At 72.4% G+C, this 55,822-nt stretch carries 52 protein-coding genes (1 of these 52 cut by a window edge); 22 read left to right on the top strand and 30 right to left on the bottom strand.

The window, feature by feature from the left end:
- On the top strand, window positions 1–1,449 hold the 3' portion of the coding sequence (locus tag Aau02nite_RS38430) for a GAF domain-containing sensor histidine kinase (protein ID WP_246595764.1). Its footprint begins 273 nt before the window's first position; only the last 1,449 of its 1,722 coding nucleotides appear in the window; its start codon lies beyond the left edge, outside the window; its stop codon occupies window positions 1,447–1,449.
- 34 nt (window positions 1,450–1,483) lie between these two features.
- Here Aau02nite_RS38430 and Aau02nite_RS38425 read toward each other — a convergent pair whose 3' ends face one another.
- Together Aau02nite_RS38425 and adhE are read right to left on the bottom strand one after the other, a co-directional pair.
- Window positions 1,484–2,410, bottom strand: a complete 927-nt coding sequence (locus tag Aau02nite_RS38425) for a universal stress protein (RefSeq protein WP_212993569.1) — start codon at window positions 2,408–2,410, stop codon at window positions 1,484–1,486.
- Between the two features lie 73 nt (window positions 2,411–2,483).
- Window positions 2,484–5,123 carry a bifunctional acetaldehyde-CoA/alcohol dehydrogenase gene (gene adhE / locus Aau02nite_RS38420; protein WP_212993568.1) on the bottom strand — a complete coding sequence of 880 codons (2,640 nt, stop codon included), beginning with the start codon at window positions 5,121–5,123 and terminating at the stop codon, window positions 2,484–2,486.
- Window positions 5,124–5,407: 284 nt separating this feature from the next.
- On the opposite strand from adhE, the gene Aau02nite_RS38415 reads away from it, so the two are divergent.
- Entirely contained in the window at window positions 5,408–5,974 is a 567-nt protein-coding gene (locus Aau02nite_RS38415) for a DUF1349 domain-containing protein (protein ID WP_246595763.1), read from the top strand.
- A 215-nt stretch (window positions 5,975–6,189) separates the two neighbouring features.
- Here Aau02nite_RS38415 and Aau02nite_RS38410 read toward each other — a convergent pair whose 3' ends face one another.
- Both Aau02nite_RS38410 and Aau02nite_RS38405 read right to left on the bottom strand, forming a co-directional pair.
- The gene (locus Aau02nite_RS38410; protein WP_212993566.1) at window positions 6,190–7,227 is read right to left on the bottom strand and encodes a zinc-binding dehydrogenase; all 1,038 of its coding nucleotides are present in this window, start codon (window positions 7,225–7,227) and stop codon (window positions 6,190–6,192) included.
- A gap of 88 nt (window positions 7,228–7,315) precedes the next feature.
- A complete protein-coding gene (locus tag Aau02nite_RS38405; RefSeq protein ID WP_212993565.1) occupies window positions 7,316–7,639 on the bottom strand; it encodes an HPF/RaiA family ribosome-associated protein in 324 nt (107 codons plus the stop codon).
- Window positions 7,640–7,964: 325 nt separating this feature from the next.
- On the opposite strand from Aau02nite_RS38405, the gene Aau02nite_RS38400 reads away from it, so the two are divergent.
- Genes Aau02nite_RS38400 through Aau02nite_RS38390 form a run of 3 tightly spaced genes read left to right on the top strand, consistent with a single transcriptional unit; the run spans window position 7,965 to window position 10,751 of the window.
- Window positions 7,965–8,168 carry a hypothetical protein gene (locus tag Aau02nite_RS38400; protein WP_212993564.1) on the top strand — a complete coding sequence of 68 codons (204 nt, stop codon included), beginning with the start codon at window positions 7,965–7,967 and terminating at the stop codon, window positions 8,166–8,168.
- A complete protein-coding gene (locus Aau02nite_RS38395) occupies window positions 8,165–9,112 on the top strand; it encodes an ABC transporter ATP-binding protein (protein ID WP_212993563.1) in 948 nt (315 codons plus the stop codon). The genes Aau02nite_RS38400 and Aau02nite_RS38395 overlap by 4 nt, the downstream gene beginning before the upstream one ends.
- 58 nt (window positions 9,113–9,170) lie before the next feature.
- Window positions 9,171–10,751, top strand: a complete 1,581-nt coding sequence (locus tag Aau02nite_RS38390) for an ABC transporter permease (RefSeq protein WP_212993562.1) — start codon at window positions 9,171–9,173, stop codon at window positions 10,749–10,751.
- 12 nt (window positions 10,752–10,763) lie between these two features.
- On the opposite strand, the gene Aau02nite_RS38385 is transcribed toward Aau02nite_RS38390, so the two are convergent.
- The 3 genes from Aau02nite_RS38385 to Aau02nite_RS38375 all read right to left on the bottom strand — a co-directional run bounded on the left by Aau02nite_RS38385 (window position 10,764) and on the right by Aau02nite_RS38375 (window position 12,357).
- On the bottom strand, window positions 10,764–11,291 hold the full coding sequence (locus Aau02nite_RS38385; RefSeq protein ID WP_212993561.1) for a DUF2202 domain-containing protein: 528 nt from the start codon (window positions 11,289–11,291) through the stop codon (window positions 10,764–10,766).
- A 12-nt stretch (window positions 11,292–11,303) separates the two neighbouring features.
- Window positions 11,304–11,537 carry a dsRBD fold-containing protein gene (locus Aau02nite_RS38380; protein ID WP_212993560.1) on the bottom strand — a complete coding sequence of 78 codons (234 nt, stop codon included), beginning with the start codon at window positions 11,535–11,537 and terminating at the stop codon, window positions 11,304–11,306.
- A 358-nt stretch (window positions 11,538–11,895) separates the two neighbouring features.
- On the bottom strand, window positions 11,896–12,357 hold the full coding sequence (locus Aau02nite_RS38375) for a universal stress protein (RefSeq protein ID WP_212993559.1): 462 nt from the start codon (window positions 12,355–12,357) through the stop codon (window positions 11,896–11,898).
- 260 nt (window positions 12,358–12,617) lie between these two features.
- Here Aau02nite_RS38375 and Aau02nite_RS38370 point away from each other — a divergent pair, with 260 nt between their 5' ends.
- Window positions 12,618–14,126, top strand: coding sequence for a DUF4389 domain-containing protein (locus tag Aau02nite_RS38370; RefSeq protein WP_212993558.1), 1,509 nt, complete (start codon window positions 12,618–12,620; stop codon window positions 14,124–14,126).
- Between the two features lie 76 nt (window positions 14,127–14,202).
- Here Aau02nite_RS38370 and Aau02nite_RS38365 read toward each other — a convergent pair whose 3' ends face one another.
- The 5 genes from Aau02nite_RS38365 to Aau02nite_RS47585 all read right to left on the bottom strand — a co-directional run bounded on the left by Aau02nite_RS38365 (window position 14,203) and on the right by Aau02nite_RS47585 (window position 16,316).
- Complete coding sequence (locus Aau02nite_RS38365; RefSeq protein WP_212993557.1) at window positions 14,203–14,973, bottom strand: universal stress protein; 771 nt, start codon at window positions 14,971–14,973, stop codon at window positions 14,203–14,205.
- Between the two features lie 106 nt (window positions 14,974–15,079).
- Window positions 15,080–15,520 (bottom strand): cyclic nucleotide-binding domain-containing protein, encoded by a 441-nt coding sequence (locus Aau02nite_RS38360; RefSeq protein WP_212993556.1) that lies wholly within the window; start codon window positions 15,518–15,520, stop codon window positions 15,080–15,082.
- 41 nt (window positions 15,521–15,561) lie between these two features.
- A complete protein-coding gene (locus Aau02nite_RS46950) occupies window positions 15,562–15,720 on the bottom strand; it encodes a hypothetical protein (protein ID WP_246595769.1) in 159 nt (52 codons plus the stop codon).
- Window positions 15,721–15,960: 240 nt separating this feature from the next.
- A complete protein-coding gene (locus tag Aau02nite_RS46940) occupies window positions 15,961–16,173 on the bottom strand; it encodes a CBS domain-containing protein (protein ID WP_246595762.1) in 213 nt (70 codons plus the stop codon).
- An 8-nt stretch (window positions 16,174–16,181) separates the two neighbouring features.
- Window positions 16,182–16,316 (bottom strand): hypothetical protein, encoded by a 135-nt coding sequence (locus Aau02nite_RS47585; protein ID WP_281421147.1) that lies wholly within the window; start codon window positions 16,314–16,316, stop codon window positions 16,182–16,184.
- Window positions 16,317–16,654: 338 nt separating this feature from the next.
- On the opposite strand from Aau02nite_RS47585, the gene Aau02nite_RS38350 reads away from it, so the two are divergent.
- The 4 genes from Aau02nite_RS38350 (at window position 16,655) to Aau02nite_RS38335 (ending at window position 18,508) form a co-directional block, all read left to right on the top strand.
- Entirely contained in the window at window positions 16,655–16,876 is a 222-nt protein-coding gene (locus tag Aau02nite_RS38350; RefSeq protein WP_246595761.1) for a universal stress protein, read from the top strand.
- A gap of 47 nt (window positions 16,877–16,923) precedes the next feature.
- Window positions 16,924–17,223 carry a universal stress protein gene (locus tag Aau02nite_RS38345; protein ID WP_246595760.1) on the top strand — a complete coding sequence of 100 codons (300 nt, stop codon included), beginning with the start codon at window positions 16,924–16,926 and terminating at the stop codon, window positions 17,221–17,223.
- Between the two features lie 135 nt (window positions 17,224–17,358).
- On the top strand, window positions 17,359–17,958 hold the full coding sequence (locus tag Aau02nite_RS38340; protein WP_438841214.1) for a hypothetical protein: 600 nt from the start codon (window positions 17,359–17,361) through the stop codon (window positions 17,956–17,958).
- Window positions 17,959–18,034: 76 nt separating this feature from the next.
- Entirely contained in the window at window positions 18,035–18,508 is a 474-nt protein-coding gene (locus Aau02nite_RS38335) for a universal stress protein (RefSeq protein WP_212993554.1), read from the top strand.
- Between the two features lie 64 nt (window positions 18,509–18,572).
- Here the strand turns inward: Aau02nite_RS38335 and Aau02nite_RS38330 are convergent, their stop codons facing one another.
- Window positions 18,573–19,034, bottom strand: coding sequence for a peptidoglycan-binding domain-containing protein (locus tag Aau02nite_RS38330; protein ID WP_212993553.1), 462 nt, complete (start codon window positions 19,032–19,034; stop codon window positions 18,573–18,575).
- A gap of 199 nt (window positions 19,035–19,233) precedes the next feature.
- On the opposite strand from Aau02nite_RS38330, the gene Aau02nite_RS38325 reads away from it, so the two are divergent.
- The 4 genes from Aau02nite_RS38325 to Aau02nite_RS38310 are packed head-to-tail and all read left to right on the top strand — an operon-like array spanning window position 19,234 to window position 21,214.
- Window positions 19,234–19,533, top strand: a complete 300-nt coding sequence (locus Aau02nite_RS38325) for a beta/alpha barrel domain-containing protein (protein WP_246595759.1) — start codon at window positions 19,234–19,236, stop codon at window positions 19,531–19,533.
- A gap of 12 nt (window positions 19,534–19,545) precedes the next feature.
- Window positions 19,546–20,088 (top strand): hypothetical protein, encoded by a 543-nt coding sequence (locus Aau02nite_RS38320; RefSeq protein ID WP_212993552.1) that lies wholly within the window; start codon window positions 19,546–19,548, stop codon window positions 20,086–20,088.
- A 44-nt stretch (window positions 20,089–20,132) separates the two neighbouring features.
- Window positions 20,133–20,771, top strand: coding sequence for a hypothetical protein (locus Aau02nite_RS38315; protein WP_212993551.1), 639 nt, complete (start codon window positions 20,133–20,135; stop codon window positions 20,769–20,771).
- Window positions 20,768–21,214, top strand: a complete 447-nt coding sequence (locus Aau02nite_RS38310) for a hypothetical protein (protein WP_212993550.1) — start codon at window positions 20,768–20,770, stop codon at window positions 21,212–21,214. The genes Aau02nite_RS38315 and Aau02nite_RS38310 overlap by 4 nt, the downstream gene beginning before the upstream one ends.
- Here the strand turns inward: Aau02nite_RS38310 and cydC are convergent.
- From cydC to Aau02nite_RS38280, 6 genes are all read right to left on the bottom strand, one after another.
- The gene (cydC, locus tag Aau02nite_RS38305; protein ID WP_212993549.1) at window positions 21,200–22,882 is read right to left on the bottom strand and encodes a thiol reductant ABC exporter subunit CydC; all 1,683 of its coding nucleotides are present in this window, start codon (window positions 22,880–22,882) and stop codon (window positions 21,200–21,202) included. The two genes, Aau02nite_RS38310 and cydC, sit on opposite strands and share 15 nt — an antisense overlap.
- A complete protein-coding gene (gene cydD, locus Aau02nite_RS38300) occupies window positions 22,879–24,489 on the bottom strand; it encodes a thiol reductant ABC exporter subunit CydD (protein ID WP_212993548.1) in 1,611 nt (536 codons plus the stop codon). The genes cydC and cydD overlap by 4 nt, the downstream gene beginning before the upstream one ends.
- A complete protein-coding gene (cydB, locus tag Aau02nite_RS38295; protein WP_212993547.1) occupies window positions 24,486–25,511 on the bottom strand; it encodes a cytochrome d ubiquinol oxidase subunit II in 1,026 nt (341 codons plus the stop codon). Before cydB ends, cydD begins: the two co-directional genes overlap by 4 nt.
- A gap of 10 nt (window positions 25,512–25,521) precedes the next feature.
- Window positions 25,522–26,913, bottom strand: a complete 1,392-nt coding sequence (locus Aau02nite_RS38290; protein WP_212993546.1) for a cytochrome ubiquinol oxidase subunit I — start codon at window positions 26,911–26,913, stop codon at window positions 25,522–25,524.
- Between the two features lie 607 nt (window positions 26,914–27,520).
- On the bottom strand, window positions 27,521–28,312 hold the full coding sequence (locus Aau02nite_RS38285; RefSeq protein ID WP_212993545.1) for an aquaporin: 792 nt from the start codon (window positions 28,310–28,312) through the stop codon (window positions 27,521–27,523).
- 82 nt (window positions 28,313–28,394) lie between these two features.
- Entirely contained in the window at window positions 28,395–30,086 is a 1,692-nt protein-coding gene (locus Aau02nite_RS38280) for a heparinase II/III family protein (RefSeq protein WP_212993544.1), read from the bottom strand.
- 192 nt (window positions 30,087–30,278) lie between these two features.
- On the opposite strand from Aau02nite_RS38280, the gene Aau02nite_RS38275 reads away from it, so the two are divergent.
- Both Aau02nite_RS38275 and Aau02nite_RS38270 read left to right on the top strand, forming a co-directional pair.
- Window positions 30,279–32,375, top strand: a complete 2,097-nt coding sequence (locus tag Aau02nite_RS38275) for a glycoside hydrolase family 15 protein (RefSeq protein ID WP_212993543.1) — start codon at window positions 30,279–30,281, stop codon at window positions 32,373–32,375.
- A gap of 175 nt (window positions 32,376–32,550) precedes the next feature.
- Entirely contained in the window at window positions 32,551–34,062 is a 1,512-nt protein-coding gene (locus Aau02nite_RS38270) for an alpha/beta hydrolase family protein (protein WP_212993542.1), read from the top strand.
- A gap of 14 nt (window positions 34,063–34,076) precedes the next feature.
- Here Aau02nite_RS38270 and Aau02nite_RS38265 read toward each other — a convergent pair whose 3' ends face one another.
- Window positions 34,077–34,502, bottom strand: a complete 426-nt coding sequence (locus Aau02nite_RS38265; RefSeq protein WP_212993541.1) for a VOC family protein — start codon at window positions 34,500–34,502, stop codon at window positions 34,077–34,079.
- Window positions 34,503–34,606: 104 nt separating this feature from the next.
- Here Aau02nite_RS38265 and Aau02nite_RS38260 point away from each other — a divergent pair, with 104 nt between their 5' ends.
- From Aau02nite_RS38260 to Aau02nite_RS38240, 5 genes are read left to right on the top strand one after another with little or no spacing between them, the layout of a single operon-like run.
- On the top strand, window positions 34,607–35,584 hold the full coding sequence (locus tag Aau02nite_RS38260; protein WP_212993540.1) for a helix-turn-helix transcriptional regulator: 978 nt from the start codon (window positions 34,607–34,609) through the stop codon (window positions 35,582–35,584).
- Between the two features lie 41 nt (window positions 35,585–35,625).
- Window positions 35,626–36,456, top strand: a complete 831-nt coding sequence (locus Aau02nite_RS38255; protein WP_212993539.1) for an endonuclease/exonuclease/phosphatase family protein — start codon at window positions 35,626–35,628, stop codon at window positions 36,454–36,456.
- A 52-nt stretch (window positions 36,457–36,508) separates the two neighbouring features.
- Window positions 36,509–38,245, top strand: a complete 1,737-nt coding sequence (locus tag Aau02nite_RS38250) for a hypothetical protein (protein WP_212993538.1) — start codon at window positions 36,509–36,511, stop codon at window positions 38,243–38,245.
- Window positions 38,246–38,286: 41 nt separating this feature from the next.
- Window positions 38,287–38,949, top strand: a complete 663-nt coding sequence (locus Aau02nite_RS38245; RefSeq protein ID WP_212993537.1) for a response regulator transcription factor — start codon at window positions 38,287–38,289, stop codon at window positions 38,947–38,949.
- Window positions 38,949–39,998 (top strand): sensor histidine kinase, encoded by a 1,050-nt coding sequence (locus Aau02nite_RS38240; RefSeq protein ID WP_212993536.1) that lies wholly within the window; start codon window positions 38,949–38,951, stop codon window positions 39,996–39,998. Before Aau02nite_RS38245 ends, Aau02nite_RS38240 begins: the two co-directional genes overlap by 1 nt.
- Here the strand turns inward: Aau02nite_RS38240 and Aau02nite_RS38235 are convergent.
- The 10 genes from Aau02nite_RS38235 to Aau02nite_RS38190 form a co-directional block, all read right to left on the bottom strand.
- Window positions 39,973–41,580, bottom strand: a complete 1,608-nt coding sequence (locus tag Aau02nite_RS38235; RefSeq protein ID WP_246595758.1) for a helix-turn-helix domain-containing protein — start codon at window positions 41,578–41,580, stop codon at window positions 39,973–39,975. The two genes, Aau02nite_RS38240 and Aau02nite_RS38235, sit on opposite strands and share 26 nt — an antisense overlap.
- A 115-nt stretch (window positions 41,581–41,695) precedes the next feature.
- Window positions 41,696–42,802, bottom strand: coding sequence for an o-succinylbenzoate synthase (gene menC / locus Aau02nite_RS38230; protein WP_212993535.1), 1,107 nt, complete (start codon window positions 42,800–42,802; stop codon window positions 41,696–41,698).
- A complete protein-coding gene (locus Aau02nite_RS38225; RefSeq protein ID WP_212993534.1) occupies window positions 42,799–43,701 on the bottom strand; it encodes a GNAT family N-acetyltransferase in 903 nt (300 codons plus the stop codon). The genes menC and Aau02nite_RS38225 overlap by 4 nt, the downstream gene beginning before the upstream one ends.
- Window positions 43,702–43,709: 8 nt before the next feature.
- Window positions 43,710–44,831, bottom strand: coding sequence for a M20/M25/M40 family metallo-hydrolase (locus Aau02nite_RS38220; RefSeq protein WP_212993533.1), 1,122 nt, complete (start codon window positions 44,829–44,831; stop codon window positions 43,710–43,712).
- A 1-nt stretch (window position 44,832) separates the two neighbouring features.
- The gene (locus tag Aau02nite_RS38215) at window positions 44,833–48,132 is read right to left on the bottom strand and encodes a serine hydrolase (protein WP_212993532.1); all 3,300 of its coding nucleotides are present in this window, start codon (window positions 48,130–48,132) and stop codon (window positions 44,833–44,835) included.
- The gene (locus Aau02nite_RS38210) at window positions 48,129–48,878 is read right to left on the bottom strand and encodes an ABC transporter ATP-binding protein (protein WP_212993531.1); all 750 of its coding nucleotides are present in this window, start codon (window positions 48,876–48,878) and stop codon (window positions 48,129–48,131) included. Before Aau02nite_RS38210 ends, Aau02nite_RS38215 begins: the two co-directional genes overlap by 4 nt.
- Window positions 48,875–50,821: a dipeptide/oligopeptide/nickel ABC transporter permease/ATP-binding protein gene (locus Aau02nite_RS38205; protein ID WP_246595757.1), complete on the bottom strand. Its 1,947-nt coding sequence runs from the start codon at window positions 50,819–50,821 to the stop codon at window positions 48,875–48,877. Before Aau02nite_RS38205 ends, Aau02nite_RS38210 begins: the two co-directional genes overlap by 4 nt.
- Before the next feature lies 1 nt (window position 50,822).
- Window positions 50,823–51,860, bottom strand: coding sequence for an ABC transporter permease (locus tag Aau02nite_RS38200; protein WP_212993530.1), 1,038 nt, complete (start codon window positions 51,858–51,860; stop codon window positions 50,823–50,825).
- A complete protein-coding gene (locus tag Aau02nite_RS38195; protein ID WP_212993529.1) occupies window positions 51,857–53,419 on the bottom strand; it encodes an ABC transporter substrate-binding protein in 1,563 nt (520 codons plus the stop codon). Before Aau02nite_RS38195 ends, Aau02nite_RS38200 begins: the two co-directional genes overlap by 4 nt.
- Window positions 53,420–53,496: 77 nt before the next feature.
- Window positions 53,497–54,900: a serine hydrolase domain-containing protein gene (locus Aau02nite_RS38190; protein ID WP_212993528.1), complete on the bottom strand. Its 1,404-nt coding sequence runs from the start codon at window positions 54,898–54,900 to the stop codon at window positions 53,497–53,499.
- Window positions 54,901–55,037: 137 nt separating this feature from the next.
- Between Aau02nite_RS38190 and Aau02nite_RS38185 the strand changes: the two genes are divergently transcribed.
- The gene (locus Aau02nite_RS38185; protein ID WP_212993527.1) at window positions 55,038–55,796 is read left to right on the top strand and encodes a hypothetical protein; all 759 of its coding nucleotides are present in this window, start codon (window positions 55,038–55,040) and stop codon (window positions 55,794–55,796) included.
- Window positions 55,797–55,822: the final 26 nt, after the last annotated feature.

Genomic DNA, 55,822 nt, shown 5'->3' with positions numbered 1-55,822 from the left:
CAGCTGTTGTCCGACTTCATCACTCACGGCATCGACCCGGAGGCGCACGCCGAGATCGGTGACCTCCCCCGAGGCCGGGGTGTGCTCGGTCTGCTGATCACCGATCCGCAGCGGGTCCGGATGCCCGATATCACCCGGCACCAGCGTTCTTTCGGCTTCCCGCCGCACCACCCGCCCATGCACAGCTTCCTCGGCGTACCGGTGCGCACCCGCGACCAGATCTTCGGCAACCTGTATCTCGCCGAGAAACAGGGCGCCGACGAGTTCAGCGACGATGACGAGGAGATCGTCGGTGCGCTGGCCGCCGCGGCCGGGGTCGCCATCGACAACGCACGCCTGTTCGCCCTCGCCCGGCGCCGTGAGCGCTGGCTCGCCGCCGCTGCGGAGATCACGTCCGTGCTGCTCGGCACGGTACGACGCACCGAAGCCCTGCAACTGATCGCCCGCCGGGCGCGGGAGGTGTCCGAAGCCGACCTGGTGCTGGTGCTGCTGTACGACGAGGACGCCCACCGGTACACCATCGAGGTAGCCGACGGCAGCGACGCGGCCTCGGCGGAGCTGGTCGGGCGGACGCTGCCGGTGGACGACGAGACGGTGAAGGTCTTCGGACAGGAGACCCTCACTCTGGTCGAGGACCTACGGGCGGCTGCCGAGTGGCCCGGCGTCGTTCCGGACGGACCGGCCCTGGCGGCGCCGCTGACAGCCGTCGACACCCTGCACGGCGTCCTCATCGTCGCGCACCAGGCCGGACGGGCAGCACGCCCGGCCGATGACGCCACCATGCTGTCCAGCTTCGCCGGTCAGGCCGCTCTCGCACTGGAACGGGCCCGCGCCCAGGACGAGCGGGAACTGTTCGTCGTGCTCGAGGATCGCGAGCGCATCGCCCGCGACCTGCACGACGTCGTCATCCAGCGGCTGTTCGCCACCGGGATGCAGCTACAGGCCATCGCACCGCAAGCTGTCCGCCCCGACACCGTCAAGCGCATCAATGCCGCCGTCGACGACCTCGACGCCACGATCCGCGACATCCGCCGCTCGATCTTCGAACTACGCGCCCCGGTCGGCACCACCCTGCGCACAGAGTTGCGGGATGCCGTCGAGGCAGCCGCCGAGACGCTCGGCTTCCGCCCGGTGCTGGACGTTTCGGGGCCGGTCGACAGCGCCGTGCCCGACGACATAGCTCCGGAGATCCTGGCGGTGGTCCGAGAGGCGCTCTCCAACGTCGCGCGACACGCGGATGCGACGACGGCCCGGGTGTCGATATGCGCCGCCGACGGATCCGTCGTGGTCATCGTCGAGGACAACGGTGTCGGCATGGATCCCGGCCGCGCCCGGGGAGGGGTCGTCAACATGGGCGAACGGGCCCATGACCTCGGCGGGACCTTCGAAGCCGGGCCCGGCGACGCCGGCGGCACGACGGTGGTGTGGAAGGTCCCGATCACCGGCTGAGGGTGCGGGACCTCCGGCGCGGCAGAGCAGAGGCTTAGGCCACGTTCCCGCTCAGCATCGCCGCGGAACCGGCCGTTTCGTTCGTGGGCCGGACGCGCCAGCCGGGCGGGATCAGCAGCACCGGACAGACGGCACCGCGCATGGCCGCAATACCCAGTGATCCGTAGACGAGTTCGGCGAATCGGCCGGTGCGCCCCATCCCGGCAACCAGGAGACGGCTCCGCCGGGCGGCACGCTGCAGGGTGTAGCCGGCATCGATGTCCTGCACGACCAGACGCTCGACGACCACGTCCGGGCAGGTCCAGGCCCAGCCGGTCAGCGCCTCGGCCAATTGCCGGTCGGCCTGCGCGCGCCCGGCAGCGAGATCGCCGTCGGCGGTGGGCTCCGCACCGGATGACGAGGCCACCACGTGCAGCGCGACGAGGCGCGACCCGTACCGGTCCGCTTCCTCGTATGCGCACGCCACAGTCGACGTGGACCGTTGCTGACCCGACGCCGCCAGCACCACCGGCCCGCGCTGCGGGGCGGTTCCGCGGTGCACGAGCAGCGGGCAGACGCTCTGATGGGCGAGGTACGTCGCGGTCGACCCCCAGCTCGGCTGGGTCAGCGCTTCGTCACGATGGCCCACCACCAGCAGCCGCGCCGCGGCCGACCGCTCGGTCAGCACGGTGGAGGCCCTTCCGCTGAGCAGTTCGGTGCTGACGCGCAACCGGGGTGCCTGATGGCGAGCACGCCGCGCCGCGAGTTCGAGCAGATGCCGGCTGTCCGCCTCGGTGGGGATGGGGCTGCGGGTGCGCGTCGTCGCGCTGTAACGACTCGGCCAGACGTGCACGATGGCCAGGGACGCCTGGCGTCGCGTCGCCTCCTCGACCCCGAGATCGACGATGGCCAGGTGCTCCCGGGCCTGGTCGATAGCGACCACGACGGGAAGCTGCTGCGGGTCCGACACGTCGGTGTGCATACCTTGGACGGTAGGCCCGGCCCCGGCCCGGGAGAACGGCCGACGGACCGGGATGGCCGGGACTTTGGTCCGGTCACTTGCCGTAGTACGCGGCTCGCATGATCTCCTGCATGTCGTCGAGCATGGGCATCCGCGGGTTCGCCGGCGCGCACTGATCCTGGTAGGCGTTCAAGGACTGCTGCGGCATTGCGTCCAGGAAGGCCTGCTCGTCGACGCCGATCTGCTGGAACGACTCCTGGATCCCGACGTCGCGGCGCAGCTGCTCCACCGCCTGAGCGAACGACTCCACCCCCTCCTGGGGCGTGGCGGCTGGCAGGCCGAGCATCCGGGCGATGTCCTGGAAGCGTTCGGGGGCCCGGTAGCTCTCGTACTTGGGCCAGCCGGTGAGCTTGGCCGGCACCGAGCCGTTGTAACGGATGACATGCGGCAGCAGGACGGCGTTGGTGCGGCCGTGCGCGATGTGGAAGGTGGCGCCGAGGGTATGTGACATGGCGTGCACGATGCCGAGAAACGCGCTGCCGAACGCCATGCCGGCAATGGTGCCCGCGTTGTGCATCTTCTCGCGGGCTTCCGGATCTTTCGGGCCGTCGTCGACGGCCCGGCCGAGGTATCCGAAGATCATCTTGATCGCCTGCAGCGCGAGCCCGTCGGTGAAGTCGTTGGCGTAGACGGACACGTACGACTCGATCGCGTGGGTCAGCGCGTCGAATCCGCTGTCCGCGGTGATCGCCGGCGGCAGGTCGGCGGCCAGCACCGGGTCGACGATCGCGACGCTGGGCGTCAGTGCGTAGTCGGCCAGGGGGTACTTCTTGCCGGTCGTGCCGTCGGTGATGACGGCGAACGGGGTGACCTCCGCACCGGTGCCCGAGGTGGTGGGGATGCACACGAGCCGGGCCCGCTCGCCCAGGGTGGGGAAGGTGAAGGCACGCTTGCGCACGTCGAAGAACTTCTCCCGCATGTCGGAGAAGACCACCTCGGGGTGCTCGTAGCGCAGCCACATCACCTTCGCCGCGTCCATCGCCGATCCGCCGCCGAGCGCGATGATGGTGTCCGGCCGGAAGGAGCGCATCAGCTCCGCGCCGCGGTCCACGGTCGCGAGGCTCGGCTCGGGCTCGACGTCGTCGATGATCTGCAGGGCGACCCGCTCCGGCCGGCGCTGCAGCACGGTGATGATCCGGTCCACGTAGCCGAGCCGGGTCATGGTGTGGTCGGTCACGACGGTGACCCGCCGCACGTCGGGCATGTCGGCCAGGTACCGGATCGAGTTGGGCTCGAAGTAGATCTTCGGCGGCACCTTGAACCATTGCAGGTTGTTGCTGCGCCGGCCGATCCGTTTGATGTTTATCAGATCCACGGCCGTGACGTTGTGGGACACCGAGTTGCGCCCGTAGCTGCCGCAACCCAGGGTGAGGGAGGGCAGGAAGGCGTTGTACATGTCGCCGATGCCGCCCTGGGAGGCCGGTGCGTTCCAGATGATCCGGACCGCCTTGACCTGCCGGCCGTATGCCTCGGCGACGGCCTCGTCCTCGGTGTGGATCACGGCGCTGTGTCCCAGGCCGTGGAACTCCACCATCCGGGCGGCGTGGTCGAAGCCCTGCTGCGTCGACTCGGCCCGCAGCACGGCCAGGACCGGGCACAGCTTCTCCCGGGTCAGCGGCTCGGCCGGACCCACGCCGCTCACCTCCACCAGGATGATCGAGGTGTCGGGCGGCACGGTGAATCCGGCCCGCTCGGCGATCCAGTGGGCGCTGCGGCCGACGACCTCCGCGTTGAGCCGCCCCTCGGCGCAGTCGTCGCTGCCGGCCGGTGCGCCGAAGATGAACTGCTCGAGCTTGGCCTTGTCCTGCGCGGTCGCCCGGTAGGCGTGCAGCCTGGAGAACTCGGCCAGCGCGGCGGGATAGATCTCCGCGTCGATGATCGCCGCCTGTTCGGAGGCGCAGATCATGCCGTTGTCGAACGACTTGGACAGGACGACGTCGTGCACCGCGCGGGCGAGCTTCGCGTCGCGGTGCAGGTAGGCGGGCACGTTGCCGGCGCCGACACCCAGTGCGGGTTTCCCGGCCGAGTAGGCCGCCCGCACCATGGCATTGCCACCGGTGGCAAGGATGACCGACACGCCGGGATGGCGCATCAGGGCGCCGGTCGCCGCGACGGACGGGCTCGCGATCCACTGGACGCAGTGCTCCGGTGCGCCCGCCGCGATCGCCGCGTCGCGGACGATGCGCGCCGCTTCGGCGCTGCACCGCTGGGCGGCCGGGTGGAAGGCGAAGATGACCGGATTCCGCGTCTTGAGGGCGAGCAACGCCTTGAAGATCGTGGTGGAGGTCGGATTGGTCACGGGGGTGACCGCGCACACCACGCCGACCGGCTCGGCGATCTCGACGATGCCGTTGATCTCGTCCCGGGAGACGACCCCGACCGTCTTGAGCCCGGCCATGTGGTGCGGGACGTGCTCACAGGCGAAGATGTTCTTGACGGCCTTGTCCTCGAACACACCCCGGCCGGTCTCCTCGACGGCCAGCCGGGCCAGCTCGGTGTGCCGGCTCAGCGCGGCCACCGACGCCTTGGCGACGATGGTGTCGATCTGCTCCTGGGTGAACCCGTCGTAGGCGGCCAGCGCCGAGAGGCCGTGTTCGACCAGCGTGGTGATCATGCTGTCGATCTCGTCCGGTGCCTCGGCGGGCACTGTGGTGACGATGGCTGTGTCGGCCATGGCGGCATCCTTCTGGTCGGGAGCGGGCGCGTACCGCCCGCTCACCATCCACTGTTGTCATCCGAGCGCTCGACCGCCCGACCGCAAAGGCCCGAGCTGGCGGGCCTTTGGTCCCGTACCGGACACACAACTGGCGACCGGACGGGCTTTGCTGAGCCCTCCGGGACCGCGACGAGGCCCACGTCATCGCTAGGCTTCGAAGCCACCACGACAGGAGCAACTTCATGAACCAGGTACCGGATACATCCCCGCTCCCCTTCCCTGTGACCGCCTCACATCCGGGAGTGTGGCGGTATGACGACGCGGCAGGGGCGGTGATCGCCGCGGCCCCTGCCCGCACCGACCTCTACATCGATCCCGGTGGTGCGGACTCCGCGGACGCTGAGACGACGCTGAACGCCGCGACTCTGCTCGGGCTGCCACCCGGCGGCGACTTCCAGCTCAGTGCGCGGGTCAGCGTGGACTTCCGGGCCCAGTACGACGCCGGTGTCCTCCTGCTGTGGGCCGATGAGACGCACTGGGGGAAGTTCTGCTTCGAGTTCTCCCCGTCCTCGGCGCCCATGATCGTCTCCGTCGTCACCCGGGGCGTCTCCGACGACGCCAACGCCTTCACCGTCGAGGGCCATGTCGTATGGCTGCGCGTCTCACGTATCGACCGGGTCTACGCCTACCACGCCTCAGTCGACGGCACGACCTGGCAGCTGATACGCGTGTTCCACCTCGGAGACGACATGACCGGCCACCGGGTCGGCTTCGAAGCCCAGTCACCCACCGGCGACGGCTGCACCGTGGCTTTCGACCGGATCAGCTTCACCCCCCGGCGTCTTGCGGAGCTCCGCGACGGCTCATGACCGCGGACGCCCCCATGGTCCGATCACGTTCCGTGCTCACGGCGGAAGGCTCGTGCCGCGCGCCTCGAGAACGGGGGCAGGTCATCTCGGGCTGCTGTGGCGACGAGCCCTTCTACCTCGATCGTCCCCGCGGCACAACGGCGGGGACAGAGTCCTCCGGCCCGGCCCCCGGGCCGTACGGGCCGGGCCCGGCGTCCCGGGTCCGGCCCTCCGGTTCAGCGCGACAACACGACCTTCAGCGCGCCGCTCTGCGCCGGGCGGGAGAACGCGTCGTACGCCTGCATGATCTCGTCGAGTGCGAAGCGGTGCGTGACCATGTGCCCGGTGTCGAGCTGCCCGGCGACGAGCATGCCGAGCAGCTTCGGCGTCGAGTACGTGTCCACCAGGCCGGTCGTGATCGTGACGTTGCGGATCCACAGGTCTTCCAGGTGCAACGTGGCCGGCTTGCCGTGCACGCCGATGTTCGCGACGCGACCGCCCGGACGGACCAGGGTGGTGCACAGTTCGAAGGTCTCCGGTGTGCCCACCGCCTCCATGACCACGTCGGCGCCGAGCCCGCCGGTCAGCGAGCGGACGACGGCGAGCGGGTCGGCATCGGCCAGGACCGTGACGTCCGCGCCGAACACTTTCGCCGCCTGGAGCCGGCTCTCCGCCTTGTCCACCGCGATGACATGCGCCGGTGAGAAGAGCCGGGCACCGAGGATCGCGGCCAGGCCGATGGGTCCGGAACCGACCACCACCACGGTGTCGCCCGGGCTGACCCGGCCGTTGAGCACACCCACCTCGTACGAGGTCGGCAGGATGTCGGCCAGCAGCACGGCCGCCTCGTTCGTCACCGAGGACGGCAGTTTGTAGGTCGACAGGTCGGCGAACGGGATACGGGCGAACTCGGCCTGCACCCCGTCCACGGTGTGGCCGAGGATCCAGCCGCCTCCGCCGACGCACTGGCCGTAGCTGCCCTCCCGGCAGAACCGGCACACGCCACAGGCTGAGATGCAGGACGCCAGCACCCGATCGCCGACGGCGAGCGCGCTCACGCCGGCACCGGCCTCGACGACGGTGCCGACCGCCTCGTGCCCCAGGATCCGTCCCGTGGTCACCTCGGGTACGTCGCCGCCGAGGATGTGCAGATCCGTGCCGCAGACGGTGACCGTGTCGACGCGGATGACCACGTCCTTCGGGTCCTCGATGCGAGGATCGGGAACCTCGGTCCAGGATCGCTGTCCCGGCCCGCCGTAGACGAGTGCCTTCATGACGCCTCCTTCGAGCTTGCGTGCCTCCTTTCGACGGTGCCCCACCGGGCCTGGCCGGCGGCAGGGCCGTCCGGCCTGTCCCGGCTGGTCAGAACGAGACGGACATGCCGTGGGCGGGCCGGCGACGGATCCGACGCAACCGGGACCGCAGCCGCTCCTGCATGAGGTCCGCGGCCTCCTGCAGCGTCTCCCCGACCGCGTGCACGTGCACGTGAACGCCGCTGATGTCGACGTGGGCGTCGACCCGGTCGCCGGGTGCTGCCGCGTCCAGGGTGACCCACGAGTCGACCACGGGATCCGGTGCGTGTTGCAGAGCGGCCCCGAGTTTCGTCACCGCGTAGTCCGTGGCCTCCGGCGGGACAGCGCCGTGGGTACGGATGTGAACGGGAAGGGGGGAACCGATGTGCGTCATGGCGTGACCTCCGAGACGTCGTCCCGGCCCTCGCCACGAGGACCTGCCTCAACGATCACCATTGCGGGCCCGCGAAACCAGGGACCTTCGACCCGACTCGGTGGTGTGGGATCCGGTCGACCGATCCGCACGACTGTCAGACGTACGGCCGCTCGACGGGGTGCTCCTGCCGCTCCGGCACCACATCGCGCGGTCAGGACAGCTACCGCTTCCGGGACCATCAGCATCGGCGACGGGCCGGAAGGCCCTGTCGGCCCACGCCGGGCGGCGCTTCGCTGAAGACAGGACTGCCGGCGCAGTGCCGGCCGGCGAGTGGAGGCAAGCCATGTCGGTGGTACGGCTGGAACACTTGACGAAGGTCTTTCCCGGCGGCACGACGGCTGTCGAGGACCTCACCCTGACCGTCGCCGACGGGGAGTTCCTCGTGCTCCGCGCGGCGTACTTCTTCGATCCGCACACCGGCGAGGCGATCGCCGCCGGTGCCGCCGAGCCGGCGCCGGTCGCGGCGGGCGCGCCGGCGACGACATGAACGTCTCCGGAACCGGCGCACGTGGGGACGCGCCGGCGATCGTCGTCGACGGGCTCACCCGCCGGTACGGAAACCTGCTGGCGCTGGACCAGGTCAGCTTCACCGTCGAGGCGGGGCAGACGGTCGCGTTGCTCGGACCCAACGGAGCCGGCAAGACCACGGCGGTGGAGATCCTCGAGGGCTACCGGTCCCGAGACAGCGGATCCGTGTCCGTCCTCGGCTTCGACCCGGCATACGGCGGGCGCTCCTACCGGGAGCGGATCGGCATCGTCCTGCAGAGCGCCGGCTTCGAGGAGGAGTTCACGGTGGGCGAACTGCTGAGGCTGCAGGTGTCGCTGTATCCGCGCCGGTACGACCCGGACGAACTCGCCGAACTGGTCGGCCTCACCGACCGGCGCCGCACGCGGGTGAAGACGTTGTCCGGTGGGCAACGACGCCGGCTGGATCTCGCCCTGGGCCTGGCGGGTCGGCCCGACCTGCTTTTCCTCGACGAGCCCACCACGGGGTTCGACCCCGCGGCCCGCCACCATGCCTGGGATCTCATCGCCCGGCTCCGTGCTCTCGGCACGACGATCCTGCTGACCACGCACTACATCGAAGAAGCCGAACGGCTGGCCGACCGGGTGGCGGTGCTGCGGGCCGGGCGTCTGGTCGCCTGGGGGCGGCCGAGCGACCTGCAGGAGCGCTGCGGGTTGCCGAGCCGGTTGTCGTTCCGGCTGCCCACCGGTTTCACCCTGGAGCGGCTACCCCGGATGTCCGGCACCGTCAGCGTCAGGGACGCGCAAGTCGTCGTCCACACTTACCAGGCTCTCTCCGACACCCGCCTGCTGACGCACTGGGCGGCTGCCCACCACCTCGAGCTTCCGGCGCTGACCCTGACGCCACCCGTCCTCGAGGATGCCTACCTCAGCCTCACCGGGGAGCCGGCGGATGACGACCGATGAACGACTGACGAGACCTCCGGCGCGGACTGCGCCGTCGGTGCCGCATCCGTTGCGGACCATGACCGTTCACGCCTTGCGGGGATTCACGCGCTCGCCCATGTCGGCGTTCTTCACCCTCGTCTTTCCGCTGGCCTTCCTGAGCATCGTGTCCGCCGTCGTCGGGAACGAGACGACCGGTGCGGGAGTGCCGGTGGCCCAGTTCCTCGTGGCGCCCTTCGCCGTCTTCGGGGTCGCCGAAGCCACCTTCGTGATGCTGGCGACCGACACCGCCGGGCTGCGGGAACGCGGTGTCCTGATGCGGTTGCGCGGCACGCCGGTACCGGTGTGGACGGCGCTCGCCGCGCGGATGGCGGCCATGGCCTTGGTGTCCGTGGCCGCGACGGCGTTGCTGACCGGGGTCGGCGCCGGCTTCTACGGCGTGGACGTCGTCTGGCGGAAGATCCCCGCGCTGCTGCTGACGCTGGCGGTGGGTATCGCATGCTTCTCGGCTCTCGGCCTCGCCCTGGTCGCTGTCACCCGCACGGTGCTCGTCGTGCAGACGCTCACCCAGGGACTCCTCATCCCACTGGCGTTCATCTCCGATGTCTTCATCGTCGGCGCCGATCTCCCGGTGTGGCTGGACCGGATCGGATCGGCCCTGCCCCTGCGGCACTTCGCCCGCGCGATGGCGCAGACCTTCGACCCGACGGGCGGGGGGTACGGCTTCCGGCCCGGCGATCTGCTGGTGATGGTGGCGTGGGGGTTGCTGGGTGCGATCCTGGCTCTGTGGCGTTTCGGCTGGATGCCACGCGGGGCGAGGCCGGCTCACGCGACCACCACACCGGTGGAGGCCGGCCCGGCACCGGCCGTGCCCGGTCTGCGCACCATCGAGGCCGGCCGCCCGACCGCTACGGCGCTGCTCAGCGGGCAGGTCCGGTACGCCCTCACCAGTCAATGGCGCGACCCGCTCTCCGTCTTCTTCGCCGTGATCTTCCCGGTCCTGCTGCTCGGGTTGTTCCCGGTCGTGTTCGGTGCCGGCGAAGTGCACGGGCTGACCGCGGCGCAGTACCTGCTGCCGGGCATGACGGCGTATGCGATCGCGGTCGCCGGCTACGTGAACATGCCGGAGGACGTCGCCCAGGCCCGTGGCAGGGGTGTCCTCAAGCGGCTGCTAGGTGGCCCCCTCGCGTTGCGGTGGTACCTCGCCGGCCGGATCTGCACCGTACTGGTGGTGTCGGCGCTGTCCACGGTGCTGCTCTGCGCGGTAGCCGTGCTGTTCCTCGACGTCCGCATCGACGTGGCGCGGTTGCCGGCCCTGGCCGTCGTCCTGGTGCTGGGCGTTGCGTGCTTCGCCTCGATCGGCCTGGCCGCCGTCGCCGTGCTGCGCTCGGCCGCCTCGCTGGTCCCGGTGACTCTCGGCACCCTCCTGCCGCTGAGTTTCGTGTCCGACATCTTCATGGTCGGCGACGCGCCGATGCCCGGCTGGCTGGCCGCCGTCGGAAACCTGTTCCCGCTCAAGCACCTCTCGGCAGCGCTGCTGGCCGCCACTTCCCCGGCCGGCCCGGACCCGGGCTTCGCCGTGGGCCATCTCATGGTGGTCGCCGCGTGGACCGCCGTGGGCCTGCTGGTCGTTCGGCTCAGGGGTCTGTACCGCGGCTGAGCACGCCGGCCGCTACCGGGCGCTCCACGCCTGCACGATGCGGCACTGCCGCCGGGATGATACGAGGAGCTGGAGATACACGTTGCGCATGTCCGGGGCGGTCAGATCCGCCGGCAGCGGGTCCAGGAGGGCGACGGTCTCCCGCAGAGCCGTCGCGACCACGCGCAACGCGGCCGAACGCCCCGCCCTTCCGCGCGCCCGAAGTCGCTCGTAGTCGCGTTGAGCCGCGGCGTCGGAGAACACGCCGGGAGGCAGTTGCGCGCCCGGGTCGGCCACGGCATAGCGTGCGAGCAGCAGACCGACAGCGACCAGCTCACGGGTCTGCGCCGCGACGAGCTCGGTGGGGAACGGCGCGTACTCGTCGGCGAAGGCGGCGAACAGGTCGTGCACCATTTTGATCTGTTCCGCCACGGCACGCAGGTGCACGCGCTGAGCCGGACTGATCGATCCGGCCGGCTGGTCCAGAACATCGGCGCCACAGAACCCCGCTCGATCTCGCCAGGCGGGGTGGAACACGGTCGTGTTTCCCCGATCCGTCATGACGCCTCCTCTTCAGGACAGCAACCGCATGGGCCGGCGGGCCATCTGTCCGGTGTCGCCCGCGCCGGCGTCCAGCGCCTTGTACGCGAGAACGGCCAGCGCCCGGGCGGTGGCCGACTCGTCACCGACAACGGCACCTTCCTGCTCGGACGGCCGCCGGCGCACAACGGCACCGACGTGGGCACGGCGCTCGTCCTCGTGCTCGGTGATGGTGATCTCGACGGTCCAGGTACGCGCACGAGCCATGACGGCACCTCCTTCGGGCCACACGACGACCATGACGCCGGGCCCTCGGTGGGCCCGGCCGGACGCCTTCCTTGTCCCTATCCCAGCGTCAGGAACGCACCGTATGCAGTGCCATTGGTCCCGAGTCGCGGCGCTCGACGGCCCGTATGCCCGATCACCAACCGAGCCGGGTCGCTGACGACCGGTGATGCGGCACGACGCGTTCCACTCGCGGTGCCGTGTCGACGGTCAGGTTGGCGTCGATGAGTTCACCGGGCTCCGATTCCATGATCCCGCACCGGCACAGCGAGCGGTCGGGCCGTCGGACGTGCGGCGCTGGGACCAAAGTCAAGACCTGCGAGGTCCCGGCGCCGCCGGCTCAGCCCCTGCCCCGCACGACGACCACCGGGCAGTGCGCGTGCTGCGCGCAGTGCTGACTGACCGAACCCAGCAGCGTACCGGTGAAAGCACCGTGGCCGCGTGAGCCCACCACGAGCAGCGCCGCGTGCGCCGACATGTCGAGCAGCACCTGGGCCGGATGACCGGCCACCACGGTTTCCAGCACCGGGACGTCGAGCCCGCCGTCTTCCAGAGCCTGCTGGACCGCCTCGCTGAGGATCCTCCCGGCCGTGGCCGCGAAGTCCTCGTACGGGAACACCGCACTCATGCCGTAGTAGGCCGGGAACTCCCATGACGTCACCGCCTGAACCCGGGCGCCGGTGCGACGGGCCTGCATGAGCGCCCACCGCAGAGCCGCCTTCGACGACGGCGAGCCGTCCACGCCCACCACGATGTCGTTGTCCCGGACCTGGTCGGCCTTCTCTCCTTCTCGCCGCACCATGACGAGCCTCCCATCGCTCAGGGGAGTCACGGGCGCCCCGCCCGGCCCCCTCCTGGACCCTGGGTCGCCGGGGTCGCCCCCGACCAGAGGCGAAGTGCCCGGCTTCGGGGCGCGCTCGTCCGTCGCCTGAGCAGCGCGCCGAGCACCGGCCCGGGCGTGCCGGCCCGGGGCGGACCTTCGCCGCCGGCAGACGGGACATCGGACTCTGCCGGGGCGCGTACCCGGCGCGATCTGCTGAGGACGAACCTTCAGGAGGTGTCATGAACCGCTATCCGCTGCGGGTCGAGGCACGCCGCGACGAGTCCTTGAGCCGGTGGCTGTGGCTCGTCAAGTGGGCGTTGCTCATCCCGCACTACCTCGTCCTGGCCGTCCTCTGGGTGGGTTTCATCGTGCTCACCCTGTGCGCCTATCTGGCGGTCCTGTTCACCGGCAGGTATCCGTCGGCGATCCGCGCCTACAATCTCGCGGTGCTGCGCTGGACCTGGCGCGTCAACTACTACGGCTACCAGGCGCTCGGCACCGACCGGTATCCACCGTTCACCCTGGCCGACGTACCGGACTATCCGGCCCGGCTGCAGCTGACGGACACGCCCTCGCCGCCGCGCTGGCTGCCGCTGGTCGCGTGGCTCCTGGCCGTGCCGCACATCCTGCTGCTCGGTGCGCTCGGCGGCGCGGCGACCTGGACCATCGACAACGGCGACACCACGAACTCCGCGCCACTGGGCGTCGTGACCGTGGGCATCCTCATCGCCGGCCTGAGCCTGCTGCTCACCTCCCGCTATCCGCGCGGTCTCTACGACCTGCTGGTCGGCGTGGCCCGGTGGAACCTGCGGGTCGTCGCGTACCTGGCTCTGCTCACCCCCGCCTATCCGCCCTTCCGCCTGGATCAGGGTGACACGGAACCGGACGACGACCCGGACGGGCCGGCGCGGACCGGACTGCCGGCCGTCCGGGCCGAAGGGGCGCCCGGTCCACAACCGGCCCCTCCCGTATCCGGCTCGGTGGCCGGGGCGGTGACCGCCCTCGTCGCCGGCGCGGTGCTGCTGATCCCGGCGGCCGGACTCGGCGCTGCGGGCACCGCGCTGCTCGCCTTCGACGGGATGCGCGACAGCTCCGGATACGTCACCAGCCCGGTGGTGCGGGCGACCAGCTCCACCGCCGCCATCACCGCCGACGGCATCACGATCGAAGGCGGGGACTTCTGGGCCCGCAACCTCACCGACGTCGGTGGCGTCCGCATCACGGTGGCGAGCACGAACGGCAAGCCCGTGTTCGTCGGCATCGGCCGTCAGGCGCAAGTGGAGTCCTGGCTGTCCGGCACGGCGCGGGACAGTATCGTCAATGTTTCCGACGACCGAGCCAGCTACGACCGGACGGCCGGGGCTGTGAGGGCTGTTCCCGCGCCGCCCGAGCAGGACTTCTGGCTCGCATCCGGCACGGGCGCGCAGAACGCGACCCTGGAGTGGCAGGCTGCCGACGGCAACTACACGGTCGTGCTGGCCAACGCCGACGGTTCCGTGGACGTGGCGACCCGGGTCCGGGCGTCGGCGCAGATTCCCGACCTGTCCGCCCTCGGCGGCGGCGTGCTGGGTACCGGCATCGTCCTGGCCATCCTGGGCATCGGCCTGATCGTGCTGGGCGGTGTCACCCTGGGCCGCCGGCACAGCGGTCCCTCGTCGTCCGGCGAACCACCGGTGGAGCCTCCCCGTACGGGACCGCCACCCCCGCAGTACCTGCCGCCGCCTCCCGCGGTCGTCGCATCTGCGTAGCGACCGGGCCCGGTGACAACGGAGAGACCCTTGCGGGTCTCTCCGTTTCCGGCAGCCACAGCTGCCGGCACGTCGCTCAGCCGATGAGGAACACCGGGCACGCGGACGCACGGACCAGAACGCGGGCGGCACGGCCGATGAGCGTCGTGGTGACGTCGGCACCGTGCCGGTCGACCACCACGGCCGACGCCTGTTGTGACGCGCTCACCATCGCCTCGACCGGATCACCCGTGACGGCGCCGTGGCACAGCCGGGGTACGGAACCGTCACCCGATGTGTGCAGGACGATCAGCTCGCATCCGCGGAGCATCGCCTCGGTACGGGCGAAGTCGAGGACCGCCGTGGGACTCCTGTCGTCGTCGACGCCGACGATGACCGGCCGGTCGGCGAGTGCCGGGCCGAGAGGCCGGCCGGACTCGGGGACGACCAGCGCAGGACCCCGGTGAAGGGCGGCCACCCGCTCCTCGATACGAATCCCGAACGCGGCGAGCGCCGGACCGCTGTGATGCCCCACGACGACGATGTCGGTGTCGGAGACCTCCTCGAGCAGCACGGTGGCCGCCGCACCGACGGCGAGGTGACTGGAGACAGCGACGGCCGGTGCGCGTCCGTGCACCCGGCCGGCCATCCGTTCGAGCATTCGTGCCCCTCGGTCGCCCGGCGCATACCGGGTCGTCCCAGCGGGCTGGACGTGCAGCAGTTGCAGATCCCACCCGCGCAACTCCGCCTCCACCGCGGCGTACTCCGCCGCGACCCGGCTGGCCGCCGAGTCGTCCACGCCGACGACGACCGCGCCGTTCGCCGGCCGGTCGTCGCGCTGGATCCTGTGCCTCTCGAGCAACCTCATCGCATTCTCCCGACGCCTCTGAGTTCTCTTCCAGCACAGCGCGTCGGCCCGGCCTGCGAGCAGTGCCACAGGTCATGCGCGGCGGGGGCTCAGTCCCCCGTCCCGCTCAGCCAGGACCGGAAGCACCGGCGGGATGGTCCGGGTAGGCGTACAGCTCGGTCAGCCGGTGTCGCGCCGCCTGCAGCCGGCTGCCCATGACATTTAGGAAGCGTGCGGTGAGCTCCCGCCCGAGGGCGGGGTCCGCGCTGATGAGCAGGCGTACCGGGGCGGCGTCGACCTCGATCGCGTGGCAGTCCTCCGCCACAGCCGCACCGAGGGTCCAGCGATACGGCGGCGACAGCCAGGACCAGCCGACGAAGCTGCCGGCACCGATGCCGGAACGCAGCAGCCAGAAGTGCTCGGCCGGGCTTTCTTCTCTGAACAGCCGGTAGCCCGTGTGTCGCAGCACCGGGCGGCCGTGGGCCGCCGGGCGCCGCAGCCAGCCCGTCGGGAGATCACCGAGGAAGGGGTGCAGGACGAGCTGGTCGAAGACGGACAAGGGTGCCATGACGTTCCTCCTGACCGACAGTCCTGCGGTCGGTGCTGTGCTCAGGCGGCACCGAACGGTGTGCCGATCCTGGAACCGCTGATCAGGCTGTCGTCGACGTCGAACACGAGGCCGTCCGCCACGTCGACGACCCCCGGAACGTGCCGGATCACCTGGGCGATCAGTTCGGCGCTGGACCGGAACTGCACCCGCCCGGTCACAACCACCGTCGACGCATTCGATCCGCACGGTGGCGCCCTTCACCGCCATGACGTGCTGCAGCGCCTCGTCGACGACGTCACGGCGGATCTCGCCGTCTGTGCGCCGGTGCACCTCGAGCAGGTCGCTGCGGGTCACGATGCCGATGAGATGCCCGGAAGGGTCGACGACCGGAAGCCGCTTGACGTGCTCACGGTGCATGCGGCGGGCAGCAGCGGCCAGGGACAGCGACGGTTCGGCAGTCACGAGGGGCGGGGCGGCGCGCCGCCGGCCTCGACTTTGTGCAGGAGATCCGCCTCTGACACCAGGCCGGCCAGCTTGCCGGCCTCGTTGACGACCGGCAGCGCGCTCACCCGGCGACTGAGCACCAGATCGACGATGTCACGGTACGGGGTGCCCTCCCGCACCGTGACGACGTCCTTGGTCATGACGTCGTCCACATGCCACAGTTTCATGACGCGCCTCATCTCCGGTGGGCGTGGCGTGCTGCCGGATCGGTGTGCGGCGGCCAGATCCGGTCGATCAGGTCCTCGAGCACGGGCCCGGCCACGATCAACAGCGCCAGCACCGCGAGGATCACGAGGATGAACCACGACATGACGGCACCTCCCATCCTTTCGTGCCTGAGCTGATCGTCGCTGTGCCGGCCGCGCAGCGGCAGAGTCTGCAGCACCTCCTTCGCGGGCCCTTCGACCCGGCGGGGCGGATCACCCGATGGCGCGATAGGTCACGTGCCGTGCGGCCCTCGCACGCGGGACCTGATGCACTTCCGGCGGGACGGGACCGGGTCCGACCATCGGGGAAACTGCCGAAAGGGGACCCGGTCATCGGAACCAAGGAGATCCTGGTGGGCACCGACGGCACAGCGGAGCTGACACTCTGATCGGCAATCCGGCGCCTCGGCTGCTGGCCGCGGCCGACGACACCGATCTGGTCGTGCTGGGCAGCCGTGGCCGTGGTGGATTCGGCGGCCTGCTGCTCGGATCGGTGAGCCGGCGGGTGGCCACCCACGCGCCCTGTCCGGTGGTCGTCGTCCGCGGTCGCGGCAATGTCGTCGACGGACCCGTCGCGGTCGGTGTGGACGACTCGCCGGCGGCCGACACCGTTCTGGCCACGGCGTTCGAGGCCGCCGCCGGGCGGAACGCCCACTCACCGTGATCCGTACCTACCTCCCGCCGCCCCTGCTGTGGATGGCGGGAGTGCCGGTGGCTGAGTTCTCGACGCCCGTGGAGGACGCCGCTGAGCGTCAACGCGTGGAGGAGCTGCTGACGCCGTGGCGCGACAAGCACCCCGGTGTGAAGGTCGACATCACGGTGTCGCACAACAGCTCCGCCGCGGCGCTGACCGACGCCTCCCACGGTGCTCAGCTCGTCGTCGTGGGCAGCCACGGTCACGGCAGCATCGCCGGCGCTCTGCTCGGCTCGACCGGGATCCAGCTGCTGCATCACGCGGACTGCCCGGTGCTGACCGCGCGGCAACCGGCGAGCGAGACCCGGCGTTCATAACAGCCAGGCGTCCCCGCAGCGGCCGGGTCCCGGCGAAGAGGGGCCGGGAGGCCCGGTCCGAACGGTACGCGGACTCTCCATCCGCCGCCGACCGCGGCGCTCAATGGGAGTGTCGAACAAGGATCGCGAGAGGACGTGGAAGCCATGACCGCCGCCACCAACCCCAACCCCACCGCCAGCCGCCGGAGCGCCGCGGAGACCACCACTGCGGCGCGCACCGTCACGGGCACCGCGACCGAGACCACTGCCCAGAAGGCCACTCGATATCTGCTCGCCGGTCTGCGGCTCGCGCTCGGCTGGGTGTTCCTCTGGGCCTTCCTGGACAAGCTGTTCGGACTCGGCTACGCAACCCCCTCGGCGAACGCCTGGATCGACGGCGGCAGCCCCACCGCGGGCTTCCTCGGCAAGGCCGTCAGCGGACCGTTCGAGGGCTTCTACCACAGCTTCGCCGGCGCGGCCTGGGCCGACTGGCTGTTCATGATCGGTCTCGCCGGCATCGGCATCGCCCTGCTGGCCGGCATCGGCATGCGCATCGCCGCTGCGGCCGGCGCGCTGATGCTGGTGCTCATGTGGACCGCCGTCCTGCCGCCCGAGAACAACCCGTTCATGGACGACCACCTCATCTACGCGGGTGTCCTCGTGGTGCTCGCCCTCACCGCGGCCGGGAACACGCTCGGCCTCGGTGAGTACTGGAGCCGCCTGCCGATCGTGCAGCGTCTCCCCTGGCTCAAGTGAATCCGGCAGCGAGCGTGGGGCGGCATCCGGGAACGGATGTCGCCCCACGCGTCTTCATCCGTAGAGAGGGGGAATCATGAGCAGCAGCTACCTGGTCGTCGCCGGAGTCGACGGCTCGGAGGGCGGGCGCCGCGCCCTGCAGTGGGCCGCCGGGGAGGCCGCCACCCGCGGCGGCGCCGTGCAGGCGGTCATCGCCTGGTCCTGGGACGGCCTGGAGTACGGGCCCATCGCGGCCACCCAGCCGCAGGAGGAGGCCGAACGCGCCGGCCGGCTGCTCGACCACGAGATCGAAGAACTCGTCGCGCGCAACGGTTCCAGTCTTCCGGTGGCCGGCGAGGTCATCGAGGGTCGCCCGGCGGACGTGCTCAGCGCCGCCGCACGTACCGCAGACCTGCTGGTGCTCGGCAGTCACGGCCACAGCCGGGTCCGGCACACCGTGCTCGGCTCGGTCAGCGAGGACTGCATCCGCAAGGCCACCTGTCCGGTCGTCGTCATCCCCGTGCCGGGCGAGCGTCCGGAGACCGCCGCCGAGCCGGCGCCGCGCACCTGAACGCGGCGCGGCGATGCCGGGCCATCCCCGCGGAAGGTGACCCGGCATCCCGCTGAGCATCGTTTCAGAAAGACAGCATTCCGCTGACCAGCGCCTGCCAGGTCATCGGGCCGACGATCCCGTCGACCGCCATCGACGGCACGTCGGCGTGGACCGCCGTCTGAAAGGCCCGCACGGCGGCGTCCGTCTTCGGTCCGAAGTCGCCGTCCACCTGTAGCCCCCGGTTCGGGTCGCCGGAGAGGTTCCGGAATTGGAACTCCTCCTGGACACCCCGCACGGCATCGCCCTCGTCACCCTTGCGGACCTGGATGATCAAGGACAGCCAGGTGCTGGGGCCGGCGATCCCGTCGACCGCGAGGCCCTTCTGCCGCTGCCAATCGCGGACGGCGGCCTCGGTACGGGCGCCGAAGATGCCGTCCACCGTGATGGCCTTCCCCCGGGCGCGCAGCAGATACTGCAACGTGACAACCGGGTGTTCCTTGTCGCCCTGACGCACCATCGGCCAGGGAAGCAATGTGCCTGCCATGTCGACCTGCCTCTCTTGTGCTGGGACGTGCCTTGAAACGGACATTAGTGATGCGGGGAGCGCCCCGGCAGAGTCGTTGAGCCCTTCTCCGTGCCGGTCCGCGTCGGCAGGACGGCAGTCCCGTCCGGGCGGGTCGTCAGACCCTGGACCGCACGCGTGGCCGCGACGAACGTGGACGGTGAAGGGAAAGGAGACTGCCATGACCGCACGGCTCAGGCTCTCGAGCTGCGGGCTCGGCGCGGGCAAGGAGGCCCGGTTGCACCGCATCCTCCACAAGCACGGTCTCGGCAACGGCACCGCGTTGTTCCTGCCGTACGACCAAGGCCTCGAGCACGGACCGCGGGACTTCTTCGCCGACCCGATCGCCGCCGACCCGAAGTACATCGTCAGGTTGGCCCTCGAGGGCGGCTTCAACGGCATAGCGATCCAGATCGGGCTCGAATCTCTGCGTTACGTCGACCGGCTGCGCGAGATCCTCGCCAAGTACCCGACGCCGTGAGAGGAGGCCGTCATGAAGGCGCTGCTCGTCTATGAATCGATGGTCGGCAACACCGAGAAGATCGCCCGGGCGATCGCCGGCGGGCTCGCTGAGCAGCTCGACGTCACCCTCGCCGACATCAGCACCATGCCACGCGACACCTCCCCGTTGCTGCCGGGGATGCCCGCTGCCGCGTTCGACACCAGAATCCACAAAGCCTTCCTGACGGGTTCCGCGGCGCACCGGATCCAGCGGCGCCTGCGCCGGCTGGGCTCGGCAGCTTCTGGGACGGTGGTCTGTTCCTGTGGCGCCACGGATCCGTCAGCCGCATCCGGCCGAGCAGCGGAACCGAACTCGAAGCAGCGGGCCTCATCGACCGCGGTGACGTCGCCGGTTCCAGGTGGGCGGATCCGCAGGGCATCGCCGTGCCGTTCCGCTGGCGCAACGGGCAGACCACGCTCTTCCCTGAACCCGTCGGGGACATCGCGTTCCATGTCACCGGCATCGACCGCCACGGCACCATCGGCGTGGCAGGAGACCACACATTCCGGACTCAGCGTGCTGCGATCGGCCTGAGTCCTCCGAGGGCACGATGTCCACCGAGGATCAAGGAGACGGCCATGACCATCGAGCCGGGCACGCAGGCCGCCGAGGTGTCGGTGTACTGGCTGCCCCTCGGCGCCGGCGGGCACGTGGTGCGCTGGAACGGCCGGCTCTACGAGGCACTGGCGGCGCGGCGCGAGCATCGACCGGCTGCCGGCCTCTACCACTGCGCCCTCGAGGTCCTCGTCGACGCCGACCGCTACGTCATCGAGATGGCGCCGGTCTGGGCGACCCACGCCACCGGACGCGGGGTGGTCCGGGAAGGCCCGGTGGGTCTGCCCTGGCTGGGCCGGTTCACCGCGTTCCGGTACGAGATCCGTCGGTGGCGCGGCGGGGTCATCCCCGACGCCGCCGCGGCTGTGGGCAGCCCCTACCGGGCGGGCGACGATATCGGCCGCGCACGGCACCTTCTCGATCTCGTGCCGCAGGCGCCGCTCGCCACCTGGGGACGCGACGAACTCGGCACCGGTGAGATGTGGAACTCCAACTCACTCGTCGCCTGGCTGCTGGCCCGGAGCGGGCACGACATGACCGGTATCCGGCCACCGGCTGGTGGCCGCCTTCCCGGCTGGCGAGCCGGCCTGGCCCTGGCCGCCCGGCAGACCCTCACGGCGCGGCGCACCGCCGCGCCGCACCTTGACGGGAGGCCATCATGATCACCAAATCCGCACGCAACCGGCCGTCCCGGGCGGCTCGCTCCTTCGGCTACACGGTCGCGGCCGTGCTGAACACGGTGCTGCTCTATCTGGTGAACGTCCGTCCCGGCTGGCGCGCAGTGCCGTTCCTGACCGAGGACACCACCCGGGTGCTGGTCGTTCTCAACCTGTCGCTGGCCGCGGGGATCGTGGCGAACCTGCTGTACGTGCTCTACGACCCGCCCCGGTGGAAGGCTCTGGGGGATCTCGTCACGAACAGCATCAGCCTCGTCGTCCTGTTCCGGGTCTGGGCGGTGTTCCCGTTCGCATTCGACGGGCACGAGTGGACGCTGATCGCCCGTACCGTCCTGGTCTTCGCGATCGCCGGCACCGGGATCGCCATGCTCGTGCAGGCGGTGTCGGCGGCCGGAGCCGTCGGCCGATCGGTGTCAGGACACGCCTGACGGAACCGCCGGCACCAGTTCCCCGGCGGGTTCCCGTACCCGTCCCGCGGCCAGCGTGATCACCTCGTCGACCACCGCCAGGTCGTCCGTGCGGTGGGTGATGAGCAGGACCGTGCGATCACCGGCGGCCGCGAGCAGGTCGCGGGTCAGGGCCACCGCCGTCTCGTCGTCGAGGTGTTCGGTGGGCTCGTCCAGGATCAGCACCGGGGTGTCCGCGAGCAGCGCGCGGGCCAGGGCGAGCCGCCGCCGCTGGCCCCCGGACAACGCCAGGCCGTGCTCGCCGACCAGCGTGTCGAGTCCGTCCGGCAGAGAGACCACCCAGTCCAGCAGGCGAGCGGCCCGGAGCGCGGCACGCAGGTCGTCCGTGGACGCCTGACGGTCGGCGATGCGCAGGTTCTCGCCGATCGTCGTGTCGAACAGGTACGCGTCCTCGCTCAGGTAACCGACCACCTGGCGGACCCGCTCCGGCGCGAGGGTCCGCAGGTCGATCCCGTCCAGGGTCACCCGGCCGGACCTCGGGTCGAGGAAGCGCACCAGCAGCGCCGCCACCGTGGACTTGCCCGACCCGCTCGGTCCCACCAGCGCGACCCGGCTACCCGGCGCGAGCGTGAGGTCCACGTCCCGCAGGGCGGTGTGTCCCGGCGCCCAGCCCGCGGTCACGTGCTCCAGGCGCAGCGTGTGCGGACCGGCGGGCAGCTCGTCCGGGTCGCTCACGGTCGTCACCGGTACGGGGGCCGTGAAGATCTCGGCGAGCCGGCCCAGGGCGGCCCGTGCTCCGGCCCAGCGCTGCGCGGCCAGGGGCAGCGCGCCCGCGGTCTCGAAGACGGCCAGCGGCGTCAGCACGACAACCGCGAGCAGTTCGCCGGACAGCTGACCCCCGCGGACGGCCACGGCACCCGCGGCGAGCCCGACGAGCAGGCACAGGCCGGTGCTCAGGGCGGTGACCGCGGCGGAGATTCCGGTGGCGGTGGCGGAACGCTGCTCGGCGCGGCGCAACCGGGCGTCCACCTCGTCGAGACGGGCCAGCTGGCGCGGCACCGACCCGTACGCGGTCAGGTCGGGCAGGCCGTGCAGCAGGCCGACGGTGGCCGTGGCGAGCTCGCCGCGCAGCGGGGCGAGCCGGCCGTCGGCCCGGCGGGCGGCGGCCGACTGCAGCATCGGCACGACGATCCCGGTCAGGACCAGGGCCGCCGCCAGGGTCAGCCCCGCGACCGGCAGCAGCGTGCCGACCAGGGCGACGGCGCCGACGCCGACCAGCCCGGCGACGGCGTAGGGCAGCAGCACCCTGGTCACCAGGTCCAGCACGGCGTCGACGTCGGTGACGAGGCGCTGCACCAGGTCGGCGCGGCGGAAGTCGGCCAGCCCGGCCGGTGCGAGCTTCTCCAGGCGGGTGAACACTCGTACCCGTAGCTCGCCCAGGATCCGGAAGGCCGCGTCGTGGCCGACGAGACGTTCGAGGTAGCGCAGGGCGCCGCGGCCGATGCCGCAGGCGCGGACCACGACGATGGCGACCATCAGGTGCAGGACCGGCGGGTGCAGCGCGGCCCGCGAGATCAGCCAGGCCGAGGTGGCCATCAGCCCGATACCCGCGCCGGCCGCGCCGACCCCGGCCAGCACGGCGAGCAGCAGGCGGCCCGAGGCGGGCCGCAGGACGGCGAGCAGGTTCATGCCGCCACCGCCGCCGGGGCCAGGCTGATGACCCGGTCGGCCAGGGCGATCAGCTCCGGGCGGTGGGCGGCGATGACGACGGTACGGCCGCGCGCGAGCTCCCGGACGGCGCCCATCACGCCCGCAGCCGTGGCGGCGTCGAGATTGGCGGTGGGCTCGTCGAGCAGCACGATCGGCGCGTCCCGCAGGAAGGCCCGGGCCAGCGCGATCCGTTGCCGTTGCCCGGCGGACAGGCCGGTGCCGTCGTCGCCGAGCACGGTGTCGTAGTCGTCGAGGAAGGTGTCCACTCCGGCCAGGTGCGCGGCCCGGTTCACGTCCCCGTCGGCACCGAGCGTGATGTTGTCACGGACCGTCCCGGCGAACAGGTGCGGCCGCTGCGGCACCCAGGCGATCCGGCTGCGCCACGCATCGAGGTCCACGGCTGACAGCGGGACACCGCCGACGGTGACCCGGCCCGCGGCCGGCCGCACGAAGCCGAGCAGCACGCCCAGCGCGGTGGATTTGCCGCAGCCGCTGGGACCGGTGAGAGCGACGACCTCGCCGGGCTGGATCAGCGCCGAGAGCCGCAGGGCGTCACCGTCGCGCCCGGGGTAACGCACGACGACGTCCTCGAACGCGAGGGTGCCGGTGGGCGGGACGGTGGAACCGGCGCCCGGGACCGGGGTCTCGAGGATCTCGAACGCCTCCGTGGCGGCGGCCAGGCCCTCGGCGCTGGCGTGGTAGTTCGCGCCCACCTGCCGCAGCGGCAGGTAGGCCTCCGGCGCCAGGATCAGCACGAGCAGCGCGGTCGTCAGGTCCAGGTGCCCGGACACCAGTCGCAGCCCGATGCCGACCGCGACCAGCGCGACGGACAGAGTGGCGAGCAGTTCCAGCACGAGCGAGGACAGGAACGCGGTCCGCAGGGTGCGCATGGTCAACCGGCGCTGGTCGGCGCTGATCCGGCGGATCGTCCCGGCCTGAGCGCGGGCCCGGCCGAACAGCTTGAGCGTCGGCAGCCCGGCGACGACGTCGAGGAAGTGGTGCGACAGCCGGGTCAGCAGCCGGAACTGACGGCGGTTCGCGGCCTCGGTGTGCAGGCCGATCAGCGCCATGAAGACCGGGATCAGCGGCAGGGTCAGGGCGATGGTCGCGGTGGCGACGAGGTCGGCCGGCAGGAGCCGGGCCAGCACGATCGCGGGGACCAGCGCGGCCAGCACGAGCTGCGGCAGGTACCGCGCGAAGTAGGCGTCGAGCGCGTCGAGCCCCCGGGTCACCAGCGTGGTGACCTCCCCGGTACGGGCCGGCCGGTCCGGGCCCAGCGCCGCCAGCCGGACGAGCAGCCCACGGCGCAGTTCGGACTTCACGCCCGCGGCCGACCGGGCGGCGGCGACCTCCTGCGCCCACGCCACGAAGCAGCGCCCGGCCACCACGACAGCCAGCCAGCCCAGCACCGGCGTCAGGTCGGCGACGTCCGCACCGTCCAGGAACACCGCCGTGATGCCGTGAGCGAGCAGGGTCGCCTGGGCGACGATCAGCCCGGCCAGGGCCACGCCCAGGGCGACCGTGACCACCAGGTACGCCCGCGTGGAGCGGGCGTACCTCAACAGGCGCGGGTCGAGCGGCTTCACACCGTCTCCCGGGTGGCGGGCGGCGGCGACACCGGGATGTGCTCGACGGTGAGCCGCTGGCGGAAGACCCAGTACGTCCAGCCCTGGTAGGCCAGCACGATCGGGGTGAAGACGACCGCGACCCAGGTCATCACCTTGAGCGTGTACGGCGTGGAGGACGCGTTGTCCACGGTCAGGCTGTTGGCCGCGGCGATGCTGGAGGGCATCACGTCCGGGAACAGCGTCACGAACAGCGCGAAGACGGCGAGGACCAGGGTGGCGCCGGTGGCCAGGAAGGCCCAGCCCTCCCGGCGTACCTGGGTCGCCACGGCCGCCCCGATCAGCGCGACGGCCGCCGCGGCCGAGAGCAGCCAGCCGGCCGGGTCGTGGTGGTCGGTCGCCGTCCAGAGCAGGAAGCCGCCGGCGACCGCGATCGCCGGGCCGGCGATCGCGGCGGCGAGCCGTCCGGCCCGCTCGCGCATCTCGCCGCCCGTCTTCAGCGCCAGGAAGACCGCACCGTGCAGAGTGAACAGCGTCAGCGTGGTGAGTCCGCCGAGCAACGCGTACGGGTTGAGCAGCTCGAAGAACCCGCCGACGTACTCGTGATCGGCGTCCAGCCGCACGCCCCGGATGATGTTGCCGAAGGCCACTCCCCAGAGCAGCGCCGGGACCAGGCTGCCGCCGATGATGCAGTAGTCCCAGCGACGCTTCCAGGCGGCGTCGTCACGCTTGCCGCGGTACTCGAACGCGACACCGCGCAGGATCAGCGCGACGAGGATCAGCAGTAACGGCAGGTAGAAGCCGGAGAACAGGGTCGCGTACCACTCGGGGAACGCGGCGAAGGTGGCGCCGCCGGCGACCAGCAGCCAGACCTCGTTGCCGTCCCAGACCGGGCCGATGGTGTTGATCAGCAGGCGGCGTTCGCGGTCGTCGCGGCCCAGCACCGGCAGCAGGATGCCGACGCCGAAGTCGAAACCCTCGAGCAGGAAGTAGCCGGCCCAGAGCACGGCGATCAGGCCGAACCAGAAAGTAGTGAGTTCCATGTCGGCCCTTTCAGTAGGCGAAGGCCAGCGGGCGGTCGGCGTCGTCATCGATCGGTGGTTCGATCTCCGGTGCGCCGGCGCGGGCGTACTTGAGGAACAGGCCGACCTCGATGACCGCCAGGACGCCGTAGAGGGCGGTCAGCACGATCAGTGAGGTGGCGGCCTCGCCGGTGCTGACCGACGGTGAGCCGCTCTCCGCGGTCTTGAACACGCCGAACACGGTCCAGGGCTGGCGGCCCATCTCGGTGAAGATCCAGCCGAAGGAGTTCGCCAGCAGCGGCATGCCGACGGTGCCGATCGCCGCGATCCAGAGCCAGCGGCTCGCCGGGGTCCGGCCGCGCCGGGTGGCCCAGAGCGCCAGCAGCGCCACGGCCATGGCGAGCCCGCCGAAGCCGATCATCAGGCGGAACGACCAGTACGTGACGGGCACGTACGGCCGGTAGTCGCCGGGGCCGTACTTCTCGGCGTACTGCTGTTGCAGGTCGTTGATGCCCTCGACCTCGCCGGAGGGACTTCCGGTGGCCATGAACGACAGCAGAGAGGGGATGCGGACGCTGGCCACCTCCTCGCGCCCGTCGAGCGAGCCGATGGTGAACAGCGAGAAGCTCGCCGGTTTCGACGTGTCGTAGAGCGCCTCGGCCGCGGCCATCTTCATCGGCTGCTGCTCGGTCATGATCCGGGCCTGCAGGTCGCCGGTGATCAGCACGCCGATCCCGGCGATCAGCACCACCCAGGCGCCGAGCCGCAGACCCGGGCGGAAGATCTCCTCCTGGTTGCGCTTGCGCAGGTGCCAGGCGCTGACCGCGAGCAGCAGGGCGCCGGCGGTGAGGAAGCAGGCGGTGATGGTGTGCGGAAAGGTCACCAGCGTCGTGGAGTTGGTCAGGACGGCCCCGATGCTGTTCAGCTCGGCCCGGCCGGTCTCGGCGTTGACCTCGTAGCCGACGGGGTGCTGCATCCAGGAGTTGGCGGCCAGGATGAAGTACGCCGACAGCAGCGTCCCGATCGACGCCAGCCAGATCGTGGCCAGATGCAGCTTCTTCGGCAACCGGTCCCAGCCGAAGATCCACAGCCCGAGGAACGTCGACTCCAGGAAGAACGCGAGCAGCCCCTCGATGGCCAGCGGCGCCCCGAAGATGTCCCCGACGAAGCGCGAGTAGTCACTCCAGTTCATCCCGAACTGGAACTCCTGCACGATGCCGGTGACCACCCCCATCGCGAAGTTGATCAGGAACAGCTTGCCCCAGAACTTGGTGGCACGCAGGTACTTCTCCTTGCCGGTCCGTACCCAGGCGGTCTGCATCCCGGCGACCAGCGCCGACATCCCGATGGTGATCGGCACGAAGATGAAGTGGTACACGGTGGTGATGCCGAACTGCCATCGGGCCAGATCGAGCGCGTCCACGAGGGGTTCCTTTCCACGGCTGCGCTCGATTCTGCGGATCACTCGCGCCGGGACCTCAGGGCCGAAGGTCCCGTCTTGCGGGCAGGTCGTCCCGTGCGGGCCGGCCGGGCCGTCGCTTGCGGCGCGCCGGCACGGTGCGGTGACACCACGCACCCCAACCGTCGACTCCGGGGCCACGGGGACTGTCACGGATCGCCTGCAGCACCTGGGCGGGTGGTATCCCGTCATTTCGGTACGCAGCCGCCGCGGCTCTCTCCGACGCGGCCAGCTTGCGCTCACGCCGGGTGGCTCAGCGGCGTCCGGCAGGTGCCACGCCGCACGATCATGCATCGGCTGACCAAGGCTGAACGGCTCCTCACCACCCGTGCATGACGCCACCGGCCGGCGCGGCTTCCCGCCCGGGAACGGACTTCCGGCCCTGACCTTTTCCGCGACCTCGCGTCAGAATCGGGCGGACACCGTTCCAGAACGGAGATCCATGATGGATACGCAGCCGAGGGACCGGCGGCCCGGCCGGATCACCCGATGGATGTACCGGTCGGGGCGCCGCACATTTTCCGCAGTCACGGCGCGATGGGCCGCTCACGTCCAGCTCACCGACACGCGTCTACCTGATGAGACCGCGCCTGCCCGGATAGCCGGGGAAGGAGCCCACGAGAGGCCGGGTCCGGAGTCCGGCCCGGACACCGCGCACAGTCCAGCCGGCGAGCACACCACCGGCCACCGGTGCGAGCAGGTAGACGGCGAGCAGGCGGACCTCTCCGGAGAACAGGGCGGGGCCCAGTTGCCGGGCCGGGTTGGCGGAGCCCCCGGTGAGTGTCCCGAGAGCCGCCCCCTGCAGTCCGAACAGCGCGCCCACGATCCGGGCCAGGGGCCAATGGGCCCGGCCGGCCGTCACGCAGCACATCACCGCCACGATGACCGCCAGCGTGGTCGCCTCGGCGACCGCCACGGACGTCGCGGTCCAGCCCGTTCCCGGCTGCACGACTGCCCACCGGACGGGCTGACCGGACACCGCGGGTCCCCAGACGAGCCTGGTGACCACGGTGGCGGCGATCGATCCGGCTCCCTGGGCCGCCAGGTAGGGCGGGACCCGCCGGGCCGGCACGGATCCGGACGCGAACAGGCCCAGGGTGATCGCCGGGTTCATGTGTGCGCCACTGAAGCGTCCCGGCGGCGAGGTCGCGAACCCGACGATGACCACGCCGACCAACGCCGACACGACCAACACCCGAAGCCGCAGTTCGGTGACCGTGGCGCCCGGCGCCATCGGGCCCATCCCCCAGCGCACGAGCGTGAAGACGGTGGCCATGAAGGCCGTCGTCAGGCCGAATTCGACCAGCGCGGCCCGGCCGTCCGCCCTCGTCGGCCGTATCGCCGCCCACCCTGCCGCTTCCATGAGCACGAGCATCGTCCGAAGATCGACTTGCCAGCAGGGCTGATGGTCCCGTCCCGGCCGGTCTTTCGCCGGTGCTGCCCGGTCAGCTGACCGCGAAGCTCGTCACCGACGACCGCCCGTGGGAGCGGATCACGATCTCGTACGCGGGGACCCGGCTGCCCCGCTTCGGGAAGTGCCAGCCCTGCGGCGGCCGGGTGACGCCCCGGAGGACTCCGGACAGCCGGCCGTTCGTGGTGATGGTGAGCCGGCGGCCGGACGGGTGCGCGAACACCAGCTTCGTGCCGTTGCGGGGTGCGGACACCACCTTCCACGCGGGATCGAGGTGGAAGTACTGCCGCCACAGCTTCTTGGTCGGGAAGGAGTCGCTGACCTTCATCGTCCGGGTGTCGCGTTTGACGTTGACGCCGCGGGTGTGGCGGATGCCGAACATCGTGTCCTGCACCGTCCAGCTGTGCGCGGCGGCCTGGACCACGCTCGCGGTCACCTTGCCGCCGGCGTTGGTCACCTTGCCGCGGTCGGGGATCGCCACGTTGTGGCTCTTCGGCGACACCTGGTAGGCCCAGTAGTTGCTCGTGGTGTCGTAGCTGTACCGGCCGGGACCGACGAGCACCCGTACGCCCGCGGCGCTGAAGGTCACGCCACCGGCCCGGTCGTGCTGGCCGTGCGCGCGCCGGCCCGGCCCGTACCGGACGGTGTAGTAGACGGCCCGGGGATCGCTCCACGACCAGCGGCCGACCACCCAGCCGGTCTTGTCGTCGCGCAGCGCCCGCGGCGTGGTGAAGGCCGCCGTGGTGCCGGCCGACTCGTCCGAGTCACCGATCTGCACGATCTTGCCGTCGGGCTCGGTCAGCCAATGGTTGGCGATGCGGGCCTCGGCCACGATGGCGCCGACCTTGGCAGCTGCGGACGCGGACCCGGGCGTTCCCCGCAGTACCGTGACCGCGTTGTCCCAGAGCCGGGTGTTGACCCCGTGGTACATCGACGACTGCTCGTAGGACAGGCCGCGGGGGGAGAACGCCTTGGGCGCCTCGCTCGTCATCCGGCGGGCCGCGGTGGATTTCCAGGCGGGCACCTTGAGCAGCTCGCCGGCCCGGATGAGGGCCAGGTTGGCCATCAGGCCGTGGTTGTGCACCGGGTGCCGGGGCGGACCGTAGTACCGCGATCCGAGCAGGACTCTGGCGTCGGCGGTCATGCCGGCCCGCAGCCGCGTCGACCCGGTGAGGGCGTACAGGCAGTTCTTGGTCTCGAGGCGGCGCAGCGCCGTACCCTCGTCCCAGCCGTAGTTGTTGTTGCCCGGGTCCGGGTTCTGGCGGTGGAACTTGACCACCTGGTCGACGAGCGCGGCCAGTGACTTCCGCTGGCCGTCGATGGCCGCCCGCCGCGCCAGCGGCTTCATCCACATCAGACCCTGGTACTGCAGGCGCCAGGTGACGTCCTTGACCGGTGGTTTGCGCCAGGACGCCGCGGCGATCGAGCCGACGGTGAAGGTCGGCGCCGGAGGCATGCTGACCCTGATCGGCACACCGTCGGGTACCGGCGCGGCAGCCGCACTGCCGCAGCGGGCGTCGGCGGTCGGGTCCACGGCCCGGGCTTGCAGCCCGCCGCCCATCCCGGGTCCGGGGCCGTAGATCTGTTGCAGGGCCTCGAGATCGTCGACCAGGACCGGATCCAGGCCGATGACGTGCGGCTCGGCCGGCCGGGCCGCGGCGGGGCCGGCTCCGACCAACACCGCGGTGAGCGCGACCACAACTCCTGGCACAACGGATCTTCGCATGTTCCTGGCCACCATCCCCCGTGGACCGGACCCGACTATCAGGTCTCTTCGTTGAAGTCAACTGCGGTGTGCGGACCGGCGGCACCCCTCAACGGCCGGAAACAAACGCACGTCCAGGTGTCGTCCGGCGAGCGGGTGCGATCAAGCAGTGACCGGTGTAGACCGGGAGAGTCCGGCGACGAGGAGGTCGAGATGACACCGATGCTGCCTGTCCTGCTGGTGGCTGCCATCGGGCTTGCGCCCGTAGCCCCGGCCCCCGCAGCCCCGGCGACCGGCGGCGCACCGGGCGCCCCCGGGGTCGATCAGCAGTATCTGCCGGCCGACAAGTCGGGGCTGCTCACCTCGCGGACGCGAGGCAGCCGGGTCTGGGCGACCGTGCAGCGCGAGGGCGGCCTGGGCGAGATCTTCTATCCGACGATCGGCGGCCCGAGTGCCCGGTCCCTCACCTTCGTGGTGACCGCCCGGGGCGGTCCGGCCAAGGCGGCGGTACGCACTGAGCAGCTCGACGGCCTGCGCTTCCGCCAGACGTTCGACGGCTCCGGCTGGCGGCTCACCGCCGACTACACGACCGACCCGGCCCGCTCGACGGTCCTGGTCGACCTGTCGTTCGCCGCGCCGTGGGGCTACGACCTGTTCGCCGTCTACGACCCGGCGCTGGGCAACTCCCGCGCGGGTGACTCCGGGCGCACCGCGGGCGGGGCGCTGGTCGCCACCGACGGCGCGGTGTCCAGTGCCCTGGCCGGCTCGTTCACCGCCACGTCCAGCGGTTTCGCCGGCGTCAGCGACGGGCTCACCGACCTGCGTGACGGGCGGATGGACTGGCGCTACTCCTCGGCCACCCCGGGCAACCTGGTGCAGACAGCGGCCCTACGCGGACGGCACACCACGCTCGCGCTCGGCTTCGCCGGCTCCCCCGCCGAGGCGCTGGCCACTGCACGGCGATCACTGCGGGACGGCTTCCGGGCCGTCGCGCGCTCCTACGCGTACGGCTGGCAGCGTTATCTGGCCGGCCTGAGCGCCCCGCCGCGGGTGTTGCGGGGTGCCGCGCAGCGGCAGCTCTACCGGACCTCCGCGATGATCCTCGCGGCCTCGGAGGACAAGACCCACCCCGGGGCGTACGTGGCGGCGCCGGCCTCGCCGTGGGCGTTCGGCTCGGATGACCCGTCCGGGCCCTACCACCTGGTGTGGTCGCGCGATCTCTACCAGGTCGCCACCGGACTGATCGCCGCCGGTGACCGGGCCGGCGCCCATCGCGCGCTGAATTTCCTGTTCGGCGTGCAGCAGAAAGCGGACGGTTCGTTCCCGCAGAACTCCCAGGTGGACGGCACGCCGGTGTGGGGCGGGCTGCAGCTCGACGAGGTGGCGCTGCCGATCGTGCTGGCCTACCAGCTGGGTCGCGCGGACTCCTGGCCCGGCGTCAAGCGGGCGGCCGACTTCCTGGTCGCGTACCCGGGGGCGCCGTTCACGCCGCAGGAGCGCTGGGAGAACCAGTCGGGCTACTCCCCCAACACCATCGCGACGGCCATCGCCGGGCTGGTGTGCGCCGCCTCGTTCGCGCGCACCCACGGTGACCTGGCCTCGAGCCGGCGCTACCTGGCGACGGCCGACTCGTGGCGGGCCCGGGTCAAGTCCTGGACGGTGACGACCAACGGCCCGTACTCGGCCAAGCCGTACTTTCTGCGGCTGACCAAGGACGGCAATCCGGACGCGGGCACCACGTACAGCATCGGCGACGGCGGACCGGTCGACGTGGACCAGCGCCGCGTGGTCGACCCCGGCTTCCTCGACCTGGTCCGCCTGGGCATTCTGCCGCCGTCGGACCCGGACGTGGTCAACTCGCTCGCCGTGGTGGACGCCCAGCTCGGCGTGGCCACCCGGCGCGGCTTCTTCTGGCACCGGGCCTCGTTCGACGGCTTCGGCGAGCAGCTCGACGGCAGCCAGTGGGAGTTCGACGAGCCGCCCGGCTCGCTGGTCTCCCGCGGCCGGGCCTGGCCCCTGCTCAGCGGCGAGCGTGGCGAGTACGAGATCGCCGCCGGTGACCTGCGCGCGGCGTCCGCCCGGCTGGCCGCGATGACCCGTACCACCGGCCCGGGTGGCATGCTCCCGGAGCAGGTCTGGGACCACACGCCACCGGCCGGACAGGGCCGCTTCGAGCCGGGCACCCCGACGTTCTCGGCGACGCCGCTGGCCTGGACGCACGCGCAGTACCTGCGGCTGGCCCGCGACCTGGCCGAGGGCCGGGTGGTCGAGCAGCCCGCCGTGGTCGCCGGCCGCTACCTCGGCCGGTGATCAGGGACAACGGGAAAGGCGGCACCCGTGGTGGGTGCCGCCGTACGGTCTGCTGTGCGGGACTCCGCGAGCCAGTGCGCAGGCCACCCGGCCCTACTGCCGGACCGGCTCAGCCGCCAGGATGGGCCGGGGGTGCCGCGCGTCCGCGGGATCGCGCTGAGGGAAGGCGTCCGGGATGCGTTCGTTCGAGGCGATGCTGCTGGTGGCGAACGCGGTCGCGTTCCTTGCGGTGGCCGTACCGGGGCTCCGGCGCCGGTCGTGGACGAGTTGGCTGCTGACCGTCCCGATCGTGGCCGGCGCGGTGCAGATTCTCGGCGAAGGCGCCCGGTGGCAGCTGGTGCCCGCGTACGTGCTGGCGCTCGCGTTCCCGGTCGCCTGGTTACTGCGCCGCCGGATGGCGGGCCGGTTCACCCCACGCCGGTGGATCGTCCGCACCACGAGGATCGCGGTCGTGGCAGTCGGCGCGACAGTCCTGGTCACCTCCACAGCTCTGCCCGCGGCGGTCCCGATCTTCCGCTTCCCCACGCCGACCGGGAGCCACGGCATCGGCACCGTGACCTACCACTGGGTCGATCCGACCCGGCCCGAACCCTTCACCGCGGACGGCGCCGACCACCGCGAGCTGATGGCGCAGGTCTGGTATCCCGCGACACCGGCACCGGAGGCCGCGCGGGCCCCGTACATCACCGACGCCGACGCGGTGACCCCGGTGCTCACCGAGCTGACCGGCCTGCCGCCGTTCCTGCTCGACCACTTCCGGTACGTCACCACGAACGCGGTCGCCGGCGCGCCCGCCGCCGACGGCAGACACCCGGTGCTCGTGTTCCTCTCCGGCCTGTACGGGTTCCGCTCGGTCAGTACGTTCCAGATCGAGGAGCTCGTCTCACACGGGTACGTCGTGGTCGGCCTCGACCAGCCCGGTGTCGTCGCGACCGTCCGGTTCCCCGACGGGCGGCAGCTGCGCAACCTGCCGTTCGACCAGATCGACCCGCTGGTCGACCAGAGTGTCGAACCGCAGCCCACCACGCCGGCGCTCGACGGCGTTCCCCGGCCGGACGGGTTGGTGCCGTTCTTCGCCGACGACGTGCGCTTCGTCCTCGACCGGCTCGGCGGTGTCGACACCGCCGACCCGCACCGCGTCCTCACCGGGCACCTCGATCTCGGCCGCGCCGGTGTCCTCGGGGTTTCGCTCGGCGGGCGGATCGCGGCGCAGTCGTGCCGAGCGGACGCCCGCCTGCGGGCCTGCCTGGTGATGGACGATCCCGTACCGGCCGGCGTCGTCGCGGCCGGCCTGCGCCAGCCGACGATGTTCCTCACCCGCGACGCGGAGACCATGCGCCTGGAGCGACGGAAGTCCGGAGGCTGGAGCGAGCACGACATCACGACCACGCTCGGCACAATGCGTTCCGCCTACGCGACACTGACCGGCGGCGGGTACTACGTGGAGATAGCGGACCTGTTCCACGTCAACTTCACCGACCTGCCGTACTGGCTTCCCGCGTCGGCGCACCTGGGCCTCTCCGGTCCGATCGGCGGCCGGCGCGGGTTCGCCGTCATCAACGCGTACACGGTTGCGTTCTTCGATCAGGCTCTGCGCGGCCGGCCGTCACCTCTGCTGCATCAGGGATCTGCGGCGATCCCGGGGACCACCATCGCCGTGCGCGCACCCGTCACCCGGCCCGGATAGCAGAGCCGGCCGGGTCAGCCGGCGTTGTACTCGACGGCGATGTCGAGGACCCAGGTCACGCCGAAACGGTCCTTGACCATGCCGTAGAGCGGGCTCCAGCCGGCGGGGCCCAGGTCCTGCAGCACTGTCGCGCCCTCGGACAAACCCTTCCAGTACGTGGTCAGCTCCTCCTGGTCGGTGCCGCGGACCGAGACGAAGACCGGCTTGTCGCCGGGGTTGTAGGACTGGTTGCCGGGCACGTCGTAGGCCATCACGTGGAAGCCGTTCGGGGCCTGGACCTGGCCCCACATGATCTGCCCGGCCTCGGCCGGGTCGGCGACGTTGTGGGCGTCGGCGTAGGTCAGCAGGACGGTCTGCCCGCCGAACACGGACTGGTAGAACGTCAGCGCCTCCCGGGCGTCGCCGCGGAAGTTCAGGTGGGTGGTGGTGGTGACGCTCATGGTGACTCCTGTCTGAGGCGATGCGCCGGTCCGACCGGCCTGTGACCAAGATTCGCAGCCCTAGGTGCCAGGTTGTGTCCTCTTCTTCGGGCACGATGGGATTCATGCCGAAGACCTCCGCCCGACTGCTCGCCCTGCTGTCGCTGCTGCAGACCCGGCGGGACTGGCCCGGCACGCTGCTGGCCGACCGCCTGGAGGTCAGCCTGCGCACCGTGCGCCGCGACGTCGACCGGCTGCGGGAGCTCGGCTACCCGATCGCCGCCATGAAGGGACCCGACGGCGGCTACCGGCTCAGCGCCGGCACCGAGCTACCGCCGCTGTTGTTCGACGACGAGCAGGCCGTCGCTCTCACCGTCGCCCTGCAGCTCGCCGCCACGACGCCCGGCAACGGCCTCGCCGAAGCGGCCGCCCGGGCCCTGGCCACGGTCCGGCAGGTCCTGCCCAGCCGGCTGCGGCACCGCATCAGCGCGATGCAGGTCACAGCCGTCGAACCACCCACCACCCGCCCGGCCGCCCCGGTCGACGGCGCGGTGCTGCTGGCGCTCAGCGCGGCCGTCCACGCCCACGAGGTGCTGCGCTTCGACTACGGCGCCGACCATGGCGACGCGCCCCCGCGCCGGGCCGAGCCACACCACGTCATCACCTGGAACGGCCGCTGGTATCTCGTCGCCTGGGACCTCGACCGCGCGGACTGGCGGACCTTCCGGGCCGACCGGATGCTCCTGCGCACCCCCAACGGGCCCCGCTTCACCCCGCGCGAGCTGCCGGGCGGCGACGTCGCCGGCCATGTCATCGGCACGTTCCGCGGCTCCGGGGACGCCACCGGCGACTGGCCCTGCCAGGGCACGGTCGTGCTCGACCTCCCGGCCGCCACCGTGGCCACCTACAGCCGCGACGGCGTCGTCGAGGAGGCCGGACCCGGCCGGTGCCGGCTCACGCTCGGATCGTGGTCCTGGCCCGGCCTGGCCGCGGCCTTCGCCCGGTTCGACGCCGACATCGAGGTGGTGGGCCCGCCCGAGCTGGCCGGCGCCTTCGGGCACCTCGCCCGCCGGCTGGCCCGCGCGGCGGCACCGCCGCCCTGAGGCCGTGATCGATACGCTGGCGGCCGGCGAGAGGAGCCCCGATGCGCCTGCGGGTGCTGACGATCAACGTGCAGAACGACGAGGGCGACCCGCGCCGGACCGACCTGCTCAACCGGGAGGTCCGGCGCCTGGAACCGGATCTGGTGGCGTTTCAGGAGGTCTGCTACCCCGGCCGGCGCGACCAGCTCGCCGAGCTGGTCGCCGGCACCGGGCTGCACACGACCCACCAGGCCGGCGTGCTGGATCGGCCGCCGCCCGACGGTGACCGGTACGGCGGAACCGCGATCGCCACCCGTTGGCCGCACCGGGTCCGCGAGGTCCTCGACAACCGGACCGAGGCTCCCGAGTTCCACTGGTGGACCCTGGCCGTGTCGGTCTCGGTGCCGTCGCTGGGCGAACTGTTGTTCATCGTGCCCACCACACCGTGGCGGCTGGACGCCGAGACCGCCCGCGAGCGGCAGGCCGTCGAGATCACCGAGCTGGACGCCCGGCACCGCACCGCACTGCCGACGATCATCGCCGGTGATCTCAACGCCGGTCCGGAGGCGGCGAGCATCCGGTTCCTCAGCGGTCTGCAGACACTCGACGGCCGCAGCGCGCACTATCACGACGCCTGGGCGGTGGCCGGAGACGGCCCGGGCCACACCTGGACGGTGGACAACCCGCTCGCCGCCGCCGAGATCGAACGGGTGATCGGGCAGCCCGGTCACCGGCGGCGGATCGACTACGTGTTCGCCGGCTCGGCGCACGCCCATCCGCAGGCCAGCGCCCGCATCGTGGCGGCCGGGCTGATGGCCGACCGCCCGGTGGACGGGGTGTGGCTCAGCGACCACGCCGGTGTCGTGGCCGACCTCGACATCGGGCGGATCTAACCGCCACAGCGTTTATCCAGCGCTTATGACGTGATCCGTACGGTCGCCGCCCATGACCGTCCTCCTGGATCAAGCTCCGTCGGCTGTCCACCCGCCCGCGCCCGTCGCCACCGGTGCGGCCCGGTCGCGGCGGCCACACGTCGCGGCGCTGGCGGCGTACGTGGTGCTCGGTCTCGTCGTGATGGGGAACTTCCTCGGCGATCCCGGCGCCCTGGTCTCGTCGCATCTGCCGGCCGACCACACCTGGTTCGAGTGGCTGCTGGCGCACGGCGCGCACTTCCTCGCCCACGGCGGCAACCCGCTGTTCTCGACCACGCAGAACGTCCCGTACGGCGTGAACATGATGGCCAACACGTCGGTTCTCGGCGTGACGGTCCCGCTGGCGCCGCTCACGATGCTCCTCGGGGTGCGGGTCACCTACCTGGTGTGGATGATCGCCGCCTGCGCGGGCACGGCGGCGACGACGTACTGGGTGTTGCAGCGTATCGTCGTGCGCTCGCGGGCCGCGGCGTTCGCGGGCGGGGCTCTCGCCGGGTTCGCGCCGGGGGTGGTGCACCACGCCAACGGTCAGCCCAACTTCGTCTCGAACTTCCTGCTGCCGCTGATCGTGGCGGCCGTGTTCCGGCTCGGCGCCGGTGGGCGGTGGCGGCGCGACGGCGTGGTGCTGGGCCTGCTGGTGACCTGGCAGCTGTTCATCAACGAGGAGCTGCTGCTGGTCACGGCGCTCGCCTGCGGGCTGGGCGTCGTGCTGTACGCCGTGCTGCGCCCGTCCGCGGCCCGGCAGCGGGCGGCAGGGTTCCTGCGGGCGCTCGGCACCACCGCGGTGGTGGCCGGAGTGCTCTGCGCGTACCCGATCTGGTTCCAGTTCTGCGGCCCGCAGTCCTTCGCCGGAATGCCGGCCTTCACCGGCTGGGGTGAGGATCCCGTCACCTATCTGACCTTCGCCCGGGACACGCTCGCCGGTGGCCCGCAGGCGGAGGCCACGCAGGGCCGCACCGAGCAGAACAGCTGGTACGGCTGGCCGCTGACCCTGCTGATCATCGGCCTCGTGGCCGCGCTGTGGCGCCGGTCGGTGGCGTCACGGGTCGCCGGTGGCATCGCGGTCGTGTTCGCGGTGCTGTCGCTCGGTCCGGTGGTGCGGTTCGGCGGCGTCGAGACCGGGTCGCGCGGACCGCTGGCGCACCTGCCGGAGGGCGTGCCGATCATCGACCTGCTGATGCCGAGCCGGCTGACCTATGCCGTGACCGGCGCCGCGGTGCTGCTCGTGGCGCTCGCCTGGGACCGTCTGCGGCCGGCGCGCCTGCTGATTCCGGCCGCGCTGCTGCCGTTGCTGCCCACGCCGCTGCCGGCCATGCCGGACCGGCCGGCGCCGGCGTTCGTCACCGGCGGCGAGTGGCGGCAGTACCTGCGTCCGGGCGGCACCCTGGTGCCGGTGCCGCTGCCGAGCAACTGGATCGGGCGCGAAACGCTCAGCTGGAGTGCCCAGGCCCGGCAGGAGTTCACCGTGCCCGAGGGCTACTTCCTCGGTCCCGATCCGGACGGCAAGGGCCACATGGGTACGCGCCACACCAGCCGGACCACCCAGCTGATCACCGGCACGCTCACCAGCGGCACGGCGCCGTCGCTGTCGGACGGGGACCGGGCCGCGGTCCGCGCCGACGTGACCCGCTGGCACGGCGAGGCCGTGGTGATGCGCGCGGAGCCCGGCAACGAGCCGCTGCGGGAGCTGGTCTCGCAGGTCTACGGCCCGGCGCTGACCGTCAGTGACGTCTGGCTGTGGCGACCGTGACCTTATCCGGGCTTTATCCGCGCCCGGGCAGGGTGACCCGGGTGCGAGTCCTGGTGGCAGACGACGAGCGGCTGATGGCCGAGCTGATCGCGGTGGGTCTGCGGCGCGAGGCGATGGCGGTCGACGTGGCCTACGACGGCGCTCAGGCACTGGAGAAGATCTCGGTCAACCGGTACGACGTCGCGGTGCTCGACCGCGACATGCCCGGCGCCACCGGCGACGAGGTGTGCCGCTGGATGGTCGGCCGGGGCGCCACGACCCGGGTACTGCTGCTGACCGCGGCCTGCGGCGTCTACGACCGGGTCGAGGGGCTCGGGCTGGGGGCCGACGACTACCTGACCAAGCCGTTCGCGTTCGCCGAGCTCGTCGCTCGGGTACGGGCACTCGCCCGGCGTACGGCTCCGGCCCTGCCCCCGGTCCTCGAGCGCGACGGTGTCGTGCTGGACGTGGCCACCCGCACGGCGACCCGCGACGGACGGCCGCTGGCGCTGACGGTCAAGGAGTTCGCCCTGTTGCACGCGCTGATGCGGGCGCAGGGGCAGGCGGTGACCACCGAGGACCTGCTCGAGCAGGTCTGGGACGAGCACACCGACCCGTTCACCAACGTGATCCGGGTGACCGTCTCCACGCTGCGCCGCAAGCTGGGCGAGCCGCCGGTCGTGCAGACCGTGCCCCGGGCGGGCTACCGCATCGGGCTGTCCTGATGGGCCTGCGCGCCCGGCTGGCCGTCGCGGGCTTCGTGACGATCACGCTCGTCTTCGTCGCCCAGTTCCTGTACTACCGGTTGCCCTGGAACCCGCCCGAGTACGGCCCCTGCACGCTGGACGGCGTCGACGGCATGCCCTGCCGGATCAGCCGGAAGATCCCGATCTCGGACCTGCCCGAGTACGGCATCGTGCTCGCCGTCGTGATCCTGGCGCTGGTGCCGCTGGCGTTCTGGGTCCTGGCGCCGGTCCGCCGCCTGGTGCCGGCCATCACGCAGATCGGGCCCCAGAACCTGGGCCACCGCATCCGTCCCGGGCGCGGCCGCGACGAGCTGAAGCGGCTGGGCCGCGCGGTGGACGCCACGATGGACCGGATCGCCGCCGGCTACGAGGGCCAGCGCACCTTCGCGGCGAACGCCTCCCACGAGCTGCGTACGCCCCTGGCCCTGCAACGCACGCTGATCGAGGTCGGGATGAGCGAGCCGCTGAGCCCGGAGCAGTCGGCGCTGCTGGCCAACCAGCTGCTGGCCACCAACGCCCGCAACGAGCGGCTGATCGAGGGCCTGCTCGTGCTCAGCCAGGCCGACCAGGGGCTGGCCGCCCGTACCCCGCAGGCGCTGGACCGCATCACCGCCGGCCTCATCGAGGCCGGGTCCGCCGCCGCCGCGGACGCCGATGTGAAGGTCATCGCCGACCTGCGGCCCTGCACCGTGCCGGGCGACAGCGTCCTGCTGGAACGCCTCGGCCGGAACCTGCTGCACAACGCGGTCAAGTACAACCGGCCCGGCGGTACGGTGCACGTCACCGTCGGCGCCGGGGACGCCGCCCTGACCGTGGTCAACACCGGCCCGGTGGTGCCGGCCGACGACGTGGCCCGCTTGTTCGAGCCGTTCACCCGGCTCGCCGGCGAGCGCCTCGATCACAGCGGCGGCAGCGGGCTGGGGCTGGCGATCGCCCGGTCGATCGTCCGCGCCCACGACGGCACGATCACCGCGGCGCCGGCCGCGGACGGCGGGCTGTGCCTCACCATTCATCTGCCCCGGGCATGAGCCGCAGCTGCAGCATCGCCGCGAACCGCTCGTCGGGGTCGCCCAGGTCGATGCCCCCGACGTCGGCCAGGCGCCGCAACCGGTACCGGAACGTGTTCGGATGCACGAACGACGACTGTGCCGCGGCCACCACGTCGCCGTAGTGGTCCAGCCACGCGGTCAGGGTGGCGACCAGGTGGCTGCCGTGCTTGCGGTCGTACTCGATGAGCCGGCGGATGCCGCCGGCCGGCCGGTCGCCCCGCATCGCGGCCAGGTCCCGCAGCTCCAGCAGCAGCGACTCGACGTAGACGTCGTCGATGCCGGCCGCGCGCCGGTCCCCGCGGGCCTGGGCCAGCACGCGCAGGGTGCGGTCGACGCCGGCGCGGGCGTGCACCAGCTCGCTGATGTCGCGGGCGACGGGCCCGATGCCGACCACCGGACGGTGCCGGTCGCCGACGCGGTCGAGGAAGTCGGTGGCCAGGCGCTGCCCGCGGGCCCGGGCCTCCTCGGCGCCGGCGACGGTGGGCAGCAGCCCGTACGCGATGCCGCCGACGAGCGCCGTCGTGCTGCGCGGCTGGACCGCGTGCAGGTAGACGGCGAAGGCGTCGCCGAGGCGTTGGCGCTCCTGGATGAACGCGGGGTCGTCGGGGCGGTGCTCGCCGCTCTGGGACAGCGTGGCACCGAGCAGCAGCACCGGTTGTCCGGCCAGGCCGAGCCGTTCCAGGGCGGCCCGGGCACCGGCGCCGCCCTCCAGCGCCGAGCTGAGCAGGTCGATCCGCAACCGGCGTTGGACGTCGGTGCCGGCCCGCAACCGCAGCAGGTGCAGGGCCACGAGTTTGGCGGCGTCGCGGAAGGCCTCGGCGCGTTCGTCGGTGAGCCCCTGGGGAGTCACCGCCCAGATGGAACCGAGCACCTCGTCGCCGGCCCGGACCGAGATCGCCAGGCGGGGCAGCGAGAAGCCGTGCCGGCCGTCGCCGATGGGATCGATGCGGACGGGCTGGTCGGTGCGCAGCAGCTCCCGGAACACACCGCGCTCGGCGAGCACCTGTTCGTAGCGTTCGGGCACGTGGCGGCCGAGGATCGTCTCGACCCGCGGCGGGTCCGCCTCCTCCTGCCGGCCGGAGAACGCCAGCACCCGGGAGCTGAGGTCCTCGATGGTGATCGGGGCGTCGATGAGCGCGGCGATCGCGTTGGCCACCGCGAACAGGTCGCCGGAGGGCAGCCCGAGCAGCGACTCGGGCTCGGCCACGCCGACCTCGTCCTCGGCGAGCAGCGAGCGCAGCATCGCGGCGAGGTGCGCCCAGGGGGCTCCGCGGCGCAGGCCGAGCAGGACCACCCCGGCCTCGTCGGCGGCCGAGCGCACCGCCGGCGGGGTGGGAACCGACGAGCGCAGGACCAGCGCGACGGCGTCCTGCGCGCCGATCTCGGTGATCAGCGCGGCGATCGTGGCCGGGTCGCTGACCCCGACGCCGAGCACGAGGGCGTGCGGGGGCAGGACCGGGCTGTCCTCCGGGTCGTGGATGACCACCGAGCCGACCGGCTCGGCCCGCTCGGGGTCGCCGTGCACCAGCTCCAGCAGCATGGAGCCGAGGTCGTCCAGCACGCGGCCGAGGCTCGCTCGGGGGCGGGCCGAAGGGGCGGGGTTCGCGGCGATGGGCACTCCCTGGACCTGGGCGTCGCTCACACGATAGGGGGCGCGGGGCGGACCCGGCCACCGTTCACATGGAGATCCACTCGACGCGCGTGGTCACCTCGGCCAGCCGGTCCGGATCCGGGGTGACGCCCAGCCCGGGGCCGGTCGGCACGCTCAGATGGCCCTGGTCGAGCACGAACGGCTCGGTGATGTCGGCGGCGTAGTAGCGCCCGGAGGCGGAGGTGTCCCCGGGCAGGGTGAAGCCGGGCAGGGCGGCCAGCGCGACATTGGCGGCCCGGCCGAGGCCGGTCTCCAGCATGCCGCCGCACCAGACCGGTACGCCGTGCGCCGCGCACACGTCGTGGATCCGCCGCGCCTCGAGGTATCCGCCGACCCGCCCCGGCTTGATGTTGACGATCTGGCAGGCGCCGAGCCGGATGGCGGCCGCCGCGGAGGCCGCCGAGGTGATCGACTCGTCGAGGCAGACCGGAGTACGGATCAGGCGGGCCAGGTCGGCGTGGCCCAGCACGTCCTCCTCGTCCAGCGGTTGCTCGATGAGCAGCAGGCCGAACGGGTCGAGGCCGGCCAGGTGCCGGGCGTCGGACAGCGAGTAGGCGGTGTTCGCGTCGGCCTGCAGGAGCACCTGGTCCCCGAAGCGCTCCCGGACGGCACGCACCGGCTCGATGTCCCAGCCCGGTTCGATCTTGAGTTTGATGCGGGCGTACCCCTCGGACAGGTAGCCGTCGACCGCGTCGAGCAGCGCCGGGATGCTGTCCATGATCCCGACCGAGACGCCGCAGGGCACCCGGTCGACGACGGCGCCGAGTTCCCGGCCGAACGAGCGGCCCTCGGCGCGCAGTTCGGCGTCCAGCACGGCGGTCTCCAGGGCCGCCTTGGCCATCCGGTGCCCCTTGATCGGGGCCAGGGCCGGTGCGACGGCCGTAGCGCTGCCGGGTACGGCGGCGGCGAGCGCCGGGATGAGATGGTCACGCAGCACCCCGGCGGCCGCCTCGGTGTACTCGGAGGAGTACAGCGGGCCGGACATCGCCACGCACTCGCCCCAGCCCTCGGCGTCCTCGGTGACCGCGCGCACGAGCAGGACCTCGCGGCTGGTCACCGTGCCGAACGAGGTGCGGAACGGGGACAGCAGGGGCATGGAGATCCGCCGCAGTTCACAGCCGGTCAGTTTCACGAGTTCCTCCGCAGCACGTATCCCCGGGTCCGGTCGAAGCCGACGACCGTGGCGCCCCGGGCCATCAGGTCCGTCATCGTGTCGCGCACCGCGCGCCGCCACCTCCCGGCCAGGGCCGGGGCCGCGGCCCGCAGGCCGGTGATGTCGCGGGGTACGGCGACCAGGCTGGTCGTGCCACCGAGGCGCCCGGGCTCGGGCGAGCCGTCCGCGGCCGTACCCAGGGCCACGACCGCACCGGCGGCCAGCGCCGGATCGGCCCGCACCTCCCCCGGCCGCTCACACGCGCGGGCGACGGCCGGGTCACGCAGCGACCATCGGACCAGCAGCCGGTCGGAGTCGCCGTCGCCGTTGACCGGGTCGAGCATCAGGCCGTAGAAGTTCGGCATGTACTCCACCGGCCGGGCCGCCAGCTTCACCACGTTGAAGTAGGCGTTGCGCGCCACCAGCGGGTCGTAGGTCCAGGCGATCCGGTCGACGCCGCGGTCCATCGCCCAGGCCCGCTGGTGCAGCTTGAGGGCGAATCCGACGGCCCGGCCGGTCATCTCGGGTGACACGCCGGCGATGTGGCTGTGCAGAGCGTCCTCCGACGGGGCGTGGAAGAAGCCGGCGCACGCCCCGACCAGCCGGTCGTCCGCGAAGGCGCCGCTGACGTAGTTGCCCGCCTTGCCGAAGGCGCGCAGCAGTTCCAGGTTCATCGGCGGGTTGGCGTCGCGGCCCCAGATCCGGGCGAAGAGCCGGACCGCCTGGTCGAGGTCGCCGAAGTCGCTCAGCGCGCGCACCTCGACGCCGGCCGCCGCGGCGGCGGTCCGGGCCTGGGCGGCGGCGGTGTCGGCGGCGGTGTCGCGGCTGGTCACCCCGGATGCGCCGGTACGGCCGCCGAGGTTCTCGGGACTGCTCATCATGGTCATCAGGCACCAGTCGTCTCGGGCCGGATCGGCACGGCGGTCAGCAGGTCGGTCAGCAACGAGCCGAGCAGCGCCGTACGGCCGGTGAGGAACTCCAGCCGGACGTGCTCGTCGTCGGCGTGGGCGCCGCCGCCGACCGCGCCGAGGCCGTCCAGGGTGGGCGTGCCGGTACCGGCGGTCAGGTTGCCGTCGGAGGCGCCGCCGACCGCGGCGGCGGCCAGCGGCGGCAGACCGAGCGAGTGGGCCAGGGTCTGCGCCCGCGCGAACAGGGTCGCCGACGCGGCGGCCTCCAGCGGCGCGCGGTTCGGGCCGCCGGTGACCTCCAGGACGGCACCGGGCAGCACCGCGGCCAGATCCCGGATCGCGTCGTCGACGCGGCGCTGCTCGGCCACCGACCGGATGCGGACGTCGACCGCCACGCGGGCGCCGGCCGGGACCGTGTTGGTCGTCGTACCCGCGCGGGCCAGGGTCGGGGTCACGGTCGTGCCGGCCCCGGGGTCGCTGAGCGCCGCGATGCGCAGCACCTGGTGGGCCAGTTCGACGGTGGCGTTGACGCCCTGCTCCGGGGCCAGCCCGGCGTGCGCCGCCCGGCCCGCGACGATCAGCTCGTAGATCGACACGCCCTTGCGCTCGGTCTTCAGCGCTCCCCCGTCGGCCGCCGCCTCCAGCACCAGGGCCGCGCCGGCCGCCCGGGCCTCGGCCTCGATGAGCGGGCGCGAGCTGGGCGATCCGAGTTCCTCGTCGCCGGTCACGAGCAGGGTGATCCCGTCGCGGTGCGGCAGGGCGGCGATCGCGTGGAAGGCCATCGCGACACCCGTCTTCATGTCGAGGCAGCCGGGCCCGCGCAGCACTCCCGCTTCGACGGCGTACGGGATGGAGGCGAGCGTGCCGATCGGCCAGACCGTGTCGTGGTGGCCGAGCACCAGCACCCGCGACGGCCCCGCGCCGAACCGCCAGCGCAGGTGGGTACGGCCGTCGAGCACGATGCGCTCGGCACTCGCGCCCATCCGGGCGGCACCGACCCGGGCCACCACCTCGGCGCAGCGGGCCACGGCGTCCAGGTCGGCCGACGGTGACTCGCACTCGATGAGGGCCCGGGTGTCGGCCAGCAGCGATTCCAGCATGTCAGTCCACCCGCGGCGTGGCTCGGGCGCCGAAGTGGACGTACCGCTCGCCGGAGTCCAGCTCGTAGAAGGTCACCGGGTACCAGGTCGTGCGCTGGGCGGGCGTGGTGAGGAACAGGCCGGGTCCGACCGGGACCAGCGGCTGGACCTCGACCGGATCCGGTACGAGCGCGGCCAGCGGGCCGGTGAGGGTGGTCCGCATCCGTGGGCCCTCGTCCCCGTCGCCGGCCAGCACCTCGATGCGCACCGACGCCCGCTCGTACGTGCCGGCGTACGGGGTGACGTCGACCTCGGCCGGTTCGTCCGGTGGCAGGATCGGTTCCGGCATCGCGACGCCGGCCAGTTCGGCGAACACCTCGCTGAACAGGTCCTGGTACAGGTCGCGGGCGCTTTCCTTGTTGGTGAGCAGGGTGACTGCCAATCCCTGTTCGGGCAGCAGGCGCAGGAACGCGGCCTGGCCGATGGTGTTGCCGTCGTGCCCGATGATCCGGTGGCCGTCCCAGCCGAAGCGGATCCAGCCGAGCCCCCACGAGTCGCCGAGTGAGAGTTTGTCGGGCAGGTCGACCTGGTGCTCGGCCATGGCGGCGGCCGATGCCGCGCCGAGCAGCTGGTCGCCGCCGGTGGTACGGCCGCCGGTCAGGTGCAGGCGGGCGAAGGCGAGCACGTCGGCCGCGTTGGCGCTGATCAGGCCGGCCGGTCCGACCGAGCGGGGCAGGTGCCAGACCGGCGCGGCGGCGAGCTCCCCGTCGTGTTCGACGTGGCCGCCGGCCACCGGGTGCAGCAGCACGTCCTCCGGCAGGGTGGCGGTCGCGGTCAGGCCGAGCGGGGTGAACAGCCGCTGCTTGAGCGCCTCGTCCCAGGTCTGGCCGGTGACCTCCTCGAGGATGCGGCCGAGCACGGTGTAACCGGCGTTGCAGTAGGACCACGTGGCGCCGAGCGGGTGGTTCTGGGTCTGCTCGGCGAGCAGCTCCACGTAGCGCTGCAGGCAGTCGTCGCCGCGCCCGGTGTCGGTGAAGACGTCGCCGTCGATGCCGCTGGTGTGGGTGAGCAGGTGGCGTACGGTGACGCGCGCCGCGACGGCGGGGTCGGCGAGCCGGAAGCCGGGCAGCAGCTCGGCCACCGGGGTGTCCAGGTGCAGGCGTCCCTCGTCGGCGAGCTGCATGATCGCGGTCGCGGTCCACACCTTGGTGACCGAGCCGATCTGGAACAGGGCGTCGGGGGTGACGGCCCGGCCGCTGCCGATGTCGAGCACGCCGGCGCTGACCTCGATCTGCTCGTCCGGGGTGTGCGGGTCGGTGGCCAGCCGCAGGATGCCCAGCTGGGCGCCGGGCACGCCGTGCCGCTCGGCCAGCCGCGCGAGGCGCCGCTGCCAGTGGGCGGCGTCGAGGGGCGCCCGGCCGCCGCGGCGGGTGTGCTGCTCGAGCCAGTCCACGACGCGGCGGTTGTAGTCCAGGCGCTGCGACGGCGGGCCGTTCAGGATGAACGCGTGCGAGGCGCCCGGGTAGAGCACCAGCCGGGTGGGCACGCCGAGCTGCCGCAGGGCGGTGTGCCACTGCTGGGCCTGGCCGGCCGGGCAGGTGAGGTCGTCGGCGCCGTGCAGCAGCAGGGTCGGGGTACGCACGTCGGCCACCCGGGTCAGCGGCGACATGTCGGCGTACCGCTTGGGGTCCTGCCAGGGCGGGCCACCCAGCTCGTACGCGCTCAGGAACTGCCCGTCGTCGCAGGTGCCGGCCATGCTGACCAGGTCGGCCACGGTCCCGCCGGCGACCGCGGCCGCGAACCGGTCGTCGTGCCCGGTCAGCCAGCAGGTCAGGTAGCCGCCGTAGCTGTATCCGGTGACGGCCAGCCGGTCCGGGTCGGCGACACCCTCGGCGACCAGAGCGTCGATCGGCTCCAGCAGGTCGGCCGCGTCGGCGACACCCCACGCACTGGTGGCGCCGTCGTAGAAGGTCTCGCCGTACCCGTCGCTGCCGCGCGGGTTGACCAGCAGCACCACCCAGCCGCGGCGGACGAGTTCCTGGTGGTAGAGGTGGACCTCGTCGGCCGCGCCGTTCCACGCGTTGTGCGGCCCGCCGTGGATGTCGAGCAGCAGCGGCCGCGGTCCCGGGGCGTCGCCGTCACGGATCAGCCACGCCTGCACGCTGCGCCCGTCGGAGATCGTGAACGAGCGCTCCTCGCGAGGGAACAGGGCGACGTCACGGCCGTGCCGGGTCAGCACCCGCTCGCCGCCACCGGCCAGGTCCACGACGGCGATCTGACCGAAGGAGTCCGGCGTGGACAGCACGAACGCGGCGAGGTCCCGCCGGACGGAGAGGCCGTCGACGACCCGGCCGGCCCCGGCGACCACCGCCCGCGGGTCCGTGCCGTCGGGCGCCACCGACCACAGGTGCGTACAGCCCTGGTCGCGGACGCAGAACAGGATCCGGCCGTCGTGTTCCTGGGGCAGGCCACCCGGGTAGGCGAGGCCGCCCGGCATGACGTTGCGGTCGATGCCGCCCGCCAGGTCGGCGGGGCCGGCGCCGTCGAGCGGCACCCGCAGCAGCCGGGCGTGCCCGACCGGGTCCGCCGGCCAGCCGACCACGAGCAGGGCGGTCCCGTCGGCGGTGAATCCGGCGGTGCGGGCGACGCCTTCGACCGGTCCGGTCACCCTGGGCTCGGCATGGCGGTCGCCGGCTGCGAGCAGGTGGACGGCTGCGCGGAACCGCAGGTCGCTGTCGTCGCCCAGGGCTCGGACGAAGGCCAGGTCGGTGCCGTCCGGCGACCACACGGGTACGCCGGCGTCGTGCGGCCCGTCGGTGAGCACCCGGCAGTGCAGGGTCTCCAGGTCGAGAACGTGCACCTGGCGGCGGGCAGCGCCGACCAGACCGGCGCCGTCGGCCTGATAGTCCAGGCGGTCGGCGACCAGCGGGGCGTCCGCCGGAGCCGGTTCGCGGACCACGGCGGTGAAGGCGATCCGGGTGCCGTCGGGGCTCCACGCCGGCGGGCCCGACAGCGGCGGCAGGTCCCCGGGCGCCTGGGCGTCGCCGCCGGCCAGCGGCAGCACCGCGAGCCGGCCGCCGCGCAGGAACGCCAGCCGGGTGCCGTCCGGGCTCCACACCGGTGTGGTGTCGGCCGGGCCGGCGGTCAGGCGGCGGGCGCTGCCGCCGGCGGTGGGCACGACCCACAGCTCGGTGACGGTACGGTCGGCCGCCGCGTCCTGGGTGCGCAACACGTACGCGACGTGGGCGCCGTCGGGCGCCAGGGCCGGCTCGCCCGGCACGGCGAGGCCGAGGAGATCGTCGATGCGCATCGTTCGGGTCACGTGGCGCTCCTTGCGGTGAGGCGGTGGCCGGGTACGGCGTCGAGCAGTGCCCGGGTGTACTCGTGGCCGGGTTCGGACAGCACCCGCGCGGCCGGGCCCTGCTCCACGACGCGGCCGCGGAGCATGATCGCCACGTGGTCGGCGACGTACCGGACCACGGCCAGGTTGTGCGAGATGAACAGGATCGACAGCCCGAGCTCGCGTTGCAGCTCCCGGACCAGGTTGAGAATCGCGCCCTGGATCGACACGTCGAGCGCGGAGGTGATCTCGTCCGCGATGACCACCCGGGGCCGGCCGGCGATGGCCCGGGCCAGGGCCACGCGCTGGCGCTGCCCGCCGGAGAGCTGACCGGGGTACGCGCTCGCGCGGCCCGGGTCGAGGTGCACGAGCTCCAGCAACCGGGCGACCTCGGTGCGGCGCTGCGCCCGGGACATTCCCGGCGGGATCGCCTCGGTGATGGTCTCACCGATCGTCATGCGCGGATCCAGCGACGAGTAGGGGTCCTGGAAGACCATCTGCAGCGGGCGGTGCCGGCCGTGGGCGCGGACCGGCTCACCGTCGAGCAGGATGCGCCCGCCGGCCGGAGGCACGAGGCCGACGGCGGCGCGGGCCAGCGTGGACTTGCCCGAGCCGGACTCCCCGACCAGGCCGAGGACTCCACCGGCGGGCACCCGCAGCGTCACGCCGTCGACCGCCGTCAGGCGCCCGTAGCGGACCGTCACGTCCTCGAAGAGCAGTTCACTCATGACGCCTCCACCACCGATGCCGGTCGGACGGCCTCCGCGTGGGCCGGTTCCGGCCGGGCGTGCCAGCACGCCACCCGGTGGCCCGACGGGTGCCGGGCCAGCGGCGGATCCTCGTCCCGGCAGCGCTGTGAGGCGAGCGGGCACCGGGCGGCGTAGGCGCAGCCCGGCGGCACGTCGGCCGGATCGACCGGCCGGCCCGGGATCACCGGCAGCGGCCGGTCCAGCGGGGAGTCCATCCGGGGCACGGCGGCGGTCAGGGCCCGGGTGTACGGGTGCAGCGCGCCGGTGGTCAGCCGGTCCGTGGGCAGGTCCTCGACGATGCGGCCGGCGTACATGACCAGCACCCGGTCGCACACCTCGCTGACCACGGCGACGTCGTGGCTGATCAGCAGCAGGGCGACGGCGTCCGACGTGCGGATCGCGGTTAGCAGGTCCAGCACCTGCCGCTGGACCGTGACGTCCAGGGCGGTGGTGGGTTCGTCGGCGACGATGAGCGCCGGGGAGCCCATGAGTCCCATGCCGATCATCGCGCGCTGGCGCATGCCGCCGGAGAACTCGTGCGGGTACTGCCGGGCGCGCCGGTCGGGATCGGTGATGCGCACGGCCCGCAGCCGGTCGACCGCGCGGGCGAACGCGGCGCGGCGGCCCAGGCCGTGGTGGTGCCGCGAGGTCTCCGCGAGCTGGCGGCCGATCCGCTGGGTCGGGTTGAAGGAACTGGCGGGGTCCTGGAAGACCATCGCGAGCGAGCTGCCGAGCAGACGCCGCTGGGCCGCCGAGTCGCCTTCGCGCAGGTCGGTGCCGAGCAGGTGGAGGCGGTCGGCGTCGACCCGGCCCGCCGCGTCGACCAGGCGGGAGACGGCCAGGGCGGTGAGCGACTTGCCGGAGCCGGACTCGCCGACGACGCCGACGGCCTCGCCCCGCCGGATCGAGAAGGTCACGCCGCGTACCGGCCGGATCGGCCCGGCGGCGGCGGGGAAGCTGACGGTGAGGTCGCGGACGTCGAGGACCACGTCGTCCGGCGCGTCGTCGGCGGGGCGCTCGGCGGCAGGCTGCGCCGGGCCGGCTGCGGCGGCCGGGGACGGGCTGGCCGACGCGGGCAGGCCGACCAGGGCGTCCATCCCGAAGCCCTTGGCCACCGACTCGCCGAGCAGGTTGAGTGCCAGACCGGCGACGAGCACGGCCAGCGCCGGGGCGATCGCGGCGGCCGGGTTGACGTAGAGCACGCCGATCCCGTCGTACAGCAGCCGTCCCCAGTCGTAGGACGGCGCCTGCACACCGAGGCCCAGGAAGGACAGGCCGGCGAAGGCGAGCAGCGCTCCCCCGGCGCCGATGGTGGCGTTGACCACGAGCGGCTCGGCGATGTTGGGCAGCAGGTGGCGTACCAGGATCCGCAGCCGGCCCACCCCGGCGATCCGCGCGGCGGCGACGAAGTCCCGCGCCGCGACCCCGGCCAGCAGGGTCTGCACGAGCCGGGCGAAGGTCGGCGCCCCGGCCAGTCCGATGGCCAGCGCCGCGCCGGTCGCGCCGACGCCGAAGACCACCGCGAAGAACAGCGCGAGCAGCAGGCCCGGGAAGGCGATGGCGATCTGCACGGCGCCCGTCACCAGCCGGCCGAGGCGCCGGCCGAGCAGCCACGGCGCGGTGCCCAGCAGGAGTCCGGCCACGACGCCGATGGCGGTGGCGGCCAGGGCCAGGCCGACCGAGAGCCGGGTCGCCTCCAGCACCCGGAAGGCGATGTCCCGGCCCAGATTGTCGGTGCCGGCCCAGTGCTGTGCGGACGGTCCGGCGAGGATGTTCGCGGTGTCGACGGCGTCGGCGCGGGCGTTCCACGGCGCCGGCCCGACGACGGCCAGGACCAGGACCACCAGGACCAGCGCGGCCGCGGTGCGGCCCATCGGCGTCCGCAGGACGCGGAGCCAGCGGTGTGCGGTACGACGGTTCACCTCAGTCCTCCCGGATCGTCGACCGTGGATCGAGCAGCGCCAGCGCCACGTCGACGGCGGTGTTGATCAGCAGCACGCCCAGGCCGTAGACCAGCACGATGGCCTGGACGAGGGGGTAGTCCTTGCTGAGGATCGAGCGCACGATCGTGGTGCCCAGGCCGGGCCAGGCGAAGACGTTCTCGACCAGGACGGTGCCCGCGACCATCGAGCCGAGGATCAGGCCGCTCAGCGTCAGCGAGGCCGTGGCGGCGTTGGGCAGCGCGTGGCCCAGATACAGCGAGCGGGCCGGCAGGCGCTTGGCCCGGGCCGTGCGCAGGTAGTCGGCGTCCAGCACGGCGACCATCTCCACCCGCAGGATCCGGGCCAGGATCGCGGCCGGGCCCACGGCCAGCGACAGCACCGGCAGCACGTAGCCGGCCGGCGTGGCGTTGCCGGCCACCGGCAGCCATTGCAGCGTGACGCCCAGCAGGTAGACCAGGCCCACGCCGAGCAGGAAGTCCGGGATCGTGCCGAGCACGATGCTGCCGGAGCTGAACGCGGCCTCGGTGCGCCGGCCGTGCCCGCGCCGGGTCAGCACGCCGATCACCACGCCCACCGGGACGGCGATCGCCACCGCGGCGAGGAAGGCCAGGGTGGCCAGGGCCAGCGTGGCCGGCAGGCGCTGACCGACGACGTCGCTCACCGGCAGCCGGGTCAGGATCGAGGTGCCGAGGTCACCGCCGAGCAGGTCCTTGAGATAGGCGAGGTACTGCGTGTACAGCGGGTCGTCCAGGCCCAGCGCGGCCCGGCGCTCGGCCACCAGGGCGGCCGGGGCGGTCGGGCCGAGCGCCGCGCGGACCGGATCGCCGGGGACCAGGTGGATCATCAGGAACGACGCGGTGACCAGGACCCAGAGCGAGACCAGGAGCCGGCCGGCGCGCCGCAGGGCGAAGCGGGACCACGGGTGGCCGGCGAGCCGGCGGAACGGGGACGCCCCGGTCGCCGGCGCCTGCTCCACGGCGGCTCCGATCTCCGGCGCGGGCGCCGGCCCCGCCGTCATCGGTCGAGCATCCGGATGCTCGTCGGGATCAGCTGGCCGGGTGTCTCGAAGCGGGCCTTGGCGCCGTACGTGGCGATCTGCTGGTTGGCGAAGGGCACCACGTCGGCCGCCTTGACCAGTGCGGCCTCCGCCTCCAGCCAGGTGGCGCAGCCCGCGGTGCCGTCCATCGCGCTGGCCCGCTTGACCGCGGCGTCGTACTCGCTGTTGCGGATGCCGGCGAAGTTGGTGCCGTCGGGCACGCCGGGCCCGGACAGGAAGGGCACGATCTGGTCGGGGCTGTTGACGTTCACCTGAGCCCAGGCGATGTCCCAGTCGCCGGTGCCGAACAGGGTCTGGTTGATCGCCTCACCGCTCTGCGGCTTGGGCGTCACCGTGATCCCGGCGGCCTTCCACTGCTGCACCGCGAGTTCGGCGGTGGCGGTGGCGGCGCTGCCCCCGGCGGTCGAGTACGCGAAGGTCAGCGTCTTGCCGGCGATCTTCTTCAGCGCTTCCGTGGCGGCGGCCGGGTCGTGGGCCGGCAGCGCGGAGGCGAGCGTCCCGCCGGGGCACGCCAGCGGCTCGATCGCGGCGAGCGTGGTCGGCGGCGTGGCCTGCCCGGCGCCGAGCACGGTCCGCAGCTGACCGAGGTCGAGCGCCTGGGTCAGGGCGAGCCGTACGGCGGGGTCGCGGGTGGCCCGGCCCTCGGCCTGGTTGTACCACTGCTCACCGAGGACGGCGGCCGTGCGGGCCGCGAACAGCCCGGCCTTGTCCAGCCGCTGGGCGTCCGGGCCGGTGACCTGGGCGGCGTTGAGCTCGCCGGACAGCAGCAGGTTCGCGGCGGTGGCCGGGTTCTCGACGATCCGGATGGTGACGGTGTCGGGCATGCCGGGTGTGGCGGTGGACGCGCCGTTGGGTCCCCAGGTGTAGCCGTCGCGGATCGCGTAGGTGTAGTGGTCGCCGGGCACGGCTTCGGTCAGCTTGTACGGTCCCGTGCCCGCGGTGGTCTTGGCCAGGCTGGTCCGGTCGCTCATCCCGCCGGCGCACACGATCGGCAGGCTGGCCAGTCCGTTGAGCACGAACGGGGCCGGCGCCGCCAGCGTCAGGGTCACCTCGCCGGTGGCGTCATCGGCGGCGGCCCGGGCCCCCGCGGGCAGGAACGTGCCGAGGAACGGGCTCTTGTTCTTCGGATCGCCCACGTAGGTGAGGTTGTCGGCGACGGTCCTCGCGGTCAGCGGCGTGCCGTCGGCGCAGGTCACACCCTTGCGCAGGGTGAGCTTGACGGTGGTGCCCGCGGCCGACCACCTGTCGGCGAGCTGCGATCGGATCTGGCCGCCGGCCGGGTCGACGCCGAGCAGCGTGTCGTATGCGAGCTGGCTGATGGTGAACAGCGCACTGGCCGCCGAGGACTGCGGGTCGAGGTTGCCCGGGTCCGCGTTCAGGGCCATCGTGAACGTACCGCCGTCCACGATCTGCCCTTGGGCCTGCGAGCCGGAGCCCGATCCGCCGCCGCATCCGGCCAGGGCCAGCGACGCGCAGAGCGCCGCGCTGCCGGCGATCCTCGACGTGGTGGTCAGCTTCATGAGGGGTCCTCTTCCGGCCTGCCGGCTCCGGTTCGACGGAGTGGGGGTTCGACGGGGTGGGGTGGTCGGTCGCCCGGTCAGGCCGGCGCGGCCGTGGGTTCGGTACGGCGGACCGCCCGACCGACGTGCAGGAAGCGGGCGTGGCCGGCGCCGTCGTCGCCGACGAAGGCGTGCGGCACGTACATGCCCTGCTCGGGCTCGACCGGGATGAGGGCGTCCTCGCGGTAGTGCACGAGCTCCTTGCGGACCGCGTGCCCGACCAGCTCGGCCAGCTCGCCCTTGGGGGTCTGCTCGAGCCAGATCCGGCCGTCCTGGTCCTGGCTGAGCGTCAGGTCGGCCACCCGCGACGAGTACGTCCCGACGAAGCGCCCCGCGTCCACCCGCGGGGGCTGCGCCGGCGGGCGGGGCATCTCGGGCAACGGGATACGGCCGAGGGCGCCGAGCACGAGGCCGAAGACCTCGCGGTACAGCGCCATCGCGTCGCCGCCGTTGACCAGCAACGTCACGGCCAGCCCGTCCTCGACGACCAGGCGCAGGAACGCGGACTGCCCGATGGTGTTGCCGTCGTGCCCGGTCAGCGTCCCGGCCGGGGTGTCGAACCGTTCGAAGCCCAGTCCCCACGAGGTGCCCATCACCCCGATGTCGGGCAGGTCCACCTCGCGCTCCCGCATCCGGGCGGCGGTGCCCGCGGCCAGCACCTGCGTGCCGTCGGCGGCGCGGCCGTCCTCCAGGTGCATCCGGGCGAAGGCCAGCAGGTCGCGGGGGCGCATGGCCAGCATCGCCCCGGCCGGCGCGTTCGAACGGGCCAGCGCCCAGACCGGCGCGGGCTGGAACCCCGCGTCCGGCTCGAGCTCGAGGTGGCCGACCGCGGCCCGGTGCAGGATCGCCTCGTACGGCCCGGTCGCCGTGTGGGTCAGCCCCAGCGGAGCGATGACGTGCCGGCGCAGGCACTCGTCGTACGACTGGCCCCGCACGACCTCGACGAGACGGCCGAGCACGCAGTAGCCGGCGTTGTTGTACGAGAACTGCTCGCCGGGCGCGAACAACTGCGGGAGGTCGTGCAGGGTGTCGACGAACCTGGCCACGCAGTCGTCGCCGGGCCCGGTGTCGGTGAAGATGTCCCCCTCGAAGCCGGCCGTGTGGTTCAGCAGCTGCCGGGTCGTGATGACCGCCGCGGCCGTCTCGTCGCCGAGCCGGAACTCCGGCAGGTACGTGCGCACCGGAGCGTCGAGATCCACCTTGCCCTCGTCGACCAGTTGCATGACCAGGGTGGCGGTCCAGAGTTTGGTGATCGAGCCGATCTGGAAGACCGAGTCCGGCGTCGCCTCGACCCCGGTCGCGATGCTGAGCAGTCCCGCGGCCCCGTCGACGATCTCCCCGTCGTGCAGGACACCCCAGGCCGCGGCCGGCACGCGGTGCTCGCGGAGCAGGCCGGGAAGGCGCGCCGCCAGCATGTCCCGGACCTCTGTGATCGTCGTCATAGCGGGAGCGTAGGAGCAGGGACCGGAATCAGTGTTCGTCGATCAGAACGAAAATGTGCCGCCGGATTGGTCGGCCGGAACAAGGGCCCAGCGCCGTGCAGAGCGTGTCCCACTCGCCCTGGCGGCGTTGATCACCGGTGAGCGACCTGAGAACCGAAGAGTCGATGACGGCCGTCGGGCCGCCGCAGCAGCCGGTCACCACGGCCGTCGCCGGGGCGTTCATCGTGGTGTGCGCGGCGTCCGCCGCCTTCGCGGTGGCAGTGTCGGACAGGTTGCTGTCGCCCGATGTACCGGGCAGCAGGCTGGACTATCCCCCGGCGGTGGGACCGCTGCTGCTGACGCTCGCGGTCGCCGGGATGACGATCATGACGTACCGCCGCCGGGCCCGGGCCGCGGCCCTGCTCGCCGCGATCGTGGCCGCCCAGCTGGCCGGCACCGGGCTGATCGCCATCCGTTCCTGGTTCGCCATCAAGGGCTTCGGCGGATCGGGCAGTCTGACCGCGACACCCATCACCTACGCGGGCACCGTGGCACTGGCCGCCGCCGCAGCCACGGTGGCCGCGGCGGCCCTGGTGTGGCGCGAGCCCGCCGACGGCTGGCGCAGCTTCATCCCGGCCCGCCCGCTGTACATCGCGGTCGGCGTGGCGGTGGTCACCCTGCTGCCGCAGCAGTGGAACGCGGCAACGGAGAGCGGTGACATCACCGGCCTCGGGCCCATCGCCACGCTGACGTACTCGCTGCCGTGGGGTGTCGGCATCACCGTCCTCGGCTGGATGCGGGGCCGTTGCGCGGTCGCCGCCGCCATCACCGTCGCGGTTGCCGCGGTGCTGTGCGCCATGTTCGTGGTGGCCACCCACATGGTCGACTACTACTCCCCGCCGCCCGCCGGCGACTGACCCCCCCCGTTACCTTTTTGATCGTC

It is taken from the genome of Actinoplanes auranticolor (genome assembly GCF_018332655.1).
Lineage (GTDB): Bacteria > Actinomycetota > Actinomycetes > Mycobacteriales > Micromonosporaceae > Actinoplanes > Actinoplanes auranticolor.
Note: the sequence above shows the minus strand (reverse complement) of the source record. Positions and strands in the feature narration are given on the sequence as shown.

What these genes read in the sequence shown, in the direction of transcription:
- Aau02nite_RS38220 (WP_212993533.1), bottom strand. Translation starts at nt 44,831, where the DNA reads ATGCTGGAATCGCTGCTGGCCGACACCCGGGCCCTCATCGAGTGCGAG.
- Aau02nite_RS38405 (WP_212993565.1), bottom strand. Translation starts at nt 7,639, where the DNA reads ATGACGCACATCGGTTCCCCCCTTCCCGTTCACATCCGTACCCACGGC.
- Aau02nite_RS38380 (WP_212993560.1), bottom strand. Translation starts at nt 11,537, where the DNA reads ATGGCTCGTGCGCGTACCTGGACCGTCGAGATCACCATCACCGAGCAC.
- Aau02nite_RS38200 (WP_212993530.1), bottom strand. Translation starts at nt 51,860, where the DNA reads ATGACGGCGGGGCCGGCGCCCGCGCCGGAGATCGGAGCCGCCGTGGAG.
- Aau02nite_RS38260 (WP_212993540.1), top strand. Translation starts at nt 34,607, where the DNA reads ATGCCGAAGACCTCCGCCCGACTGCTCGCCCTGCTGTCGCTGCTGCAG.
- Aau02nite_RS38265 (WP_212993541.1), bottom strand. Translation starts at nt 34,502, where the DNA reads ATGAGCGTCACCACCACCACCCACCTGAACTTCCGCGGCGACGCCCGG.
- Aau02nite_RS38275 (WP_212993543.1), top strand. Translation starts at nt 30,279, where the DNA reads ATGACACCGATGCTGCCTGTCCTGCTGGTGGCTGCCATCGGGCTTGCG.
- Aau02nite_RS38225 (WP_212993534.1), bottom strand. Translation starts at nt 43,701, where the DNA reads ATGAGCAGTCCCGAGAACCTCGGCGGCCGTACCGGCGCATCCGGGGTG.
- Aau02nite_RS38360 (WP_212993556.1), bottom strand. Translation starts at nt 15,520, where the DNA reads ATGGCACCCTTGTCCGTCTTCGACCAGCTCGTCCTGCACCCCTTCCTC.
- Aau02nite_RS38255 (WP_212993539.1), top strand. Translation starts at nt 35,626, where the DNA reads ATGCGCCTGCGGGTGCTGACGATCAACGTGCAGAACGACGAGGGCGAC.
- Aau02nite_RS38395 (WP_212993563.1), top strand. Translation starts at nt 8,165, where the DNA reads ATGAACGTCTCCGGAACCGGCGCACGTGGGGACGCGCCGGCGATCGTC.
- Aau02nite_RS38270 (WP_212993542.1), top strand. Translation starts at nt 32,551, where the DNA reads ATGCGTTCGTTCGAGGCGATGCTGCTGGTGGCGAACGCGGTCGCGTTC.
- Aau02nite_RS38365 (WP_212993557.1), bottom strand. Translation starts at nt 14,973, where the DNA reads ATGAGGTTGCTCGAGAGGCACAGGATCCAGCGCGACGACCGGCCGGCG.
- cydC (WP_212993549.1), bottom strand. Translation starts at nt 22,882, where the DNA reads ATGAACCTGCTCGCCGTCCTGCGGCCCGCCTCGGGCCGCCTGCTGCTC.
- Aau02nite_RS38385 (WP_212993561.1), bottom strand. Translation starts at nt 11,291, where the DNA reads ATGACGGATCGGGGAAACACGACCGTGTTCCACCCCGCCTGGCGAGAT.
- Aau02nite_RS38310 (WP_212993550.1), top strand. Translation starts at nt 20,768, where the DNA reads ATGATCACCAAATCCGCACGCAACCGGCCGTCCCGGGCGGCTCGCTCC.
- Aau02nite_RS38370 (WP_212993558.1), top strand. Translation starts at nt 12,618, where the DNA reads ATGAACCGCTATCCGCTGCGGGTCGAGGCACGCCGCGACGAGTCCTTG.
- Aau02nite_RS38390 (WP_212993562.1), top strand. Translation starts at nt 9,171, where the DNA reads ATGACCGTTCACGCCTTGCGGGGATTCACGCGCTCGCCCATGTCGGCG.
- Aau02nite_RS38410 (WP_212993566.1), bottom strand. Translation starts at nt 7,227, where the DNA reads ATGAAGGCACTCGTCTACGGCGGGCCGGGACAGCGATCCTGGACCGAG.
- cydB (WP_212993547.1), bottom strand. Translation starts at nt 25,511, where the DNA reads ATGGAACTCACTACTTTCTGGTTCGGCCTGATCGCCGTGCTCTGGGCC.
- Aau02nite_RS38250 (WP_212993538.1), top strand. Translation starts at nt 36,509, where the DNA reads ATGACCGTCCTCCTGGATCAAGCTCCGTCGGCTGTCCACCCGCCCGCG.
- Aau02nite_RS38400 (WP_212993564.1), top strand. Translation starts at nt 7,965, where the DNA reads ATGTCGGTGGTACGGCTGGAACACTTGACGAAGGTCTTTCCCGGCGGC.
- adhE (WP_212993568.1), bottom strand. Translation starts at nt 5,123, where the DNA reads ATGGCCGACACAGCCATCGTCACCACAGTGCCCGCCGAGGCACCGGAC.
- Aau02nite_RS38285 (WP_212993545.1), bottom strand. Translation starts at nt 28,312, where the DNA reads ATGGAAGCGGCAGGGTGGGCGGCGATACGGCCGACGAGGGCGGACGGC.
- Aau02nite_RS38280 (WP_212993544.1), bottom strand. Translation starts at nt 30,086, where the DNA reads ATGCGAAGATCCGTTGTGCCAGGAGTTGTGGTCGCGCTCACCGCGGTG.
- Aau02nite_RS38425 (WP_212993569.1), bottom strand. Translation starts at nt 2,410, where the DNA reads ATGCACACCGACGTGTCGGACCCGCAGCAGCTTCCCGTCGTGGTCGCT.
- Aau02nite_RS46940 (WP_246595762.1), bottom strand. Translation starts at nt 16,173, where the DNA reads ATGAAACTGTGGCATGTGGACGACGTCATGACCAAGGACGTCGTCACG.
- Aau02nite_RS38210 (WP_212993531.1), bottom strand. Translation starts at nt 48,878, where the DNA reads ATGAGTGAACTGCTCTTCGAGGACGTGACGGTCCGCTACGGGCGCCTG.
- Aau02nite_RS38315 (WP_212993551.1), top strand. Translation starts at nt 20,133, where the DNA reads ATGACCATCGAGCCGGGCACGCAGGCCGCCGAGGTGTCGGTGTACTGG.
- Aau02nite_RS38375 (WP_212993559.1), bottom strand. Translation starts at nt 12,357, where the DNA reads ATGGTGCGGCGAGAAGGAGAGAAGGCCGACCAGGTCCGGGACAACGAC.
- Aau02nite_RS38240 (WP_212993536.1), top strand. Translation starts at nt 38,949, where the DNA reads ATGGGCCTGCGCGCCCGGCTGGCCGTCGCGGGCTTCGTGACGATCACG.
- Aau02nite_RS38330 (WP_212993553.1), bottom strand. Translation starts at nt 19,034, where the DNA reads ATGGCAGGCACATTGCTTCCCTGGCCGATGGTGCGTCAGGGCGACAAG.
- Aau02nite_RS38325 (WP_246595759.1), top strand. Translation starts at nt 19,234, where the DNA reads ATGACCGCACGGCTCAGGCTCTCGAGCTGCGGGCTCGGCGCGGGCAAG.
- Aau02nite_RS38190 (WP_212993528.1), bottom strand. Translation starts at nt 54,900, where the DNA reads ATGACGACGATCACAGAGGTCCGGGACATGCTGGCGGCGCGCCTTCCC.
- Aau02nite_RS38195 (WP_212993529.1), bottom strand. Translation starts at nt 53,419, where the DNA reads ATGAAGCTGACCACCACGTCGAGGATCGCCGGCAGCGCGGCGCTCTGC.
- Aau02nite_RS38335 (WP_212993554.1), top strand. Translation starts at nt 18,035, where the DNA reads ATGAGCAGCAGCTACCTGGTCGTCGCCGGAGTCGACGGCTCGGAGGGC.
- Aau02nite_RS47585 (WP_281421147.1), bottom strand. Translation starts at nt 16,316, where the DNA reads ATGTCGTGGTTCATCCTCGTGATCCTCGCGGTGCTGGCGCTGTTGATC.
- Aau02nite_RS38320 (WP_212993552.1), top strand. Translation starts at nt 19,546, where the DNA reads ATGAAGGCGCTGCTCGTCTATGAATCGATGGTCGGCAACACCGAGAAG.